Below are 56,332 nucleotides of genomic sequence, written 5' to 3' on the forward strand. Positions count from 1 at the left end.
CCGGCGCCACCAGGACGCCGAAGAGCGCGGCCACCAGCCCCGAGGCCAGCAGCCAGACCGGCAGCGACGTGATACCGAAGCCGATCACCCGCCCGGTCTCGGGCCCGGACAGCGCCGCGGCCGTGTACGCGCCGATCGCCAGGAAGAACGCGTGGCCCAGCGACACCTGGCCCGCGTAGCCCGTGACGATGTTCAGCCCGATCGCCCCGATCGCCGCCACGAACCCGGTCGCGAGCAGCTGCAGCAGGTCGTCGGTGATCAGGAACGGCATCAGGAGCGCGAACACGACGAGCCCGCCCGACCACGCGCGTTTCGGACGCGTGTTCAGGAACGCCATGTCCTGCCCGTAGGAAGTGTAAAGATCAGGACGACCCTTCACAGCCGCTCCACCTCCCTCTTGCCGAACAGTCCGTACGGTCTGACGAGCAGGACGAGCAGCATCAACGCGTACGGCGCGACCAGCCCGAAGTTCGGGCCGAGCCACGGGGCGAAGTCGTTCTGGTAGGTGCCGAAGAGCGACTCCACCACCCCGACCGTGAGCCCGCCGACCACGGCGCCGCCCAGCGACTCCAGGCCGCCGATGATGATGGCGGGCAACGCTTTCAGCGCCACGATCCAGAGCTGCTGGTCGACGCCGGCACCCGTCGCGACGAACACGCCCGCCAGTGCGGCGAGTCCACCGGCCAGTGCCCACGACAGCGCGAACACCGACCCGACCGAGACTCCCTGCGCCAGTGCGACCTCCTGGTCGTAGGCCACCGCGCGCATGGCGAGCCCGATCCGCGAGTAGCGGAAGAACAGGAACAGCAACGCCGTCACGACCGCGGTGGTCGCGATCATGACCAGATACCGTTGCTGCACCTCGGCTCCGAGGAAGCTCACCGTGTTCAGGCCCCACGGGTCACCGACCTGCCGGACGTCGAGGCCGATGAACGCGTTCGTCACGACCCTGACCACGACGTCCACGCCGATGGTGATGATCGCGACCACGAACACCGGCTTGCCGACCATCGGCCGCAGCACGGTGCGTTCCACTCCCAGCGCCAGCACGGCGATCACCACGGCGGCCACGACGACCGCCCCGACGAACGACACGGCGGGCGAGAGGTACGAGACCAGCACAGCGCCCGCCAGCATGAACGCCGGCTGCGCGAAGCTGATCACCTGCGTCGACTTGTAGATGATCACGAAGCCGAGCGCGAGCAGCGAGTAGATCGACCCGGTGCCGAGGCCACGGATCAACGACTGCAGGAACTCATCCATACATGGACTCCACGAGGTCGTCGAACATCTTGCCCAGCGCGGATCTCTTGACCTTCTGCGTCGCGGTCAGCTCGCCGTCCTCGTGGTCGAGCTCCTTGGGGAACATCCGGAACTTCTTGATCTGCTCGACCTGGGCGAACTTCCCGTTCGCCTCGGTCACGATCTTCTGCACCAGTTCCAGGACCTCTGCCTTCTCCGACAGGTCCCGGTAGGTGGTGTAGGTGATCTTGCGCTGCTGCGCCCAGTGGCCGACCGTCTCGTACTCGATGCCGATCAGCGCCACGAGGTACGCCCGCTGGTCGCCGATCACCACGGCCTCCTTGATGTACGGGGAGGTCTTGAGCGCGTTCTCCAGCTCGGACGGCGCGATGTTCTTGCCGCCCGCGGTGATGATGATGTCCTTCATCCGGTCGGTGATCTTCACGTGCGTGCCGTCGACCCACTCGCCGACGTCACCGGTGTGCAGCCATCCGTCGCTCAGCACCCGTTCGGTGGACTCCGGGTCCTGCCAGTAGCCCGCGAACGTGCCGCCGTGCTTCGTGAGGACCTCGCCGGTCTCCTCGTCGATCCGGAGCTCGGTGCCGGGCTGCGGCTCGCCGACGGTGCCGAGCTTGACTCGTCCCGGCCGGTTTCCCGTTGCCACGGCGGTGTTCTCGGTCATGCCGTAGACCTCGTGCATCGGCACCCCGATGCCCATGAAGAACTTCAGCACGTCCGGCGCGATCGGCGCGGCACCGGACGCCGCGTACCGGACGTACCGCATGCCGATGCGGGCCTTCAGCGCGCGGAAGCAGAACAGCCAGCCCAGCGCGTAGAGCATCCGGCTCTGTCCCGTGTGCCTGCCGCCGGTCCTCACCAGCGTCTCGCCGATGGATTCGGCGCGCTTGAGCCAGAACTGGGTCGTGGTGCGCTTGATCCAGGACGCGCTGGAGACGCCGATCTTGACGCCCGCCAGCACCTTCTCCCAGATGCGGGGAACGCCGAACAGGATCGTCGGCTGCACCTCGCGCAGGTTCGCCTGCACCGTCTCGATCGACTCGGCGAAGTGGACCTGCACACCGCTGGCCGCGCTGAACCACGTCGTGAAGATCCGCTCGGCGACGTGGCACAACGGCAGGTAGGACAGCGTGACGTCGGCGGAGGACGGCGGTGGCGAAGTGAAACCGCCGCCCTCCACCAGCACGTGGACGGCGAACTCGACGTTCGCCACGGTGAGCATCGCGCCCTTGGGCGGCCCGGTGGTGCCGGACGTGTAGATCAACGTCATGACGTCACCGGACTCGGTGGCCGCCATGCGGTCCGCGAGCTCCGTCCCGAACTTGTCGCGGTGGGCCGCGCCCAGCGCCAGGAAGTCGTCCCAGGCCAGGAGTTTCGGGTTGTCGTACCGACCCTTGATCCCGCGTGGTTCGAGGTAGACGATCCACTCCAGGTCCGGCGTGTCCTCCAACACCAGCAACGCCTTGTCGACCTGCTCCTGGTCCTCGGCGATGAGGATCCGCGAGCCGGAGTGCGACAGGAGGTAGGCGACCTCGGACGCCGGGTTCGTGGGGTAGAGCCCGACCGTGATGCCCCTGGCGGCGACGATGCCGAGGTCGGCGTAGAGCCATTCGCGGCGGTTCTCGGCGTGGATCGCGACCCGTTCGCCCGGTTCGAGGCCCAGAGCCAGCAGCGCGTGCCCGACCAGTTCGACGTTCGACCAGTAGGACGCCCAGCTGACCTCCTGCCAGATGCCGAAGTCCTTGGCACGCAACGCGATCTGGTCGGGCGTGTTCTCGGCGCGGTCCTTCACGCGCGTGACGACGGTCGTCGTCATGGCGTCACGCTCTTGTGCTGCTCGCCGAGGTAGGCGCGGATGACGTCCGGATCCTGTTGCACCTCAGCGGGTGTGCCGGTGCGGATGGGGCGGCCGAAGTCCATGACCATCACCCGGTCGGCGAGGTCCATCACGAGGCCCATGTCGTGCTCCACCATGATCATCGGGATGTTCAGCTCCTCCCGGACGTCGAGGATGAACCGGGCCATGTCCTCGGTCTCCTCGACGTTCATGCCCGCGACCGGCTCGTCCAGCAGGAGCAGCTTCGGTTCCATCGCGAGCGCCCTGCCCAGCTCGACGCGCTTCTGCACGCCGTAGGGCAGCAGCCCGACCGGGAACCGCCGCCACTGCTCCAGTTCCAGGAAGTCGATGACGTCCTCGACCGCCGCCCGGTTCTTCAGCTCCTCGTTGCGGGCCCTGCCGAGCCAGAAGAACGCCGACAGCGCGCCGTACCGCATGTGGTTGTGGCGGCCGAGCATCAGGTTGTCGACCACCGTGAGGTGGGAGAACAGCTCGATGTTCTGGAACGTGCGGGCCATGCCCAGCGCGGCGATGCGGTGCGGCCGCATGCCGATCAGGTCCTGGTCGTGGAACCGGACTGTGCCCCGTTGCGGCCGGTAGACGCCGCTCAGGACGTTGAAGATGGACGTCTTGCCGGCGCCGTTCGGCCCGATGATGGCGAAGAGCTCGCCCTCCTCGACGCTGAACGACACGGTGTCGACGGCCACCACGCCGTCGAACGCGAGGCGGACCTCGGTGACCTCCAGAACGCTCATGACAGCCACCGCTTCCTGCGCTTGTAGTGCTTGACCGCACGGAACGAGGAGGTGCCGAGACCGAGGTAGAACTCGCGGATGTCTTCGTCGGCGAGCAGTGCCTCCGCCGGCTTGTCCATGACGACCTTGCCGGTCTCCAGCACGTAGCCGTGGTCGGCGATGGACAGCGCCATGCTGGCGTTCTGCTCGACCAGCAGGACCGTGGTGCCCTGTTCGTTGATCTTCACGACGAGGTCGCGGATCTGCTGCACGAGCAACGGCGCGAGGCCGAGGCTGGGTTCGTCCAGCAGGAGGTAGGACGGCTCGGACATCAGCGCCCGCCCGATCGAGAGCATCTGCTGCTCACCGCCGGACAGGTAGCCCGCGCTCTGCCTGCGCCTCTCCAGCAGCCGTGGAAACAGTTCGTAACATCGCTCCAGGTTCTGCCGGAGTCGTTTGGGTCTCGCGTGGCCACCGACCTTGAGGTTCTCCTCGACGGTCAGTTCGGCCAGGATCCGGCGGCCCTCCAGCGCCTGTTTGATCCCCCGCTCGGCGATCCGCGCCGGTGAGAGGCGGTGGATCGGTTCACCGTCGAGCGTGATCGAGCCCTTGGTGACCTTGCCGTCGTGCACGTCGAGCAGGCCGCTGAAGGCCCTCATCAACGTCGTTTTCCCAGCTCCGTTGGCTCCGAGCAGGGCAACGACCTTGCCCTGGGGCACCTGCAGGCTCACGCCCCGGAGCACCAGCATCACGTCGTCGTAGACAACCTCAAGGTTGTTCGCCTCGAGCACCAGCGCCTCCTAGGGGCCCCTGACATACCGAGCAGTATGCAGCTCCTGAGACGTGGATCACAGAGCAGTTTGACCACTGTGGGCGATTTCGTGATGCGCAGATCGCGAGTGGTTCAGCACTCTGCGTGACTGTCCTGAATGGACTCGTTGCCGATGTGTAACAGGGCGTGACACGGGTACTCACGTGCCAACACCAATCGAAGGAGGAGGTTTCGTGACCACCATTGAGAAGTCGGTGGACGTCCAGGTGCCTGTGAGCACGGCGTACAACCAGTGGACCCAGTTCGAATCCTTCCCGGCGTTCATGGACGGCGTCGAGAAGATCGACCAGCTGACGCCCACCATGACGCACTGGACCACGAAGATCGGTGGCGTCGTCCGCGAGTTCGACGCGGAGATCACCGAACAGCACCCCGACGAGCGGGTCGCGTGGACGACGGTCGAGGGACCGTCGCAGGCGGGCGTGGTCACCTTCCACCGGATCGACAACGAGACCACTCGTGTCCACCTCCAGATGGACTACGAGCCCGAGACCCTCACCGAGAAGGCGGGTGCCGCGCTCGGCGTCGTCGGCCACCGGATCGAGGGCGACCTCAAGCGGTTCAAGGAGTTCATCGAGAACCGCGGCACCGAGACCGGCGCGTGGCGCGGCGACGTGACGCCGCCGCCCCAGGTCTGATCGCGGTGCGCGTTGACGCCGGACCAGCACGCGGCGTTCGAGGAACTCGCCCGCACAGCCCGTGACTCGCCTCGCTACTACGTGATGCGAGACCGGCTGGTGCGCGAGTACCTCCCGCTCGCCAGGCACATCGCCCGTCGTTTCAGCGAGCGCGGTGAGCCCATGGAGGACCTCGCGCAGGTGGCCGCGGTAGGACTGATCAACGCCATCGACCGGTTCGACGTCGGCCGGCAGACGGACTTCCTGTCCTACGCCGTGCCGACGATCACCGGTGAGGTGCGGCGCCACTTCCGCGACCAGTGCTGGGCGGTGCGCGTACCCCGCAGGTTGAAAGAGCTGTGCGACGCCATCGACGGAGCCACCGCCGAGCTGTCGCACCGGACCGGGCGTTCTCCTACTCCCTCCGAGATCGCCCGGCACCTGGGGGTGTCGCTCACCGACGTCTACGAGGGCCTGCGCATCGAGAAGAACATCGCGTTCGCGCCTCTCGACTCGCTGGAGAGCTCCACCGTCGACGACCCCGCACTGGAGGGCGTCGAGATCCACGAGGCCCTGCAGCCGATGCTGCGGGGCCTCCCCCGCCGGGAGCGGACCATCGTGGTCCTGCGCTTCTTCGGCCGGCTCACCCAGACCGAGATCGCCCGGCGCGTGGGCATCTCGCAGATGCACGTGTCGCGGCTGCTCACCAAGTCCCTGGAGCAGTTGCGGCACGATTTGCTGGCAGAGGAGTGAAATGAACGAGCGGGAATGTCCGGTTCTGGCGATACTGGCCTCATGAACCGGTTGCGATGGCCCCAGAAGCTGGCGGTCGGCACCGGCGCCCTGCTCGTGATCTGGGGCGTCGGTGGCTTCTTCGTGACCGGTTTCTCGTCGTTCGCGGGCGAGTCGGAGACGTGGATCCTCTGGCTGCGGGTCAACCCGCTGCAGAACGTCATCCACCTGGTCTTCGGCGCCGCGCTCCTGCTGTCCGCTCCGCGTCTCAAGGCGTTGAGCGGAACGGCACTGCTGGTGGCGGTGCTGTTCCTGGTGATGTTCGGGCTGGGCCTCGCGCGCTACGACGACGAGGTCGTGAACTTCCTGAACGTCAACCCCGGCAGCAACGCGCTGCACTTCATCGCCGGCTTCGCCTCACTGGCGGCGGCGCAGGGTGCCGCGTGGTGCCGCCAGTGCGACCGGGCCGCGCTCAAGCTCGCCTGAGCAGCTTGCGCACGGCCCGTTCCGGGTCTCCTCCCCCGATGACCTCGCCCTGCTCGAACGCCTCGACCAGGCGCGGATCCACGTAGGACTTCCTCGTCACGGCGGCCGTGTTGCCGAGCTGCCCGGCGACGTCCTTCATCACCGCGCTCACCGCTCGCCCCGACGGCTTGCCGCGCTCCTCCATGGCCGCCGAGAACGCCTTCGCGGCGAACACCGTGGCGTGCCAGGTGCGCAGGTCCTTCACGCTGAACTCGTCGCCGACCAGTTCGCGGAACCGCTCGTTGACGTCGTCGGCGGTGATGTCGAAGACGCGGCAGTCCGGCGTCTTGTTCCTCAGCAGCGACTTCAGCGCCTTGGCCAGCTTCGGGTCGGTGACCTCCTCGTCGACCTCGACGCCGGACTTGGCCGGGAAGCAGAACCGGATCCTGTCCCCGCGCACGGCGAGGTGCTCGCACAGCAGGGTGGCGACGCCGTGGGTGCCGTTCTCCTCCACGTACTGCTCGTGGCCGACGCGGAAGACGCCGAGGTCGAGCATGCGCAGCGCGAGGGCGAGCAACCGCTTGCGGCCGCGCGACCTCATGTCCCGCTCGACCTGCTCGCGGAACCTGCCGAGCTTCGGCGCGAGCTTCAGCACCCGGTCGAACTTCTCCGCGTCCCGTTCGGTGCGCCACTGCTCGTGGTAGAGGTACTGACGTCGTCCGGCGTCGTCGTAGCCGACGGCCTGGATGTGGCCGGTGGGGTGCGGGGAGATCCACACCTCCTTCCACGCGGGCGGGATGACCAGGTCTTTCACCCGCGTGACGTCGTCGGCGGTGAGCGTCGCGCCCCGCGCGTCGACGTAGCGGAACCCCTTGCCGTGACGGCGGCGGGTCCAGCCGGGGCCCGCCGGGTCGCTGCGCCGCAGTCTCATGTGGCCACTCCGTGGTTGATCAGCACGAGAGGCGGGTACCCGCTCGCCGATGAACCACTACACGGTCGGTGTGGAACAGGAATTTCTCCTGGTGGACCCCGACACGCGACGGCCGGTGGCGCTGGCGCCCCGAGTCCACGAGATCTCCCGCGCTCCCGGTGACCTCGACGTCCAGGGTGAGCTGACCCCGTTCCAGATCGAGGTCGCCACCGGCGTCACCTCCTCCTTCGCCGAGCTCGACGAGCAGGTGCGGCGCGGGCGGCGGGTGCTGGTGGACGCCGCCGACGAGGCCGGGTGCCGGCTCGTGGCGACGGGCATGCCGCCGATCGGCGAGGCCGGTCCGCCTCCCGGCTCGGACGACCCCCGCTATCACCAGATCGAGTACTCCCACCGCAGGCTCGTCATCGGACAGGGCGCGTGCGGGCTGCACGTCCACGTCGGCGTGCCGGACAAGGCGGAGGCGCTGCGGGCGTCCAACAAGCTGCGGGTGTGGCTGCCGACGTTGCTGGCGCTGAGCGCGAACTCCCCCGTCTACGGAGGGGAGGACACCGGCTACGCCAGCTGGCGGTCGATGGTCTGGTCGCGCTGGCCGGTGAGCGGACCGCCGCCCGTGTGGGACGGACCGGAGCAGTACGACAGCACGGTCGACGCGCTCATCGCGACGCAGGCCTTGCTGGACAAGGCGATGGTCTACTGGGACGTCCGCCCGTCGGAGGATCATCCGACCGTTGAGGTGCGCGTCGCGGACATCCCCCAGCTGGCAACGGAAGTCGCGGTTCTCGCCGAGCTGATCGGCGCCCTCGTCGTGACGGAACCCTCCGAAGGACGGGTGGACGATTCCGTGCTGCGGGCGGCATATTGGCGGGCGTCGCGCGACGGGGTCGACGGACTGGCCGCCGATCCACACACCGGAAAACTCTCCCCCGCGTTCGACCGGGCAGTGTCGCTCGTTGAACACGTCGAGGTCGCCCTGCGCGATCGCGGCACGCTGTCTACTGTGGAGCAGCACCTCGACTGGTTGCGCCACAACGGCTGCGGTGCCGCTCGGCAACGACGCTTCCCGGACCCCGAGTCCCTTGTGGACATGCTGATCGCCCGAACGCGTGAGGAAACCTGATGCGCCTCCCCGCTCCCCGCGGCCACATGAGTTCCGCCCTGGTCGCAGCCCTGCGGCAGCCGCCTCTGCCGCGGCCCGCGCTGCTCGCCGGCGGCGGCACCAGGGACGCGTGGCTGGACGACGACCTCCAGCTGTCGCTGTGGATCTGCCACGAACTGCGCACGCGCGGGTTCGACGACGTCGCCGCCGGCTGGGAGGAACACCCGGTGCTGGCCCAGTTCCACGCGGCGCTGGAAGCCCGCTGGGAGGAGGCGCTGCGGTCCCTGACCGAGGTGACCACCCCCGCCGCGTTGTCCGAGGAGGGCCTCGCCGAACTGCGCAAGCACCACGCGTTCTGGCGGCCGCGCCGGGAGATGCGGTCGGTGCTGCGCGACATCCAGGGCGACGCGTACGGCACGCGGTCCGAGCGGACGCACTCGGTGCTGTTCACCGTGACGTTGCGCGACGTGGACACTTTTGTCGGCGTTGACGAAATGCCCGCACCCACTCTCGCACTGGCGAACGCGCTGTCGTTGTTCGGCTCGCACCGGCGGCTCGTCGGCGCGCTGGTCGGGTTCCTGACGGCGGTCGACACCATCGGCGGTGACCCGTTCGCGCAGCTGCTGCCCGTCCAGTGCCCGCCGGAGGACGTCCGACTGGGCTTCACCGCGTGCCACGAACTGCACGCCCGGCTGACCCGGCACGTCCACGCGTCGCTGCAGGCGGGCCGCGGTTCGCTGAGGGGCCGTTGGTCGCTCACCCAGGGGCGGGTTAACGTTGGCTGTTGATGCTTTGAAGGGAGACAGCGTGCCCGACCCCACCGCTCTGGCATCCGTGGTCGTCGACCGGATCGCATCCGACGTCGTCGTGCTGCACGTGTCCGGTGAACTCGACACCACCTCCAGCGGCGAGCTGACCGGCCCGTTGGAGACGCACGTCGTGCAGGGCCTGCGGGCGGTGCTGGTGGACCTCGGCGGCGTCCGGTTCCTCGGCTCGGCCGGCCTGGAGGCCCTGGTGCTGGGCCAGCAGCGCGCGTCCCGGTCCGGCGTGGAGTTCGTGGTGGTGGCGTCCAGCCGCGCGGCCCTGCGGCCGATCGAGGCGACCGGGCTCGACACCGTGTTCACGATCGAGGGATCTCTCGACGCGGCCGTGGCGCGCTACTCCGACTCGAAGTAGCCGCCGTCCCGCACGAGCCGCGCGACCGCGTTCTGCTCGGCGGCGTTGATCCGCACGTGCGGGAACGCCCTCGCGTACTGCTCGGTGACGACGGTGGCGGCGGCCTTGGTCAGCAGCTCGGAGTCGCTGACGTTCACCACGACCGGGGCGGCGGACCGTTCGAGTGCCGGCAGGTAGGTCTGCAGGACCTCGGCCAGGCCCGCGACCTTGGCCTCGAACGTCTCGGGCGCCAGTGCCGCTGTGTTGACCAGCACGTCGAGCGCCTGCGGGGCGTTCCGGTGCACGGTGTGGCCCGCCTGTTCGAGCAGGCGGGCGATCTCGGGGCTCTCGTCAGCGCCGGTGACCAGCACAGCAGCCATGCGTTTGACGTTAGTCCTGGCCGATGTCCTCGTACCAGAGCTGCGGGCTGTCGGCGATGAACGTCGTCATCAGGTCGATCAGCGCCGGGTCCTCGACGACGGTGATGCCGACGCCGTTCTCCGCCAGCCAGTCGTGGCCGCCGTGGAACGTGGTGGCCTCGCCGATCAGCACGTTCGAGATGCCGAACTGGCGGACCAGGCCGCTGCAGTACCAGCACGGCGACAGCGTCGTGACCATGGTCGTGCCGCGGTAGCTGCGCTGCCGCCCGGCGTTGCGGAAGGCCGACGTCTCCGCGTGCATGGAGGCGTCGTCGTCCTGCACGCGGCGGTTGTGGCCACGGCCCAGCAGACGGCCGTCGCCGTCGAAGAGCGCCGCGCCGATGGGGATCCCGCCCTCGGCGAGTCCCATCCGCGCCTCTTCGACGGCGACGGCCAGCATGTCTTCAGCGGTCATGCACTGGACGCTACTTCGTCTTGAACAACTTCACCGTCATCGACGTGCCGGACTGCCTCAGCACCTTCAGGCCCACACCGACTGCGGGCAGCTTCACGCCCGCGTTCGGCTGCTCGGCGAACCAGAACTGCTTGGTGTCGTCGAACGTCGGCTGGGCCGCCGCGCCCCGGACGTAGGACGCCTTGCCGTTGACGTGCAACGTGAAGGAGTCCGACTTCTGCAGGCCGAACGGCGCGTCGTAACCGCTGACGGACGTCGACCAGCGCTGGCCCTCCAGGTTGTAGAGCGGGGCCGGGTTGGCGTCGATCGGCAGGATCAGGCCCTCACCGGGGTGCTCGCTGACGTTGTTGTCGAGGAAGCTCGTGTTCCACAACGACACCAGCAGGCCGTCCTGGTAGGGGAAGTGCTCCACGAAGTCGGGCTTGTCCGGGAAGCTGTAGCGGTACGGGCCGGTCTTGTTGTACTTGCCGTACGACTCGTAGGTGCGGTTCGACGCGATGTAGAACTGGTCGAACGCCTTCGTCTCCTTGCCGCCGGTCGTGCGGAAGCCGCGCGTGGTCCACACGCCCGCCGTCTCGCCGCCGTCGGTCAGCACCGGGGCGCCGTCCGCGGTCACCGTGATCTGGTCGGCGAAGAAGCCCTGCGGCGCGAGGGCGCCGTCGGTGCGGTAGGCGAAGCGCAGCTTGGTGTTCTTGCCCGCGTACGCGTCGAGCGGCACGTTCACGTCGACCCACTGGCCGTTCGACGTGCTGCTGATCGCGGGCGAGTTCCCGGAGTCGCGGGCGAACGGCTGACCGCCGGCCGTGCCGTCGAGCTGCGTCCAGCTGCCGTCCTCATTGGACGCTTCGACGTAGAGGTAGTCGTAGTCGGGCTCGATGTCGAAACGCGCCTTCAGCGTGAGCGACGCGGTGGTCTTGCCGCGCAGGTCGAGCGGCGCGGTCATGGAGTGGTCGAGGTCGTTGCCCTTCTCGCTCCACCACATCTTGCTGCCCTCGAACGGCGCGCCGTAGTCGAAGTCCTTCGAGATGTCCGGCAGCACGACAACAAGTCCCTGGGCCTTGGCGCTGTTGTACTCGTGCGGGCCGAGGTCGAAGACGCGTTCCTGACCGGCGACCGCGACCTCGTAGTCGAGCCAGCCGAGCTGCAGCTTGTCCCACGCCGAGAACTCGTTGGCGCGCTCGCCGGGAGCCTCGCCGGGCGCGTTCACGCGGTTCTGGGCCATGATCGACCACCAGTTGACGCCGTTCGCGCCACCGTTGGTGTCGTAGTGGTCCGGCAGGCCGAGGTCGTGGCCGAACTCGTGCGCGAAGACGCTCACGCCGCCGTTCTCGGGCTGCACGGTGTAGTCGCCGACCCAGATGCCGGTGTCACCGATCTGCGCGCCGCCGAGCTTGTTGGTGCCGGGACCGGACGTGTAGTTCTTGAACGCGTAGCCGCGGTGGCTCCACAGCGCGTCCTCGCCCTGCAACGGGTCCCCGTCGGCCTGGTCACCGCCGGCGTGCACGATCTGGAAGTGGTCGACATACCCGTCGGGCTCGTTGAAGTCGCCGTCGGAGTCGTAGTCGTAGCGGTCCCACACGTCGTACTCGGCGAGCGACGCCTTGATCTGCGCGGTGGTCTTCCCGGCGGCCTGCTGGTCCGCGACCCACTGCGTGACGGCGTCCTTGATGAGCTCACGCGAGTTGTTGCAGATGTTGTCGTTGCACGGGAAGCCGTTGCTGCGGCCGTAGCGTGCCTCGTTGTACTTGACCTTCACCCAGTCCGAGACGAGGCCGTTGACCGTGTAGCGGCCGCTCGACTGCTTGTCGTAGAAGTTCGCGACGGAGTTGGCGTCCTTCTTGCGGCTGAAGTAGAGGTCCTGGAAGTACTGGCGGCTGAAGTCGCCGCGCCAGATGGTCGTGTTGTCCTTCGCCCGGTCCGGCTCGGGGATCTCGTTGTGCGCGGGCCCGTCGAACCGCTGCGGCCCAGGGGTTCCGGGGTTCGTGTCGCGGTCGGGGTAGTCGGGGTGCCGCTCGTTGCCGAACTCCGCGAGGATCACGAAGATCTTGTCGGTCTTCTCCCGCTTCAGTTCGACGTACTGGTCCCTGTCCTGCTTCTTGCCGACCTTCGCAACGGTGCTGGTCCCCCGCTTCTCGGTCGTGGCCTGACCGGTCAGCACGTCGGCGAGCGCCTGCTGCTTCAACGCGCGGCGCTTGACCTCCAGCTCGTGCGGCTGCTCGTCGGACTGCCGCACCTCCTGCTTCTCGGGCTGCGCGGGCGGCGTCGCCGTGGCCGGCGTGACCATGCCCGCCGTGACGAGCGCGAGCGCCGCTGCTCCCGCCAGAACTCTTCGCACTTTCGTGTCCCCTCCTAGGAATCCGGAGGGCACGCTACGTAGCGCGGTTGCCGCTCGACACGTCCGAAAGTCGGTTGTCCGCAAGAGGTGTTGACCGAGTGCCCGGTACGTCGGGAAAGTGGTGGATTCCGTTCCCCGACGTGTCGGGAGGTCGACTGTGTCGTCGATGCAAATCGGAGTGAGCAGGCCGCCGCTGGATGTCGCGGACCTGCCGGAACCGGAGAAGGTGTTCAAGGTCCGCAAGCTCGGACCTGTCCAGGTGGTCCAGTTCGTGATCGGCCCGAGCCTCATCGCGCTCGGCATCTCGATCGGCAGCGGCGAGTGGTTGCTCGGCCCGCAGGCGGTCGGGAAGTTCGGCTTCGTCGGCATCGGCTGGGTGATCACCGTGTCGGCGTTGCTGCAGACGTTCTACAACGTGGAGATCGCCCGCTACGTCGTGGCGACGGGCGAGACCCCGGTCGTCGGCTGGGGCCGGGTGCCGCCGGGCTGGAAGTTCTGGGTCCCGGCCTCCCTGGCGGTGTTCTACTTCGCGTTCATCTTCGGCGGCTGGGCGGCGGGCGCCGGGCAGGGGCTCTTCGCCCTGATCGCGGGCCGGGGCTACCGTCCCGACGAGATCGAGTACGTGCGGCTGCTCGCGATCGGACTGCTCGTCGTGGTCTTCCTGATCACCGCGAGCGCCCGCAAGGTCTCGCGTGCGCTGGAGTTGACGAACTGGGTGCTCGTCGGCGCGCTGCTGTTGATCCTGCTGGCGGTGACCCTGGCGATCGTGCCGTTCTCCGTGTGGTCGGAGGGAATCCGCGGTCTCGTGACCCCGGCCGCACCCCCCGAGGGCATCACCGCGACCCAGCTCGGCGGCCTGGCGGGGTTCACCGCGCTGGCGTCCGGCCTCAACTGGTACGCCATGAGCCACTACCGCGACAAGGGGTACGGCATGGGCCACCACGTCGGGTTCATCTCGGGCCTGCGCGGCGGCAAGCAGGAACTGCGCCCGGTCGGCGTGACCTTTGTGGACACTCCGGCGAACGCGTCGCTGTGGCGGCGCTGGTACCGGTTGCTGCTGATCGACCAGTGGGCCGTGTTCTTCGTCGGCGCGATGCTCGGCATGCTGCTCCCGACCGTGCTGATGGCGCACATCGTCGCGGTCTCCGGCCAGCAGCCGACGGCGGCGAACGTGCCGACGTTCTCCGCCGAACAGCTCGGGCTGCTCTACGGCCAGGGCATGTTCTACCTGATGCTCGTGGTCGGCGTGCTCGTCCTGTTCTCCACGCAGCTCGGCATCTTCGAGGCCCTGGTGCGCAACTTCACCGACGCGATGCACGCCGTCTCACCCCGGCTGCGCAAGCGGATCGAGGACGACCCGCGCCGGTTCTACTACCCGTTCATGCTGCTGGTGCTGGTGATCATCGCCGGCGCGCTGCACCTCGCGCTGCCCGTGGAACTGGTGCAGATCTCGGCGAACATGTCGAACCTGGGCGCGCTGATGTTCCCGTTCGCGTTGATGTACCTGAACTCGCGGCTGCCGCGGCCGGCCAGGCCCCGGTGGTGGCACCACGTGATCCTGGTGCTCAACGTGGTGTTCTTCGGGTTCTTCTTCGTGAACTTCGTCTACGAGTTCTTCACGGGAGGCCCGCTGGTCAGGTTCTGACCGGTCAACTCTCGAAGTGGCCGATGTCGCCCAGCGCGTCCTCGGCCCGGCCGCCGAGCTGCGGGTCGCCGAGAAGCGCCCGCAGCCTCGGCACCACCTCGGGCAGCACCACGCGGTCGATCCTGCCGACGTGGCCCAGGCACGTGACGGCGAGCTGGGCGAGCTGGCGGTCGGCGCCGTCGACGACACCGAGCAGGATGCGCTGCAGCTGCGCGCGTTCGGGGTCGTGCCGCACCAGGGCGAGCATGGCCTGGAACGCGGGGATGCCGCCCGCGCGGAGCTCACCGCGCCACCGCACCACGCATTCTTCGATCACGACACCGGCCGACCGCCCCAGCGACTCGTCGAGGTCCCCCGTCGCGGCAGCCCAGCCACCGCCCTCGACCCGCACGACCAGTTCGCCGTCCACCACACCGGCGAGCGGGTCACCGTCCCACTCGAACACCACGCCCCCGAGCGCCTCGGTCTCGGTGATGTCGCGCCACCCGTCCAGCGCCGCCCGCACCTCGTCCAGCCGGCTCACTTCGGCGGCAGCGCCTCGACGAACTCGCGGCACCGCGCGACCCAGTCCTCCAGCGCCTCGTCCTCCGCCACCGCCTCCCCGTCGACGACCACCCAGCCGTTCATCGGCCGTCCGGTGAAGTCGAAGACGCGGGCGCCCGGCTGCGCCAGCGCGTCGGCCTGCGCCTCAGGTCCGACCCGCGCGATCAGATCGTTGCCCAGGGCTCCCACCAGCATGTTTCCTCGCCACATGAACACGAGGCTGCCGAACATCTTCCTCGTGCTCAGGTCCGGGAGGTCGCCCAGCGACTCGCCCAGGCGGTGAGCCAGACCCTCGTCGTACGCCATGCGCTGAATACTGTCTCAGCGAGTTGACAGGCGCCTCTCAGATTCGTGTGGCTTCATGGACATACAGGACATAAGGAGGCCCGAGTTGTTCGGCTTGATCGGCTGGATCGTCGGCTGGGTGTTGACGCTGTTCATCCTCGTGATGATCGGCCGGATGATCGTGGACTGGGCGGTCACGCTGCAGGCGCGCGGCGAGTGGGTGTGGAAGGTGCGCCAGGTGACGCACAGCGTCACCGAGCCCGTGTTGTCGCCGGTGCGCCGCGTGCTGCCGCCCGTGCGGTTCGGCGGGTTCGGACTGGACCTGGCGTTCACGGTCGTGTTCATCGCGGCGCTGATCCTCAGGTCGATCGTGTGGTGAGGACGCCGGGGTTGAGCATGCCCTGAGGGTCCAGCGCGGCCTTGGCACCGGACAGGGCCGCGCCGAAGACTTCCGGGCGTTGGCGCGTGTACCACGGCATGTGGTCGCGGCCGACGGCGTGGTGGTGCGTGATCGTGCCGCCCGCGCCCAGCAACGCCTCCGACACCGCGGCCTTGATCTCGTCCCACTGCGCGGTGAGGCTGCCCCAGCGGCCCGGCGCGTAGACGCCGTAGTACGGCGCGGGACCGTCCGGGTAGACGTGGGTGAAGCGGCACGTGACGATGCCGATGCCGCACACCCGCTTCAGCGCCTCGGTCGCCGCCGCCGTGACGTTCGCGTGCAGTTCGGCGAAGCGGTCCCAGGTGCAGGCCGTCTCGAACGTCTCGGTGATCATCGCGTGCTGTGCCATCGCGTCACGCTGATAAGGCATGCGCAGGAACGACTTCCGCCACTGCTGCGCCGCGCCCTCGACGACCTCGCCGTCACCGCAGAGCTCCAGCGCACGGGCGAGCAGCGCGTCCACGGGGTGGTCGGCGGACTCGAACGCCAGCACCAGCACGGAACTCGGCGACCCGGCGTTGAGGAACGCCTCCGCCGGGTCCAGCAGCCGGCAGTTCGCGGGGTGCAGCCCGGACTGCGCGATCAGCCGCGTCGCCTCCACGGCCCGCTCCCACGACGCGAACCGAACCGACGCGCCCGCCCGGTGCGTCGGCGGTTCCTGCAGGCGCATCCACGCCTCGGTGATCACGCCCAACGTGCCCTCGGACCCCAGAAACAGCCGGTCCGGCGACGGCCCCGCCCCCGAGCCGGGCAGCCGCCGCGACTCGCTGATCCCTTGCGGCGTCACGACCCTGAGCGACTCCGTCAGGTCGTCGATGTGCGTGTAGAGCGTGGCGTAGTGGCCACCGGCACGCGTCGCGAGCCAGCCGCCGAGCGTCGAGAACTCGAACGACTGCGGGAAGTGCCGCAACGTCAGCCCGTGCGGCTTGAGCTGCGCCTCCAGCGACGGCCCCAGCACCCCGGCCTGGACGCGCGCGGCCCGGCTCGTCGGGTCGACCTCCAGCACCCGGTCCAGGTGGTGCAGGTCGAGCGTCACGACCCGGTCCAGGTCACGCGGCTCGACCCCGCCCACGACGGAAGTGCCGCCACCGAAGGGAATCACCGAGACGTCGTTGCTGGAACACCAGTCCAGCACGTCCACGACGTCCTGCTCGGTGCGCGGCCGGGCGACCGCGTCCGGCACCTGCCCGACGTCACCGGCGAGGTTGCGCGTGACGTCGCGGTAGGCCTGGCCGCGGGCGTGCGCGAGCCGGTCGACGGGATCGGTCGAGAACAGCGCGCTCGCCTCGATCCCCGACGCGGGCACGTCGAGCGCGGCGGGATCGGGCGGCTCGTGGAACGTCAGGTCCGCGTCCGGCAGCACCGCCCGGACCCGCTCGACCAGCGCACGGCGTTCCTCCGGGGTGACGGCGTCCTCGACGTTGCCCCAGCCCCACCACGACCTCGTTGTCATGGCGAGCAACCATAAGCGAAACGCACGAGTTCTGGAATGCCTGCGCCCGGATCGCACTAACGTCGAATCCATGAAGCCTGGGGGAATGGCGGCTTTGGTCGCGACCGTGCTCGTCGCCGGGGCGGTCGTGCACTTCGTGACACGGCCGGAGGGCAACGAGAACACCGACAGGAAGGCCAGGCAGGTCGCCGACCGCATCGGTTACCCGCGCGGCACCGACGGCAACGCCTACGCCCGCTCCGCCCTGGAGGGGAACCCCGACCAGAAGTACTTCGCGGTCCTGGAGATCACCGACAGCCCTACTGACGACCCGCGGAAGGTGCGCGCCAGTCTGCTCTTCCGCGTCCACGACCCCGGCACCTCCGAAGCCCCGCCGACCTTCCGGCTGTGGGAGGAGGACCCGGTGACCGCCTGCTACCGCGCCACGTTCAACTACTACGGCGTCACCGACGGCGGCCCCGACCGCGTCCGCTGCCCGGACGGCGCCAAACCGGTCGTCCCGCCGCCCGCCCAGCGCACGGGCGTGCCGGAGAACTACCTCGACGCCTTCAGGACGATCCTCGCCGCCCTCCCCGCCACCCCGGCGCAGGACGACGTGCTCGCGGCGTTGCGCGCGGGACTCCCGCCGGTGCCGGTCGACGAGCAGACCAAGCTGCCCTGGGTCGAACCCCGCCTCGACGCCTTCGTCAGGAACGGCGACGTCGGCGTCATCGCGGCGAGCGGCGGCCAGTGCCTCGCCGGTGTGCGGCCGGCCGGAGGCACGGCGGAGGCCTGGTACCCGCCGCGCGTGCAGACGCAGCCCGGCGAGTACGGCTGCAGCGGCCAGAGCGCGCTGGAGCTCTACCGGGTGCCGCCGCCGAAGTGACCGCTCCTGGCCGAGTCGAGGAACGCCTCCCAGGCCTGCCGCGACAACGGAACGTGCGCCACCGGAGCCTTGCTGTCCCGCACACCGATCCCCGCGCCGATCTCCACGCAGTTGTCGCCGTCCGGGCTGTAGCTGCTCTTGCGCCACACAGTGGCCTCCTCAGGAGACGATGTCGGTGATCAACCCCCTCGATTCTTCCGCATCCAGCGCCACCCCATCGAGGGACTTGAGGATGTCCGTGTAGAGCTCGACGGAGACCTCGTCCTCCATGAAGATCCCCGAGTTCATCGTGTCCGTGTAGACGACGGACGGGATCTTCTTGAACTTCATGAGCCTGAACTCGCCCATCGTTCCGGCGTGCGCGCCGATCCGCGTCGGGACGACCCGGATGGTGATGTTCGGCCGCACCGACATCCGCAGGAGGTGGTGCAACTGGTCCCGCCAGACCGCTTCACCGCCCACCGGCAGCATCAAAGCCTGCTCGTGCACGTAGAAGAAAAACTTGCGCCCGCTGTCCAGGATCCGCTGCCGGGCGACCCGCGCCTCGACCCGCAGATCGATGTCCTTGGCCTTGATCTTCGGCCACACCACGTACAGGGCCCGGATGTAGTCGGGGATCTGCACCAGGCCCGGCACCAGCGTCAGGTGCCAGCTGTGCACCTCGCTCATGACGGCCTCGTGCTCGATGAGCGTGCGCATCTTGACGGGCAGGACGCCCTTGTAGTGCTGCCACCACCCCTTCTCCCGCGACACCTTCAGCAACGACATGAGGTGGTCGAACTCCTCCTCGGTCACCCGGCACAACCCGAGCAACCGGGCGAAGTCGATCTCGCCGACCCCGCCCTTCCCGGTGAGCAGGTCCGAGAGCTTCTGCGGATCCCACCCCAACAACCCGGCTATGGCGCGGTGCGACATACCCGTCGAATCGACTACCGCGCGGAGTCCCGCCCCGAACTCGCGGCCGCGCACCGTGGAGGCTCTTGCTGGCATGGCAGGAAAACTAGGGCCGACTCGGCGCGGTCAAACACCGTTTGGGACCAAGTCCAACCGAAGTGATGGACGATGGAGCCCCTCCATCACCCTGCGCCGAAGCAGACGAACCCCACCGCCGCCGCGTAGGCGGCGTCGTCGGCGGCGGCCCGTTGCACGGCGGCCAAAGCCTCGGCCGGAGCCATCCCCGCGGCCAGTTTCTGGTGCAGCTCCACCATGACCGGGGCGGTGCCGTCCGTCGGCACCGGCACGACGGGTGCGATCAACGTGCGCGTGCCCAGCCCGAGAAGCGCTGCCGTGAACCCCATCAGCTCGTCACCGGGACGCACCGCGGACTGCCCGGTGTCGCAGGCCGACAGCACGACCCGAGTGGGCGGGCGGCGCAGGCGTTCGATGTCGTAGACGGTCAACGGCCCGTCGGCCAACTCCAAAGCCGAGAACAACGGGTTGTCGACGCGGAACGAGCCGTGCGCCGCCACATGCGCCAGCGCGGCACCGTCCATTGCGGACGCCACGGCGCTCACGGTCGCCTCCGAATCGACCAGGACGCGGCCCGGCACGTGGGCGCTGATCGCCTTGATCTCGGCGGGGGCGGCGGCCATCCGCGGGCCGGCGGCGAGCACGGCCTCACCCGAGGCATCGGGCACCGAGCACGCGCGCAGCCACACCGAGGCCGAAGGGGCGACGGTCACCTGGCGGTTCAGCACGGCCCACGGCAGGCCGTTCAACGCGCCGGTCGGCACGACCACGAGAGGGCGGCCGTCGATGCGCGAGGACAGAGGATCGAGCAGACGGCGGGCCAGCAACAACGCCGCGTGGGAAGCCGACGAGCGGGCCACGGCGAGGTTCGGCAGGTTCGGAGGCAGGGTCACCAGGCGGTTCAGGGCGAAGCGGAGCAGGCGGATCTCCCGCACCGCGCCCTCCGCGGGGCCCAGGGAGTGCAGGGAGGCGCGACCGCCGGCCAGGACCACGGCCATCAGCGTGCCGTCGTACTCCACGAACTCGATCAGCGCCGACGACCCCAGTGCCGAGCCGAGCGCCGGGACCGACGGCGGTTTGAAGACGGAGACCTCACCCGACGTCAGTCGCGTCAGGTCGCGGACCCGTTGCTCGGCGCGGACCAGCCTGGCCCGCAACGCACCCGCCGGCTTTCCCGCCAGCACGGCGGACTCCACGTCCGCGGAGACCGCGCGCAGGGACGCCAGCGCGTCCTCCAGACGGGGGTCGTCGGGAGGCGACACGGACTTCATCCGCAGCGCGCCGGCCCGCCAGCTCTCGGTCCACGACAGCACGCGCGCGGCGCTTCCCGACGCCACGGCGAGCTTCAGGCCCTCCAGCGCGAGGGCCTGGCCCTGCACCCCCGCGGAGGCCCGCAGCTCGGCGGCTCCCAGCGACACCCGGTACTCGTCCAGCAGGCCGATGCCCCGCCGCAACGCCGACGAGGTGCCGCGCACGTCGCCGGAGAGCTTGCGCCGCAACGCTTCCGCGTACCAGCCGCGCACGCGCAGACCGGCAGGGCCACGCGCTCGCGCACCGGCGGCCACCGAAAGCTCTGCCACAGCACGGGCCCGGTGGCCGAGATCGGCGGCGACCAGACCGGCGTCGATGCGCGCTTCCAGGGCGGGCAGCCGCCAGTCCATCGCGTCCAGTTCGGAGGCGACGCGGGACAGGGCGAGTCGCAGAGGACGGGTGCGGTCGCCGCGCAGCACGGCCGCGTGCAGTTCCAGGTACCGCGCACCGGCCGCCCACAGCAGGCGTTGCTCACGGCGGAACCGGCGACGCGCCTCGGCGGCGAAGGAGTTCGCCGCGTCGGGATCGTCGTCCAGCAACGCGATGCGGGCGCGGAAGTACAGGGCCTCCGAGACGCCCAGCGGGTTCTTCAACGCCTTCAGCTCGGTGATCGCGCGGTCGGCGGCGGCACGCGCCTCGTCCAGCAACGGCACCGAGACCAGCAGTTCGAGGCGGTTCACCAGCAGCACCGGGCGCATCACGTCGAGGCGGCGGTGGACCTCCTCTGCCCGGTCGAACAACGACAGCGCGGCCGGCACGTCACCGCCGCGGGTCGCCATGATGCCCGCGTTCCAGTTGACGTCCGCGACGCCCAGTTCCTGCCCGAGCTCGCCCAGCAGTGAGGCGGCCAGAGCGAAATCGGCCGACGCCTCACGCATGTTGCCCACGTACGCGCGCACGAGGCCGCGGTTGTTGAGAGCGCGCGCTTCCACCAGTTGGTCACCCACGCGACGGGCACCGGAAATGGCCGCGGTGTAGTCGCGTTGCGCGTCGTCGTACCGGGTCAGGTAGTGGAAGACGACGCCGCGCTGCATCAACGCGGCCACCGAGTCCGCGCCCGTCAGCGAGGGCATGGCGTCGTCCAGCAACGTCAGCGCGGCCTTCTGCTTGCCCGTGTAGGCGAGGACCCACGCCAGGCTCATCTGCGCCAGTGCGGACAGCCGGGGCAGCGAGGCCTCGGACGCGATCCTGATCGAGCGGCGGAGGTGGCGGGCCGCGCCGGGGAAGTCGTGCATCTCGCGCAACGCGAGGCCGATCGCGCGCTCGGCGATGGACCATTCCGCGCGATCTTCCGTCGTGCGGAGCACCGCGCGGGCCATCTCCACGGCCGCGCGCGGGTTGCGCTGCCTGGCCTCCAGCGCGTCCTCCGCGGAGAAATCGGTCACGGCGACACTTTATCCGCTGTGGTAGCTTGATCAAGCTCGGTCGGGGTGCCCGTCAACGCTGCTTTAGTGAGGCCGTGGTGTCGAAACCGTCAGAAAGCGCGGAGCTTTACCAAAGAGCTTTCCTGCAGCTCATCGCCGAGGACAAGAACATCAGCTTCCACGCCGAACGCGGGCGTGAATTCCTTTATCGGCCGGGGCAGTTGCTCGTCGGAGCCGAGGACCAACAACGCGTGGTCGAAAAGCTGCGGGAAAACAACATCGTCGCCCGGCCAGGCGAAGGATTCGCCGGTTTGGCGCGATTGACGTTGCCGAACAACGCGGAGGACATTCCCCGCATTGTTCGTCTCCTGCGGGACCAGCGGACGTGGCCGAACGAGCGCGTGCCGCTCGTGCAGCCGCACCACGTGATCGTCGGGCACGGCGGCCTCGTGATGGGCAACCCCGGCGACCGCCCGTACCCCACCGACCCGATCTCCGCGCCGAAGTCCGACGAGCGCCTCAAGAACGTCCGCGTCGGCATCATCGACACCGGCATCTCCGCCGACGCGAGCGGCGAGCACTCCGACTGGTTCGACGGCCGCTACGCCAAGGAGGCCGACGACGTCGACGCCGCCTACAGCAGCGGTGACAACTTCGCGCTGCAGGGCGGGCACGGCACGTTCGTCGCGGGCGTCATCCAGAACGCGGCCCCCGGCGTCTCGTTCGACCCGGAGGCGGGCCTCGACCCGAACGGCTTCGGTGACGAGGAGCGGATCTGCGCCAAGATCACCGAGCTGGGCAAGAAGAAGATCAACCTGCTGAACCTGTCGCTCGGCTGCTTCACCGAGGACGACGTGGCCTCGGAACCGTTGCGCCGCACCATCGAGGCGCTGCCGCGGGGCGTCGTCGTGGTCGCCTCGGCCGGCAACCAGGGCACGCAACGGCCGAGCTGGCCCGCCGCGCTGTGCGGGGTCACCGCCGTCGCCGCCGCCCAGCAGGAGCGCGACGGCTCGATCGGCCCGGCGTTCTACTCGAACTGGGGCCACTGGGTCGACGCGTGCGCGATCGGCAACCGCGCCTCGACCTACCTCAAGGGCGAGTGGCAGCTGCCCGGTGAGCCCGGCGCTACGCCGTTCGCGCTGTGGGCGTACTGGTACGGCACGTCGTTCGCCGCTCCCCTGGTCACCGGGCGGATCGCCGCCACGATGGTCGCGGACGGCATCGACGCAGGTCAGGCGCGCGACAAGCTGCTGAGCGGCCCGGAGTTCCACCCCGGCTACGGAGTTTTTGTCAAATAGTTGTATCTGGGGAGCAACCTCGGCCTCCGCCAGTTGTGACCGCAAGGAGTCGACGTGACCTCTGCATCCCCGATCGCCGCGCTCGTGAGCGCGGCGGCCGAGGGCGACCAGTCGGCGTGGAACGAGATCGTGGACCGTTACACGCCGCTGGTGGTGTCGGTGATCTACAAGCACCGGCTGCGCCCTTCGGATGCGGCCGACGTGAACCAGACGCTGTGGCTGCGGCTCGTGGAGCAGATCGGACGACTGCGCGAGCCGGAGGCGTTGCCGGGCTGGATCATGACGACCACCCGCAACGAGTGTCTGCGCGTGCTGCGCGTGCAGCAGCGCACGCACCTCTACGACCCGTTGTCCGAGTCCGACGCGCTGGAGTCGGAGCAGGTGGACGCGGACGTGGAGGCGGACCTGCTGGCGGTGGAACGGCGGCAGGCGCTGCGGGACGGCTTCGCGGAGCTAACGGAGCAGTGCAAGCGGTTGCTGACGAAGCTGATGACCGACCCGCCGCCGAGCTACCAGGTCGTGAGCGAAGAGCTCTCGATGCCGGTCGGCAGCATCGGCCCGACGCGGATACGTTGCCTGGAGAAGTTGCGGAAAACCCCTGCGGTCTCAGCGTTCCTGGGCTCGCCGGTCAAGAGAGGAGGTGTGCTGGGTGCGGCACGACTGGGACAGTGACGAAGACCTGCTCGACGCCTTGCGCGACGCGTTGAGCACACCTTCCGAGGAGGTTCCGCCGGAGTTCGTGGAGGCCGCGAAGGCCGCGTTCACCTGGCGGAACATCGACGAGGAACTGCTGCTCATCACGTCGTACGACTCGGTGCTGGACGACACGCTCTTCAGCCGTGCGCGGTCCACGGCGACAGCGCGGCAGCTGGTGTTCGACGCGGACGGCGTGATGCTCCAGGTCGAGGTGTCGGCGGCGGGGGTCACCGGCCAGCTGATGCCGGCGACGGAGTCGATCACCCTGGTGACGCCTCAAGGCGACCACGAAACAGCGGCGGTCGACGAACTGGGGACGTTCGTCATGGGGGCGGCGCCGCGCGGACCGGTGAAGTTCCGGTTCCCGAGTGGTTGCACCGATTGGTTCATCCTATAACTCACCATTCGTGTGACGGGCAATTCGCTCGTTCGGCCCACCTCCTCGGCCAGTAGGGTTGTCGACGCTCAGAATTCGCATCGCGAGAGGTGTGCTGCTGTGGTCGATCGAGTCAGCTGGGTGCCGGAAGGTGTCAACGTCGACGTCCCGAGTTCCGCCCGGATCTACGACTACCTGCTGGGCGGCGGACACAACTTCGAAGCGGACCGCGCTACTGCGGAAGAACTGATCAAGGTGCTTCCGGTGCGGGGCATGGCGCGGCTCAACCGCGCCTACCTGCGCCGTGCCGTGCTCGAACTGGCGGACCTGGGCATCCGGCAGTTCCTCGACCTGGGGTCGGGCATCCCGACGGTCGGCAACGTGCACGAGGTGGCGCACGAGGTCGCCCCGGACTCGAAGGTCGTGTACGTCGACTTCGAACCGGTCGCGATCACGCACGCGGAGCTGATGCTGGCGGACGAACCGAACGTGACGGCGCTGCTGGCCGATCTGCGCGAGCCGGAGACCGTCGTGGCGCAGGCTCAGCAACACCTCGACTTCTCCCAGCCCATCGGCCTTCTGGTCGTGGGCGTCCTGCAGTTCATCCCCGACTCGGACGACCCGTGGGGCGTGCTGGCCCGGTACGTCGAGTCGCTCGCTCCCGGCTCGTACCTGGCGCTGTCGCACTTCACCGCGGACAGCATGCCGGCGGCGATGGCGGCCGGTAAGGAGATCTTCGCGAAGACCGCGGAGCCGATCACCCCGCGCACCAGGGCTCAGGTCGCGGACATGCTGGCGGGAACGGAGATCGTCGAGCCCGGCATCGTCTTCACACCGGAGTGGCGGCCGGAGTCGCCGGAGGACGTCGGCGACGAACCGTCGAAGGCGAACCTCTACGCGGCGGTGGGTCGCAAGCCCTGATGACCGCCACGGCCCTCGCACAGCGCTGGGCGGCTGTTCTGATCGAGAGCGCGTACTCGCCGATGTCACGGCGGAAGCTGACGCAGCATCTTGAGGAACACGCCGCCCGGCTGCGTGCCGGGCAGGCGGCGGTGGCGATCGGCGAATGGCTGGTGCGCAAGCGCTTCACCGGTCCCGACTCGCTGCGGCGCACGCTGGAGGTGCTCGGACCGGAGTTCTCCCCCGAGGTGCTCGGCGCGCTCGCTTCCGGCTACGTGCGGGCGACGCGCGACCAGTTGTTCCACGAGCAGGAGAAGGTCAAGAACTCGCTGCTGAAGGCCGTCGAGGACGCGCAACGCGACCTGCACGACAGCGAGGCCCGGTTCGCCCAGGTCTTCGCGACGACGGCGGTGGGCATCGTGATCTTCGACCTGCACGGCACCGTCGTGGAGGCGAACGAGGCGCTGGCGGCGATCCTCGGCCACGAGGAGATGCCCAAGGAGCTGTTCACCGAACAGGACTCGGTCGCGCTGGCCGCGGCCTGCCGGCGGATGATCGAGTCCACTGTGGACACCGACAGGCGCGAGTGGGAACTGACCCGCGCCAACGGCGACACGGTGTGGGCCAACGTGGTGCTGTCCGTCCTGCGCGGATCGGACGGTGCGCCGAGGTTCCACGTCGCACTCGTCGAGGACGTGACCGAACAGCGGATGCTGCAGGAGTGGCTGCGGCACCAGTCGCTGACCGACCTGCTGACAGGCCTGCCGAACCGGGCGTCCTTCACGGACAAGCTGGAGTCCGCGCTCGCGACAGGCGAACCGCACACGCTGGGGTACCTGGACGTCGACAGCCTGACGATCGTCAACGACGGCCTGGGCTACGCGGCCGGTGACGCCGTGCTGGTCGAGGTGGCGCGGCGGTTGCGGTTCGTGCTGCCGGACGCGGTCGTGGCACGCGTGGGCGGCGACGAGTTCGTGGTGCTGATCCACGGCTCCCCCGACGTCGCGGCGCTGGCGGCGACGATCGACGAGGAGCTGTCCGAACCCGTGTACCTGGAGGGCGCGGGCGTCGCGGTGTCGACGTCGATCGGGTTCGTGCACACCTCGGGCCCCGGTGTGGACCCGACGGCCGTGCTGCGGCGCGCGCATTCGACGTTGCGCAGAGCCGAGACCGGCGGCAAGAGGCAGTGGGGCATCTACGACCACGAGGCCGACGCCGCCGACCGCATCCGGTTCGCGCGGATCGCGGCGATGCCCGGCGCGTTCGAGAACGGCGAGATCACCGTGGAGTACACGCCGGTGTCGTGGGCGTCGGGAGAGCTCGCCTTCGTTGAGGCGTCGCTGCACTGGGGCGTGAGCCGGCACGACGACGTGGTGGCGTACGCGGACGCTCTCGGCCTGGCGTCGAAGGCGGGGCAGCTGGTGTTGCAGGACGCCTGCTCGCGCGGCGAGCCGGTGCTGATCAGACTCTCGCGGGACCAGTCACGCGATCCCGACCTCGCGACGCACGTGCGGTCGACGTTGCGGGCGAACTCGTTCCCGGCGTCGTCGTTGTTCCTGGCGCTCGACGTGCGGGCCATGCCGGACGGCGAGGAGAACCTCGACGTGCTGCACGACATGGGCGTGCACGTGCTGCTGCACGAGTTCGGCGGCGGGTTCGCCGGACTGTCCACCGTGGACCGCAGTCCGGTGTGGGGTGTCCGGCTGGCACGCCCGCCCGCGGAACGGCTTGCGAGGCAAGGGCTTTCACTCATGGTGCCGCTGCTGCGCTCGGCAGGCGTGCACGTGATCGGCGGACCGGGCGACCCGGACGAGCTGCGGGCGCTCGGCGTGGACCTGGTGGTCGCGCCGTGAGTGGTTGTGGCCGTCAGGGAGGCCACAACCACTCAGCGGTCGCCTAGGCCGCGTCCTCGAACGTCGTCGCCTGAACCGTCGCGCTGCCGCCGAAGTTCCGGACGACCTCCGCCTTCTCGCGGGCGTTCGGGTTGGCGTTCGTGCACGACGTGCCGGCGCTGGCACCGGACATCAGGTCGGTGCACAGGCCCGTGCGGCGGTCCGGCAGACCCAGGATGTGGCCGAGCTCGTGCGCGGCGATCCGGGTCGTGTTGTGGCCTTCGTTGACCGCCTGGCGGCCCATCCAGACCCGGCCGTTGCCGAGGCTCGTCGTCTGGGCACGCGGCCAGCCGTTGTCCGCGACGATGGTGATGTTCACGGACCCGCTGTTCCGCTTCACCAGCTTCACGGTGTTGGGCAGCTGCGTGTTCCACACGTTCGCGCCGGCGTCGACGGCCGCCACGAACTCGGCCGCGCCGGCCGAGTTGTAGTAGAGCGTGCGGGGCGCTGCCTCGGCGGTGCCGATGAGACCGATCGACATGGCGGCGACACTGCCGGCCACGGCGATAGTTTTGCGCAGGGACACAGGAATCTCCTCGCAATGCAGGGTGATTGCACCCCGACTGTATCGCTGCGGCGTTGGCGCACAAGAAGAGTCAAGTGTGAAGCGGCGCTGCCACGGTCCAGTCCGTTCGTAGGTGATCATCGCGCGGCCGGTGCTGTTGTGCTGCGTGGCGAGCGGAAACGCGCCCTACGACCGGACCCCTCGCGCGGTTCCGCCGCGGACGGGGCGCCGCCGATCGGACGTATAACTCTTCACACGCGCTGGTGCTGATGGACCGGAAGGCGCAACGGTCAGGAGCGGCCGATCTCGGCGAGCAGCGACCGCACACGCGAACGGGGCCGGTGCCCGTGGCACCGGCCCCGTGTATTCCGCGGGAGCGGGTCTAGCGGTGTGTCCCTAGGCGAACGACGGCTGGCGCAGCGCGTGCTCCACCAGCGCGATCAGGATCTGCTTCGTCGACTGCCGGTTCCGTGCGTCACAAGGAATTATCGGCACCGACGACGGGATCGTCAGCGCGTCGCGGATCTCCTCGGCCCGGTGGTGCATGAGGCCGTCGAAGCAGTTCACCGCGATCACGTACGGCAGGTCGCGGTCCTCGAAGAAGTCGATGGGCGCGAACGCGTCGTCGATCCTGCGGGTGTCGACCATGACCACCGCACCGATGGCGCCGCGGACCAGGTCGTCCCACATGAACCAGAACCGGTGCTGACCGGGCGTGCCGAACAGGTAGAGGATCAGGTCCTTGTCCAGCGACACGCGGCCGAAGTCCATGGCCACCGTGGTGGTCACCTTGTCCGGCACGTGAGACAGGTCGTCGACTCCCACCGAGGCCTGCGTCATGACGGCCTCGGTGGTGAGCGGGGTGATCTCGGAGACCGACCCGACGAACGTCGTCTTGCCGACACCGAACCCACCGGCGACGACGATCTTCGACGACACCACGTTCAGGTCGGCGCCAGGTGACCCCGGACGACCCGGAGCACCGTTGCTCATGGGAACTTCCTTCTTCTCAGGCTCGCATGGAAACGTGCAGCTGGGCTCTGATCTCCGGCGTCAGCTGGAGACCGACCCGCTCCACCAGCCGGGTCATCGCGTAACCGATGAGACCGATGTCGCAGTTGGGCGCGGCGAGCACTGCGAGGCAGGACCCGTCGCTGATCGACATCAGGAAGAGATAGCCCCGCTCCATCTCGACGACGGTCTGCTTGACCTCACCGGCCTCGAAGCAGCGCGCCGCTCCGAGGTTCAGCGAGACCAGACCGGACGAGACGGCGGCGAGCTGCTCCGCGCGGTCGTGCGGCAGACGGTCAGACGATGCGAGCAGCAGGCCGTCGGCGGAGACGACGATGGCGTGCGCGACGCCGGCCACCCTGCTGACGAAGTCCTCGACCAGCCAGCTGAAGTTGTCCAGTTCCTCAGTCGCGGTGGTCACTGGCGTTCCCTTTCTGCGATCACGGGGATGCCACCGACGGCCGAGTCGAAGAGCGAGTCTCGGCCCATCTGGACACCCTTCTGGTACGTGGCGAACCGCTGGCGCAACCTGTCGGCCGACCGGGCGGGGATGGCGGCGGCGGTCGCCAGCTGGGGGGCAGGAGACGACGGCTTCGGCAGCGAACCGGGGACCAGGCGCGCCTTGGGCACGCGCTTGGGCAGACCGTTCTCCGTCGTCTGCGCGGCGGCGCCGTTGTCCAGCGCTCCCGCGGCCTTCCAGCCTTCGTCGGCCGCTCCCCAGTCGGAGTCGGCGTAGTCGGCGACCGCACGCGGCACCGCCGTTGGTGCCTCGATCTTCACGGTGTCCGCCGAACGCTGCCGCTTGGGCAGGCCGTTCACGGTGGCGGGCTCCGCGTCCTCGTCCTCGGCCTCGGCGTGGTCCGGCTCCGCTGCCGGAACAGCCTTCGCGGAGGGCGCGGCGGGTTCGGGCGCCGAGGGGGTCTGGAACCACCTCGACAGGTCGTCGTGCGAGATCAACGGCTCGTCGACGATCGCGGGGAAGATCTCCGTCGCGGGGTCGGCTGGACGATCCGCCGGCGGCTCGTAGGAGTACCCGTCCTCGGCCGCGTCCTCCGACGCCTCGATCCGCGCGGTGAACAGGCCGTCCGTGGACGTCTGCTCGATGCGGTGCCTGCCGGAGTTCTCCTCGGCGGTGGCGGGCGACGGCACGACGACCGGGTGCTCCGGAGTCCACTTCGGAACGCCGGACAGCACCTCGCCGGGGTTGGTGGTCTCCACCGCGGACTGCGCCGGTGCGGCAGGCAGGGGCAGCGCGGGCGCCGCTCCCTTGTGCAGCAACGAGACCGGCAGGATCACCTGCGCGGTGACGCCACCCTCTATGTCGTCGTTGTTCGCGAGCGTCACGCGGATCTCGTGGCGCTTCGCGAGCTGGCCGACCACGAACAGGCCCATCTCGCGGGCCACCGAGACGTCGACCTCCGGCGGCTCGGCGAGCTTCGCGTTGAACTCGGCGACCTCGTTCTCCTGGATGCCGACGCCGCGGTCGTGGATGCGGATGGCGACTTCACCCTTGCGGGTCTCTATCGTCCGCACCGTCACCTTGGTGGTGGGCTTGGAGAACGCCGTCGCGTTGTCGAGCAGCTCGGCCACGAGGTGCGCGAGGTCGTTGACCACGCGGCCCTGCACCATCAGCTCCGGCGTCGGCGCGATCTGGACGCGCGCGTACTTCTCCACCTCGGACACCGCCGCGCCGAGCACCTCGGCGATCGCGACGGGCCGGGTGACGCGGCGGTTGACCGTCGTGCCGGAGAGCACGAGCAGGTTCTCGCTGTTGCGGCGCATCTGCGTCGCGAGGTGGTCGAGCTCGAACAGCGACGCCAGGTGGTCGGGGTCCTGCTCGTCCTGCTCGAGCCGGTCGATCACGCTGATCTGCCGCTCCACCAACGCCTGCGAACGCCGCGACAGGTTGATGAACATGTCGTTGACGTTCGCGCGCAGTGCCACCTGCTCGACGGCGAGGCGGACGGCCTCGCGCTGCACGAGGTCGAACGCCCGCGCGACCTGCCCGACCTCTTCGGTCGTGTGGATCGGCACCGGGACGATCGCCTCTTCGGCGGCACGCTCCGGCTCGCGGTGCGAACGAATTCGCTGGATCGCCTCGGGCAGCTGGTTGCGGGCCACGTCGAGCGCGCTGCGGCGCAGCACGCGCAGCGGCCGCAGCATGGACTGCGCGACCATCGCCATGAGACCGAACGCGATCAGCAGCGAGACGGCGACCAGACCCGCGTCACGCCAGGCGTCCGACCGAGCGGTGTCGGCGAGACGGGTGGTCGTCGCGTCGGCCTGGCCCTCCAGGTCGGCCGCGACCTCGCGAACCAGGTTCGCGGTGTCCTGGCCGATCTTCAGGACCTCGGCGTCCGTGATGGACACCGGCTTGCGCTCGAAGTCCTGCGCGAGCGCGAGCCGCACGAGCCGGTTGCGACCGTCCACGGCCGCACCCGACACGACGTCCTGGAACCTCTGCCTGTTCTCCGGCGACGCGGCGTCGTTGAACTCGCCGAACGCCGCGTCCAGACGGGACTGCGCGGCGCGCAGCTCGTCAGCCGCACCGGGAGCGAAGCTCCGGCGCAGCGCGGTGGACGTCAGGATCGCGTTCTGCTGACCCAGCTGCTCCTGCGCGGTGTAGAGCGCCTGCGCGGCGGCGACCAGCGGCACGATCTGCGGCTCGCTGAGGCTGGAGATCGCCGCGCGGTGCACCTGCCCGAGCGAAGCGATGATCTGGTTGTACGCCGCGATCACCGCGATGTCGGGGTACTTGGTGGTCAGCAGGGTGACGCGCAAGCTGCCCAGTCCGTCGAGGGACTGCAGCGATTTGGTGAAAGACTCCTGCAAGGGCGCGCTCAGGGCCGAAGCCGTCGCGCCCGAATCCCGGTACTTGCCCAGTTCCACATCGGTGAGGCCCGTCCGGGCGGCGTGCTCGGGGCACGCGTTCTGCCTGCCGGCGGCCACACACTGCACTGCCCAGTCACGTTCGACCTGTAGAGCGTTTTCCACCTTCGCGGCCTGGTGGCTCACGGCGAGCTCGCGCTGGACGCTGCCGAAGAGTTCGACGTCGTCGAGCTGGGTGTTCAGCCTCAGGCCCGCGAGAGTCGCGGTGCTCAGGGCCGGAACTAGCAACACCACTGCGAGCTTGCTCCGCAACCGCCAGTTGCGTAGGCGGAACCGGTCGATGCCTCGCTGGTCCTCACGACCGCGCACCGTCAACACTCCCCGCCCCGTTTAATAGCAGCAAACCTGGTGGATCTTGGAGTAAAACGCGCTGTTCTCATACCGCCGTTCGGACGACAAAACAGTGGTTCGAGAATCAACAACTTTGCACTGCGCGGCTAAACGGCCTCCGCGCGATAATTCTTATGGCGGAAACGATCGCGCGGGTGACCGCGATCACGGCCTGATCACAGTCACCCGCGCGGTTCGTCAACTGCCGGAGGGCTGGATGAGCATCGGCTTGACGTCGAGCTCCTTGTCCATCATCTCGTAGCGCACCATCAGCTGGACGACGCGCTGCAGGCGCGTCGCGTCGAGCGTCGTCGGGAACGCGCCGAAGTGGACAAGACCTGCGGTTTCCTTGTCGACCTTGGCGTACTCGACGAGCAGCGGCTCGACCGTGGGGCGGTCGGTCGCGGCGGCCTGGCCCTTGGCCATCGCGCGCTGGAAGGCGGCGACGGTCTTGGGGTTCTCCTTGGCGAAGGCACCGCTGGTCGCGTAGCCCGCGATCGGGATGTTGTCCGTCGGGCCGGACGCGGCGTCGAGCACCTTGATCTGGCCGGCGGCCCGCTGCGCGCGGGTGATGAACGGCTCGACCATGAAGGCGGCGTCAACGGTCTTGTTCTGGACCGCCGCCTGCATGTCCGGGAACGGCATCTCCTTGAACTTGACGGTCTTCACGTCCACGTTCGCGGCCTCGAGCGTGGCCTTCGCGGTGAGCTCCGCGATGTTCTTGAACGTGTTGATCGCGATCGTCTTGCCGGCGAGGTCGGCAGGAGTCTTGATCGCCGAATCACCGTTCGCCAAGATCAGGAACATGTCGGGTTTCGCCTGGTAGCCGTCCGAGATCAGCTTGATCCCGTCGACCGACTTGGCAGCGTCCTTCGATTGGGCGGCGAAGAACGAGACCCAGTTGCCGAACGAGAAGTCCAGCTCCTTGTTGACCAGGCCGGGGATGGCCGCGGCGCCACCCTGGATGACCTTGAGCTCGACTTCGAGCCCCTCGGCCTTGAAGAAACCCTGCTTGATCGCCACGTGAACGGAAGCCACGTCGAGAATCGGCAGGACCCCGAGGGTGATCTTGCTCTTCTCGACCGGACCGCCACTGGCGTTCGCGTTCGACGAGCTGGGGGCCTGCTCTGTGCCGCCGAGCGCACCACAGCTCGCCACGGTGGCGAGCAGCGTGGCAAGGGCGATGCCACGGATGGCCATACGGCGGACTCTTCGAGTCATCGGGAGCACTCTCCTGTCGGAGCGGTGTCGTCGTTGCGGGGGGAAAGATCGCGACGGTCAACCACTCAGAGTAAGGATGCTGCTCCAAAAGACCCCAGTTGACCGACACGAGCAGGTTCAAGTCCACTACCTGCGGTGAGCATCTAAGCACAGCAGGTCTAGGGCTAGGAGAACCCCAGTTGAAGCGCGCTGTGACCGTTGTCGGCGCTGGGCCGGCCGGTCTGACCTTGGCAAACCTGATCCAGCAATCAGGTATCGACTGCATCGTGCTCGAAAAAGCTAGTCGATCCCATGTGGAAACCCGGCCACGGGCAGGAGTCCTGGAGCACCGCTCTGTAACCATGTTGGAGTCACTCGATCTGGCAGATCGTTTGCTGATGGAAGCAGACCGTCACGGAACGTGTGAATTCCGCGTGAGCGGCAGGGCCTTCCAGGTGTCCTACAGCGACCTCTACGGGGGCCGCGAGCACTTCGTCTACCCCCAGCAGGAAGTGGTCAAGGACCTCATCGGGGGATTTGTGGACAGAGGAGGTGACATCCGGTTCTCGGTCAGCGACGTGGAGTTGCGGGACCTCACGTCCTCGCAGCCGTCGGTGGCGTTCACCAGCGAAGACGGCGTCCGCGAAACCATCGAGAGCGACTTCGTGGCAGGGTGTGACGGATTCCACGGCGTGAGCCGGCCGTCCATTCCGGAAGGGGTGCTGACGGAGTTCACGCACCAGCACGGGATCGAGTGGCTGACCATTCTCGCAGAGGCCCCTCCGTCGACTAAAGCAACCATTTACGCGTTGCACGACGACGGATTCGCGGGACACATGTTGCGGTCGGCCACGGTATCCCGCTTCTATTTGCAGGTACCGGTCGGAACAAAGGCCTCGGATTGGTCCGACGAACAGGTCTGGGAAGCACTCCACAAACGCTTCGCACTGCACGACTCGTCATGGACGCTTTCCGAGGGAAAGATCATCGAGAAGCGCGTGCTCGACATGCGCAGCCATGTGGTCGAGCCGATGTCCTACGGCCGGCTGTACCTGTTGGGTGACGCAGCACACATCATCACCCCGGTCGGCGCCAAGGGCATGAACCTCGCGATGAACGACGCCGCAACCTTCGGACGTGCGCTTATCGACTTCTACACCACCGGATCCGAGACCGGTCTCAAGACCTACTCGGAGGACTGCCTGCGCCGCGTGTGGAGGGCGCAGGAATTCTCGCAGTGGATGGTGAACATGATCCACACGGACGTGAGTTCGCCGTTCTTCGGACGGTTGGCCCAGGCGAGGCTGGAGCACCTGGCGGAGTCCCCGGCGTACCGGGCGACCTTCGCGGAGAACTACGTCGGGCCGTGACACAAAAGTCCCACCCTCAAGGGTGAAATCCCCGCCCCCCTAACGGGTGACCCCCCTCCCCCTAGGGGTCTCGCTAAGTCACAATCTGGGGCCAACTCCCGATGCTGGGGGATGTCGTTCGTCCATACGGTTCAGCACGACATCCCCCGATCCAGCTACAGGAGCTTGAGTTTCATGAGCACCCAGCAGACGCTGCACGACTTCACCCTCGACCTCCTCGGCGACCTGGACGCCCGTCAGGCGTTCCAGCTCGACCCGGAGGGCACCCTCGAAGCCGCTGGTCTGGGTGACATCTCGCCGGTCGACGTCCACGAGATCCTGCCCCTGGTGCTCGACAGCGCGTCCGTCGTGAAGATCGACGCGGTCGACCAGGTCCTGGCCGGTGCGGGCGACCTGACCGCCGTCGACAGCCTCAAGCTCCTCACGGGCAGCGTCGACGGTGTCACGGGCATCGCGGGCATCGCCGCCCCCTCCTCCGTCACCGCGCTGGTCACCGACTTCGGCGGCCTCGGCGACGTGACCAAGACGCTCGACGTGGTCGACGCCGACAAGGTCGTCACGAGCGTCACCGGCATCGCGACCGACAACTCCGTCGTCTCCCAGGTCACCGACGTCGCGGACGTCCACGGCGTGGCCGGTGTGACCGACGTGCTGGTCAAGGACCTCGACGCGGACGTCCTCGTGAAGGACGTCGTGGACACCGACGTGCTGGTCAAGGACGTCGTCGGCGACGTGGACGTCAAGGACGCCGTGGACCTCGGCCACAACGTGGTGCAGGACGTCGCTCAGGTCGGCGACGTGCACGCCGACCTCGGCAAGGTCGTCGACGACGTGAAGATCGGTGACGTCGACCTGCTGCACGACGGCATCGCCAACGGCAACGACTTCGACCTCCACCTCTGAGTCACGGAGGCGCCTGGCCCTCGTCCAGGCGGCTTCCAGGGGACCTGTGACGGGCGCTGTGCGCTCTGCCCCCGAGCGCGGGCGTCCGTCTCCCCCGACAGTGCCGAAACCCTCCCGCAGGCACTGAGAACGCAGCTGAGCCCCGGACCGCGGTGGTCCGGGGCTCAGCTGTTCGGAACGACTGTCAGGACGAGACGGTCTCGCTGAGGGACTCCCGTTCCGCGGCGGCCCACTTGTCGACGTCGATCGACGGCTTGCCGACGTTCAGCAGCCGCGCCACCTTGGAGCGCAGCGCCACGAAGGCCTCGTCGGTCCGCGTCGTCACCTGGTCGCGCTCGGCGGGCAGCGGAACGTCGAGGTCCGCCACCAGCTTCGCGGGCGAGTTGGAGAGCACCAGGATGCGGTCACCCAGGTACACCGACTCGTCGATGTCGTGCGTGACAACAAGAACCGTCGTGTCGTGTTCACGGCGCACGCGCAGCAACAGGTCCTCCAGTTCGAAGCGGGTCTGGGCGTCCACCGAGGCGAACGGCTCGTCCATCAGCAACAGCGCCGGCCGGAACGCCAGAGCACGCGCGATCGCCACACGCTGTTGCATACCACCGGAAAGCTGCCACGGCCGCTTCTTCGCGGCCCCGGCCAGACCCACCCACTCCAGCGCCTCGGCGGCGCGAGCACGGCGCTCGGCGCGCGGCAGGGACCGCAGCGGGAACTCGACGTTGCCCTGCACGGTGAGCCAGGGGAACAACGAGCGCGAGTAGTCCTGGAACACCACCGCGAGGTGGGATCCCTTCAGGGACACGTCACCGCGGGAAGGCGCGATGAGCCCCGAGATCGTGCGCAGCAGTGTGGACTTGCCGCACCCGGAGGGTCCGACCACGCACACCAGCTCGCCGGCGCGGACGGTGAACGTGAGGCCACCGATGGCCTCGTAGTCGCCGTAGGTGTGGCCCAGGTCGGCCACCTCAAGCATGTTGCTCATCCCTGCTCCTCGGTTGCCAAGCCAAAGCCCTGCGTTCCACCGCCAGAAGCACGGTGTTGAGTCCGTAGCCGAGCACGCCCAACAGGACGATGCCCGCCCACATGCGCGTGTAGTCGAACTCGCGCTGTGCCGTCATGAGTTGCGAACCGATGCCGTTGTCCGTGCCCACGAGCTCGGAGATGACCATCAGCACCAGGGAGAGCGACAGCGACACCCGCAGTCCCGCGAAGATCTTCGGAGAGGCCGCGGGCAGCACGACTCCCAGAACCCACTGGTAGCGAGGGATCTGGAAGACCGCGGAAGTGTCCACTTTGGTCACGTCGACGGAACGGGCGCCGTCGACCGTGTTGAGCAGCACCGGCCAGATGACGCCGAAGACGATCGTGGCGAGCTGCATCGACGTGCCGCCCTTGAACAGCAGCAGGAACACCGGCACCAGCGCGGGCGGCGGGATCGACCGCAGGAACACCAGCAGCGGTCCCGCGTACTCCATCGCCCGGTCGGAGCGGCCCAGCAGCATGCCGAGCGCGATGCCGATGAGCGAGGCGATCGCCCAGCCCGACAGCAGCCGTCCGATCGACGGCAGGATGTGCTCGGTCACGTTCTCCGGTTCGAGGACCCACCACTCCCAGGCCGCCTCCACGATCTCGGAGGGCGGGGGGAAGAACGGGTCGTCGGCCAGCACGCCGAAGACCTGCCACACGACGATCAGACCGGCGAACACGGTCCACCGTTGAAGGAACTTGTTCACCAGGCCACCCAACGCCGGCGGATGCGCTCAAGACCGTTGTTCAGCAGGACGCCGAGCACGCCCGCGACCACGGTGCCGACGAGCACCTGGTCCATCCGGCCGGGCCCGCTGCGGGCCTCCATGATGAAGTAGCCCAAGCCGATCTGGCTGCCGGCCATGAGCTCCACGCTGACCATCACGATCAACGCCGTGGTGGCCGCGAGCCGGATTCCGGTGAGGACGAACGGCAACGCGCTCGGCAACGCCACGCGGAAGATCACGCCGACACGTCCGGTGCCGAAGACCCGGGACGTCTCGACGAGCAACGGGTCCAGTTCGTCGAGCGCGTAAATGGTGTTGAAGAGGATCGGCCACAGTGCCGCGTAGACCGCGAGCGTGATCTTCGTTTCCGGGCCGAAGCCCAGCATCACGAGCGCGAGCGGAATCAGTGCCACAGAAGGGATCGGGCGCAGGAACTCGATGACCGCGCGGGTCGCGTGGCGCACGGCCGGGACGCTGCCCAGCACGAGTCCACTCGGCACCGCGATGGCTATCGCTATGCCGATCGCGATCAGCACGGCCAGAACCGTTGCCACGACATGACTGATGAATTCGGGAGAGGTCAACTGCGTCACGAGCTCGCCGAACACGACAGATGGTGGCGGGAGCGCGTCTGCAGGTAGGAGGGGGGAGCGTCCTAAGAGCTCCCAGAGCGCGAGGAATCCGGCTATGCCGATGAGTCCCCGTGTGAACGCACGCACTCGGTCACCCTAGAGAGTGGATCTCCAGTTCACAATGCGTGCTTGCTCAACTCCGGCTTGTTCTCGCGCATCGCGTCGGTTCAGCAGACTTCGACGCGCTCCACTTCGCCGAAACTCTTCACCCATTCGGAGTCCGTGAGCCGTGCTCCGTCTTTTTCACACATCCTCTTGATGATGCTGCCGGTGTCGAGGTCGTACGGCAGCAGCTCCGGGTCCTGGCCCCCGCTGCGCACGAGGAAGTCCCGGTTCTGCGGCCGGTACACCGCGCGCGTCGAGGCGCCGTGCCCGACGACGTACGCGAGCCGGTCCGCCGAACGGTCGTTCGTGTAGAGCTGGTGCACCTCGAACACGTTGTCGCGCACCACGGCCACGCGGCCGTCGTCGGAGAACGTGACGCGCGCTCCTGCCCGCAACGCCGTGTCGAGCCGTGTGCGCAGCACGGGCGACTCGCTCGGCACGCGCTGCCACACCTCGACGACCGACTCCGGCGAGGAGTGCTCGACGGCGAGCCAGCGCCCGTCCCCGCTGTAGGTGATGCCGCGGACGTACACGTGCTGGGACAGCGGCGGCGCGGCGGGTTCGAAGGTGCCGCCGATGCTCCAGAACTCGATGGTCGTGGTGCCGGTGGCCGCGTCCCACGTGCCGGTGGCGAGCTCGCGGCCGTCCTGGCTCAGCGCGACGGTCTCCGGGTCGCGCACCGGCATCGGCAGCTTGCGCAGGGTGCGCGGGTCGCTCAGGTCGTAGATCTCCGCGTGCTCGGTCTCGTCCGGCGTCGGCAGACCGACCTCGACCGCGTCGCCGACCTTGCCGACGATCCGCGAGCCGTCCGGGCTGAGGTCGAGCGTGCGGAACCTGGCCGGCAGCGCCGTGAGGTACGTGATGTCGTTCGCGTCGTTGACGGCCCACAGGTGCTCTCGGCCGTTGTCGTCCTTCGTGACCGCACGGCGTTCGGCGAGCTTCACGACGCGGTGGCGGTCGGCGAACTTCCTGCCCGGCTCCGCCCTGTCCTCGTCGATGCTCCACATCCGGTCGGTGCCGTCCTGGTCGGTCACCGCCGCCATCTCGCCGCGCGGGGCGACAACGACGTCCGCGTCGTCCTTGGGCGTGCCGGTGAACGGGATGCCGCGCGTGACCGCGCTCGACAGCCGCAGCACCTTCTCGGCCTCCGCCGACGGACTGACCTCGTAGCCGACCAGCGCGTACCGGTCCGCGTACGGCCGCCGTTGCTCCAGCAGCGACTCGGACTGCGACAGCGCCTTGCCGCCCAGTTCGCGGTCGTACATCTCGGTGATCTTGCGTTCGTTCGAGAGGGCGTAGACGACCGTGCCGGGCACCAGCGCGATCAGCACCGCCATGACCGCGATCAACGCCGTCGAGCGCCGCGTCTCGCGTTTGGTGCTGATGTCGACGAACTGGCGTTCCTGCACCGTCAAGAACCCGCCGAGCTCCTTGGCCTTGCGCAGCCGCACGCCCCGGTAGAGCGCCAGCGGGTCGCGGTCGCTCGACTCCCACAGCTCGATCGCGGTGACGAGCTGCTGGTGCGTCCGCAGGGTGTCGCGTTCCTCGTCGATCCAGCCGGCGAGCCGGGGCCAGCCCAGCACGGCGTCGTGGGTGAGCTCGGCGCCGTCCTCGGTGAGCGTCACCAGCCTGGCCTTCACGAGCAGGTCCAGCAGAGCCGCGTCGACGTCGAGCCTGCGGGTGCGGCGTTGCACGATCCCGTTGCGCAGCAAGGAGACGAGCCTCAGGAAGAACTGCCTCGCCGCCCGCTGCTCGTCCTCGCCTAGCTGGGCGAAGAAGGCCTCGGCGCCCTGCGCGACGACGTGCCCGATCCCGCCGGACTCCTCGAAGCCCGCGAGCGACAGCGTCATGCCGCGCTTGCGCCGCCACGTCTCGACCAGCGCCTGCTGCACCAGCGGCAGGGCGTGCTGGTTCGCGGCGTCGGCGACCAGTCGCGCGATCACCGCGGTCTCGACGGTGGCGCCGATCTTCGCGGCGGGTTCGGTGATCGCGCGGCGCAGTTCGTCCGCGCTCATCGGCTCGACGGTGATCTCGGTGGCGGTGACGCCCGCGGCCTGCCAGCGCTGGTGGTGGTCGGCGCGCACGGAGAGCACGACGTGGGGGCAGCGGGTGACGGCGGTGACGAACCCGTCCGCGTCGAGCGCCTTCTCGGCGTCGTCGACGAGCAGCACGAGACCCGGCCGGTGCTGGCGGATCCGCAGCCGGACGTGGTCCGGGTCCTCGCGGAACTCCTCGGCCAGCTGGTCCGCGGTGGTGTTCTCGAAGACCTCGGCGAGGGCGACGGCCAGGTCGTGGATCGGGTCGTGCGCGGGCGTGACCACGACGGCATCGTCCAGGGCGGGCAGCAGCCCCGCGCGCAGCAGTGACGTCCGGCCGGACCCGGAAGGGCCGACGACGACGGTGACGGGCGTGGCCCTGACCGACTCGGTGACCTGCTCCACGAGGGACTCACGCCCGAAGAAGTGCTTCGCGTCGTGTTCGGTGAAGGGAGCGTTGCCGGGGTACGGCGCGTTCGGGAGCAACGGCTGCGCGTGCTCGACGGCGAGCTCCCGCCAGCGCTTGGTCCACGGCGCGGGGTCGGCCTCGCAGGCCCGCACGAACGCGAGCGTCAGGGCGAGCGACGGCAGCTTGCGCCCACCGGCCGCGTCGGACAACGCGGTCGGCGAGTAGTTCGCGCGCCTGGCCAGCTCGCGATAGCTCGGTTTGCCCGCCTGATCACGCAGTCTGCGCAGGTCACCGGCGAACCGCAGCAGCGCGGTGTCCTCCGGGCCCAGCGGACGTTCCCCTCTTGGCATGCCGCCTCCCGGCCGGATTGTCCACCAGAGGTTCGCACTCCGTCTAACGGCCCGCTAACCCTCCACCATCTTCCAGTGTGCTTCGTGATCGTTTCACCTGCCGCACGCTGCGACTTCAGTCACGACATGGAGGGGTGAACTCAAGACCGCCGAAGTACTGCTCCCACTCCTCGCGGCTCATCCGGGGAATGGCCTGCTCGCAGATCCGGACCGCGGGCTCGCGCGGGTCGGCGTTCCACAGCCGCACCGCCCTGTCCGCACCACCCGTCACGACCTCGTCGCCCTGGGGCGTCAGGCCGACCGCGGTGACCGGCCCCGCGTGCCCGCGCAGCAGCGCCTGCTCCACCGGTTCGCCGTCACCGAGCAGCCAGAGCCGCACCAGGCCGTCGTCGGTGGCGACCGCGACCCGGCCGCCGCCGAGCCAGGCCGACGTCACCTCGCCACCACCGGACGGGATCTCGGCGCGCAGGACCGGGTCGCGCGGGTCTGCGGTGTCCCAGAGGTGCACGGCCGTGCCCGCAGTGGTCAGCAGCGCGCCGTCGCCGGCGAACTGGGCGCTGCCGGCGAACTCCCTGGTCAGCGACAGGAGCTTGACGTCCCGCAGGTCGGTGACGTCGGCCAGGTGCACGGCGCGGCCCGTCGTGACGGCGGCGAGGACCTGGCCGTCCTGGCGGAACGACAGGCCCGCCAGCGGTCCCAGGCCGAGCTGGGCCGTGGTGAGGAGCCTCGGGCGGTCGCGGCGCAGGTCCGTCCAGAAGCTCAGGGCGCCGTCCGCGTCGGTGGTGACGAGAGTGGTGCCCTGCCAGGCGATCGCCACGGCACGCACGGGGAGCACGGTGAGTTCACGCGGCTTGCCGAGGGACACGTCGACGACGTGCACGGCGCCGTCCTCGCTCACGGACGCCACGAGGCCGCCGGTCGAGTCCATCGCGAGCGCGGTGACGGCACCGGAGTGCCGGGTGGCGTCGTAGGAGGTGCGCGGCGACGGCAGGTCGGTCAGCGAGGTGAGCACGACGGTGCCGTCGCGGTACCCGGTCGCGACCTGCTGCTGCGTCGGGCCGACGACGAGGGCGGTGACCTCGGACTGGGCTTCGCGCAGCACCTGCGAGGGCACGTCCTCCTGCCGCAGGCCGTTGCGCGCCTGGGGCAGCGGCACGAGCCGGTAGGCGGCGAGCGCGATCTGCTGGGCCAGCGAGGGGTTCGTGGAGCGCAGGGCGGCGGCCTCCCCCACGGCCCGCAGGACGGCGGCGTTGGCGCGTTGCTCGTCGGCGGTCCTGTTGGCCTGCAGGGCGAACGCGGTCGAGCTGGCGGCGACGACCACGAGCGCGGCGAGAGCGGCGAGCAGCTGGCGTTGACGGCGGGTGCGTCTTCGCGCGCTCAGCGACACCTCTTCTTCCGCGGCCCTGCTCGCGGCGAGGAAGGCGCGTTCCCCGGCGTTGAGGAACAGTCCTTCGGGGACGTTCGCCAGGCGGCGTCCCCGGAACAGCACCCCGGCGTCGCGGTCGAGCGACTCCCACGTCTGCGTGGCGTGCGTGAGTTCGCGCTGTGCCTTGATGTTCTCGCGTTCGTCCTCGACCCAGCGCTGGAGCGTGGGCCAGCCGCGGATCAACGCCTCGTGCGCCAGTTCGACGCCGTCGCGGTCGATCACGACGAGCCGCGCCGCCGCCAGCGCGAACAGCACCTCGTCGTCGGCTTCGAGCTCGGCCTGGTGCGCGCGCCGCTTCGTGTCCTCGGCCGTGACGAGCCGCAGCAGGATCCGCCTGGCCTGCTCCTGCCCCCGTGCGGACAGGCCGTCGAAGACCTCCTGCGCGGTGCGGGCGACGGCGTGGTCAAGACCGCCGACCTCCTCGTACCCGGCGAGCGTCAGCGTCATGCCGCGCCGGTGCTGCCAGGTCTGCGCGAGCGCGTGCGACAGCAACGGCAACACGGCCGCCTGCCCCACCGCGTCGGCCATGAGCCTCGCCAGCAACGCGGTCTCGACCTTGGCCCCGACGGCCGCAGCGGGTTCGGTGATGGCGAGCCGGAGCTCGTCCGGCGTCATGGGGCCGAGCAGGAGTTGAGCGCCTTCGAGCGCCTCGACGAGGTCGGGAAGCTGCGCGCAGTGACCGTAGTAGTCGGCGCGGACGCCGATGACGACCTTCTCGCACCCGATGAGCGCCGTGACGAGCCACTGGCGGAGCTCCTCGTTGCGGCACAACGTGAACAGCTCCTCGAACTGGTCCACGACCACGAGATGCCCGTGCCTGGCGCGCAGCTGCTCCGGGTCCTTGAGTTCGTCCGCGAGCGCCACCGCCTCCTCCCCGGTGAGCCGGGCGAGCGCGATCGCGCACTCCTCCACGGGGTTCGCGCCGGGCGTGAACAACAGCACCGGCCCGCGCGTGCGGGCGATGAGCCCGGCCCGCAGCAACGACGACTTCCCCACACCGGACGGTCCGAACAGGCCGGTGAACCGGTTCCTCGTGGAGAGCAGCTCGGCCGTCAATCGCTCGCGCCCGAAGAACTTCGGCGCGTCACCGGGCTGGAACATCGCCAGCCCCACGTAAGGACTGTCGTTGCTGCCATGGGGTTCCGACTCGGCCACGGCACGCCACCGCCGGGCCCACTCCTCCGGGTCACCGTCACAGGCCTTCGCATAGGCCTTCGTCACCGCGAGACTCGGCAACTTCCGCCCACCGGCGGCCTCCGACAAGGCAGCCGCCGAGTAGTGCGCCCGCCGGCTCAGCTCCCGGTAGGTAGGGCTGCCCGCGCGCTCCCGCAGCCGGCGCAGATCCGCCGCGAACCGCAGGAGACCGCTCTCGCCCTCGTCGAGAGGGCGTTCCCGTCTCGGCATCCCGTCATTGTTCAGAGAACTTTGTTCAGCGGCCAACACATGACCGTGAACAACCCGTTCGCCCTAACGTCTGTGGAGACGCAACTACACGGGGAAGACCCGGTGCTCGCGCCCCGAACCGGCGCCGGAGTGGCCGTGGGTGGCGACACGCGACGCCACCCACGGCTCACGGGGTTCTAGAGACCGACGAGCTTGTACAGCCCGCCGACCTCCTGGCGGTTCAGCACCCGCATCGAACCGGGGCGCTGGTTGCCTAGCGAGACGTCACCGATCGCCACGCGCACCAGCGACTGCACCGGGTAGCCGGCGGTCTCCAGCAGGCGGCGGACGATGTGCTTGCGGCCCTCGTGCAGCACGACCTCGACCAGCGCCTTGCCGGGCACGGCGCTGATGAGCTTGAAGGAGTCGACCTTGACCGGTCCGTCCTCCAGCTCGATGCCCGCCTTGAGCTTCTTGTTCAGGCCCTTCTCGACCGGGCCGGGAACCTCGGCGAGGTACGTCTTCTTGACGTTGTAGCTGGGGTGCATCAGCCGGTGCGCGAGCTCACCGTCGTTCGTGAGCAGCAGCAGGCCCTCGGTCTCGGCGTCGAGGCGCCCGACGTGGAACAGCCGCTCCTTGCGGTTGCGCACCAGGTCGCCGACGCACGGGCGGCCCAGGTCGTCCTCCATCGTGGAGAGCATCCCGTACGGCTTGTTCAGCACGAGCGTGACGACGTCCTCGCGGATCTGCACCCGCACGCCGTCGACGTGCACGATCGCCGTCTCGGGGTCGATCCGGCGCCCCTGCTCGCGCACGACCTGGCCGTCGACCTGGACCCGCCCCTGCTCGATCAGCTCTTCGGAAGCGCGGCGCGAGGCGATACCCGCCTGCGCGAGCACCTTCTGCAGGCGCACGCCCTCGTTCTCAGACATCGTCGATCGCATCCACTTCGGGCAGCAGCGGGGCGATCGGAGGCAGGTCGCTCAACGAGGACAGCCCCAACCGCTCCAGGAACAGTTCGGTCGTGCGGTACAGGATCCCACCCGTGTCGCTGTCGGTGCCCGTCTCCTCGATGAGCCCCCGTGCGACCAGGGTCCGGATCACACCGTCGACGTTGACGCCACGAACCGCCGCGATCCGCGCCCGCGTGACAGGCTGCCGGTAGGCGATCACCGCGAGCGTCTCCAGGGCCGCACGGGTGAGTTTCGCGCGCTGGCCGTCGAGCAGCAGCTTCTCCACGAACGGGGCGAACCGGTCCCGCGTGTAGAACCGCCAGCCGTCCCCCGCCCTGCGCAGGTCGATGCCACTGCCGGACTCGGTGTACCGGGTGGAGAGTCTACGGAGTGCCTGCTTGATTCGCTTAACCGGCTGCTCAAGGGCACTGCTGAGAGCGTCCTCGGCGATCGGGCTGTCCACGACCAGGAGCACGGACTCCAGCGCGGCCTCGAACGTCGCGTCGTCGGAGAGGTCCGGCAGGCCGGAGTCCTCGATCGCCTCCTCGGGGGCGGCGGCGAGGAGCTGGGCCTCCAGGGTGGCGGCGTCCTCGGTGTCGGCGGGGTCGGGCTCGTCCAGCACGACGGCGGCGGGAGCGGCGTCGTCGAGGGCGGCGTCAGGCTCCGCAGCGGAGTTGTCCACAGACTCGGCCTCTGACGTGCCGTTTTCGTCGGTGCCGCCCGATAGACTGGATTCCGGGGGCGGAGCCGTCTCGCCCGACCGCTTCGCCGCGGGCTCGGCGGCCTCCTCCAACTCCACGGCGGCCGGAGCGGCGTCGTCGAGAGCCGCGTCGGGCTCGGTCTCAGGCTCCGCGGTCTCCCCCGCCGCCCCGCCCCCGTCGAACGCCGGCCCCGGCTTCTCGACCTCCGCCGCGTCCGGCCCGACCAGTGGCTCGCTCATCCGCCGTAGTCCTCATCCTCGTCGCCGGCGTGCACCTGCGCCTGCGCGTCCTCCAACGTCCCGCCGACCCACGTCACCTGCAGCGGACCGAGCGGGTCCTCCTGCTCGAAGGCCAGCGACTTCTCCCGGTACAGCTCCAGCAGCGCCAGGAACCGCGCCACGACCTCCATGGTCTCGGTGCAGTCGGCGACGATCTCCGCGAACGACGCGGTGCCCTTCTCGATCAGCATCGCCCGCAGGACGTCCGCCGTCTCGCGGATCGACACGCGGTGCTGGTGGATGTGCGCGACCGACAGCGTGCGCTTCTGCTTCGGGCGGAAGGCCGCGGCCGCGATCAGGGCGAACCTGTCGGGTGTGACGCCGAGCATCACCTCGGGCAGCAGGCCCTCGAAGCGCGGTTCGAGCGACACCGAGCGCGGGTAGCGGCGGTAGGCGCCCTGCTCCAGCTCGGCGAACAGGGCCGCCACCTGCTTGTACGCGCGGTACTGCAGCAGCCTGGCGAACAGGAGGTCGCGGGCCTCCAGCAACGCGAGGTCGTCCTCGTCCTCGACGTCACCGGTGGGCAGCAGGCGGGCGGCCTTCAGGTCCAGCAGCGTGGCGGCGATGACCAGGAACTCGGTGGTCTCGTCGAGGTCCCACTTCTCGCCCATGCCGCGCAGGTGCGCGATGAAGTCGTCGGTGACCGTGTGCAGGGCCACCTCGGTCACGTCGAGCGTGTGCTGGGAGATCAGCTGCAGCAGCAGGTCGAACGGACCCTCGAAGTTCGTGAGCCGAACCTTGAACTTGCCGTCGTCGACCGGAGTCTCAGCAGGAGCTTCAGCGGGTGCTTCCTCTGTCACTGCTCGCGCAACCTGCGTACCAGCAACGACGCGTCACCGTGCGTCTCCAGGTCGTCGAGCACGATGGCGATCGCCTCGCGCACCACGCGGCCCCGGTCGACGCCCAGGCCGTAGGAGCCGCGCAACGCCAGCCGCGCCTGCTCCAGCGACAGCAGCTCCTCGTCGGACACGTAGACCGTGATCTTCGTGGTGTGCTTGGTGCGGCCGGAGCCACGGCGTTGCTGCGGGGCGTCCTCGGAGGAGGAGACCTCCGGCGCCGGGGCAGCGGTCAGCCGGAAGAGCTCCGCCGCCCCTGGCAGTGAAGGGCGACGGTTCACCGGGCGATCACCTCGCGGGCCAGCGCGCGGTAGGCGTTGGCACCGGACGAGCGCGGCGCCCAGCGGGTGATCGGCTCGCCGGCCACGGTGGTCTCCGGGAAGCGCACCGTGCGGTTGATGACGGCGTCGAACACGATCTCGCCGAACGCCTCCACGACGCGGGCCATGACCTCGCGCGAGTGCAGCGTGCGCGGGTCGTACATCGTGGCGAGGATGCCGGTGATGTTGAGCTTGGGGTTCAAGCGTTCCTTGACCTTCTCGATGGTGTCGATGAGCAGCGCCACCCCGCGCAGCGAGAAGAACTCGCACTCCAGCGGGATCAGCACACCGTCCGCGGCCGCGAGGGCGTTCACCGTGAGCAGGCCGAGCGAGGGCTGGCAGTCGACCAGCACGTAGTCGTAGTGGTCGATCACGGGACGGAGGGTGCGCACGAGCGTGTGCTCGCGCCCCACCTCCGACACGAGCTGGATCTCGGCCGCCGACAGGTCGATGTTGCTCGGCAACAGGTCCATGTCGTCGACCATCGTCTTGCGGATCACGTCGGGAACGGCGGTGTCGTTCTCCATGATCACGTTGTAGATCGTGGTTTCCAGCTGGTGCGGGTGCACGCCGAGGCCGACCGACAGCGCGCCCTGCGGGTCGAAGTCGACCAGCAGCACGCGGCGCCCGTACTCGGCCAGCGCCGCGCCCAGGTTGATGGTCGTCGTCGTCTTGCCGACGCCACCCTTCTGGTTGCAGACGGCCAGGATCTTCGCCGGGCCGTGGTGCAGGAGCGGCGGTGGGTCCGGGATGTGGCGACGCGGTCTGCCCGTCGGGCCGATGCCGTCGACCTGCTCGGTCGCGACGTCGTCGACCGGCGCGGCGTGCGGGGCCAGGTTCAGGTCGGCACGGGGCGCGAAGGCGTGCTCCGGTGTCGACATGGCTGGCGTTCCCTCACTGGTCGTAGTCGTCTCTCCGGGCGCAGCGTAGGCCGCACCCGTGCGAGCGGCAACGCGCCTCGCCGAGGTTTGTCAAGACTTGGTCAGACAGCGACATCCGTTCGTGTTCGCCGGTCGGCGGCTGTGAGGACCACGTCGAGCAGGCCCGGGAAGAGGAAATCCAGGTCATCGCGGCGCAGTGACACCCAGCGCTGGTTGCCGCGGCATCGTGTCCGTGTGAGGCCGGCTTCGCGCAACACGCGCAGGTGCTGGGAGAGAGTCGACTTCGCTACGTCAACCTCGAAGGCCCCGCACAGGCGTTCGCCGCTCAACTGGATCTGGCGCACGACCGCGAGCCTTGTCGGGTCACTCAGCGCGTGCAGCACAGCGGCAAGATCAATGGCCTGTGGGGACGGCTCGTCCAAGTTCGGCACCCGCCCACCGTACCCGTGGAAGCCTCATGTTCCAGAGGCCCGAGGGTGCGCAGTTGCGTAGACCTCCCTCAAAGTCGTAACGGTTACCAGTGTGTACACCTGAGTGGTCGTAACGGATGCGTGCCCTAGGAGTTCTTGCACCACCCGAACGTCAGCACCCCCTTCGAGCAGATGGGTGGCGAACGAATGCCGCAACGTGTGGGGAGACACCGCAGCGGTGATTCCCGCGTCCTCCGCGGCGGTCTTCAGAACCGTCCACGCGCTCTGCCGAGAGAGCCTTCCGCCCCGTGCGTTCAAGAACAACGCGGGCGTGCCACGCCCCTTCGCCGCGAGCGCGGGCCGTGCCCGAACCAGGTACGCGTCCACCGCGGCCAACGCCGGCCGCCCGACCGGAACCAGCCGCTGCTTGCCTCCCTTCCCGTCCAGCAACACCGTCCGCTCCGTGGCGTCGATGTCGTCCACGTCGAGCCCGACCACCTCGGAGATCCGCGCTCCCGTCGAGTACAGCAGCTCCAGCAGTGCCTTGTCCCTGAGGTTTCCCACAGTTTCCAGGAGGGTGAGAACCTCATTGATCGGTAAAGCCTTGGGCAAGCGCTTCGGCGGCGACGGCGGATGCACGGCACGTGCGACGTCATGTGGCACAACACCTTCACGGTGTGCGAAGCGGTGCAACCCGCGCACGGCAACCAACGTCCGTGCGGCAGATGACGCCGCAAGCCCGCTCTCGCGCAACACGGCGAGGAACTCACTCACCTGCGACTCCGTCACGGCCCCGAGTTCCGTGACACCCAACGTGTCCAGGTGCTCGGTGTAGCGGCGCAGGTCGCGCGTGTAGGAGTCGAGCGTGTTGCGGGCGGTGCCCCGCTCCACGGCGAGGTGGTCGAGATACGTCGCCACCAGCTCAGAAATCACGCCAGACCTTCCAAGACGATTTCCCCGTCACGCGCGTTGACACCCTCGGCCAGAGCGGGATCGTCCGCCACGGCACGCTCAAAACCCTTGTCCGCCAACGCGATGACGTACGGCAGCGTCACGTTCGTGAGCGCGTACGTCGACGTGTTCGGCACGGCACCGGGCATGTTCGCGACGCAGTAGAACACGGAGTCGTGCACGCGGTAGGTAGGTGCGTCGTGCGTCGTGGGCCGCGTGTCCTCGAAACACCCGCCCTGGTCGACCGCGATGTCCACGAGCACGCTGCCCGGCCGCATCCGCGACACCAGCTCGTTGCTGACGAGCTTGGGCGCCTTCGCACCGGGCACCAGCACGGCGCCGACCACGAGATCCGCCCAGCGGCAGGCCTTCTCGACCTCGTAGGCGTTCGACGCGATCGTCTGCAGGTGCCCGCGGTAGGTGAAGTCGATCTGCCGCAACCGGTTCACGTTGGTGTCCAGCACGACGACCTCGGCCTGCATGCCGACGGCCATGGTCGCCGCGTTCATCCCGGCGACTCCCGCGCCGATCACCGCGACCTTGCCCGCCGCGACACCGGGGGCACCACCGAGCAACACCCCGCGTCCGCCTTGGGCGCGTTCCAGGCAATGTGCGCCGACCTGCGCGGCCATCCGCCCGGCGATCTCGCTCATCGGCGCCAGCAACGGCAACGACCCGTCAGCGAGCTGCACGGTCTCGTACGCGATGGCGGTGATCCCGGACTCCACCACCGCGCGGGTGCACGACGGCGACGCCGCCAGGTGCAGGTAGGTGAACAGCACCTGCCCGCGCCGCATGCGGTGGTACTCGGGCTCGATCGGCTCCTTGACCTTCAGCACCAGGTCCGCGGCACCCCACACCTCGTCGGCGGTGGGAGCGATCCGCGCGCCCGCCGCCGCGTACTCCTGGTCGGGGAACGACGAGCCCGCGCCGGCGTCCTGCTCGACCACGACCGAGTGCCCGCGGCGCACCAGTTCGACCACTCCTGCGGGTGTGATGGCCACGCGGTACTCGTGGTTCTTGATCTCCTTTGGGACACCGACCAGCATCGTCGCAGCGTATTCCCGATGTCGATCTGCTGCATCGGATACCGTGCTGAGCCGTGTCAGAAGATTTCGGCCCGGAGCAGCAGCGCATCGGCAACCAGCAGCGCGAAGAGGCGATCACCGCCCTGAACGACCACTTCGCGATGGCGCGGCTCGACATCGGCGAGTACCAGGAACGCGTGAACCGCGCGTCCGGCGCGCAGAGCTACTTCGAGCTCGCGGAACTGTTCCGCGACCTCCCGCAGCCGCACCCGCCGTTCCTCGCGCCGCCGTCGGTGCCGTTCGCCGTGCCGCCGCCCCAGCCCACGCAGCCGTACTACCCGCCGCCCACGGGCCCGCAGCCGCAGTACGCGGTGCCGCCGCCCCCGCCCGGCATGGTCCCGCCCCCCGGCATGCTCCCGCCGGGCTACGGCAGCCCCGGCGCCCCGTTCGGGTTCGACCCGATCACCGGCGTTCCGCTGTCGGACAAGTCGAAGATCGCCGCGGGCGTGCTGCAGCTGTTCCTGGGCAACCTGGGCATCGGCCGGTTCTACACGGGCCACACGGGCATCGCGGTCGCCCAGCTGCTGACCTGCGGCGGCTGCGGCATCTGGTCGTTGATCGACGGGATCATCATCCTGGTCAACGGCGGCACGGACGCCCAGGGCCGCAAGCTCAGGGACTAGACGCCCGCGAGGTTGCGCCCCACGCCCCACAGCGCGGCCACGACGAGAACGGCGACACCGACTGACTTCGGCACGGATCGCCGTTCCCCGGTCCAGCGGTCGCGCGTCCACCGCGTGAACAGCCACACGGCCAGAGGAACGCCCAACGCGAGCATCACGGCGTTGAAGTGGAACGCGCTGACGACATCTCCGTGCAGCAGCGCGTGCACCATGCGCGTCACCCCGCACGCGGGGCAGTTCAGCCCCGTCAGCCAGTTGAACGGGCACTTCGGCAGCAGGTTGCCCGGCTTGGTCGGGTCGACGAACAGCAGCAGCACCACGCCCGCGCCACCGAGCGCGAGAACGCCGAAGGGCGCCTTCAACCGTCCGAAGGCGCCCTTCACCGTCTGCATGGGTCCAACCTACTTCTTGCGCGCCGCGAACCGGGTCGGCTTGTCGCGGAACGGTGCGTCGGCAGGACGCGGTTCGGCGCGGCCCTCCAGCACCTCGCGGGCCGCGAGCAGCCCGGCGACCGCCGACGAGTTCACGACCTCGCCCGACAGCACCATGCGCACGGCCTCGTCGATCGGGAAGCGGTGGATCTCCAGGTCCGCCTCCTCCTCGCCCTGCACGTCGCGTTCCACCTCGGTCAGCTCGCGCGCCAGGAACACGCGCACGACCTCGTCGGTGAACCCGGGAGACGCCGCCGTGTCGACCAGCGTGTCCCAGCGCAAGGCGTCGAGCCCGACCTCCTCGGCCAGCTCGCGGCGGGCACCGACGACCGGCTCCTCGCCGTCGTGGTCGAGCAGCCCGGCCGGCAGCTCCCAGAGGTGCCTGCCCAGCGCGTGCCGGTACTGGTGGATCAGCACGACCTGGCCGGCGTCGTCCACGGCCACGACCGCGACGGCGCCCATGTGCTCGACGATCTCGCGCTTGGCCGTGCCGCCGCCGGGCATCTCGACCTCGTCGATCCGCAGCGCGACGACCCGTCCGACGTGCAGGTCCTCGCTGGAGACCGTGCGGAAGTCGTGGCGGGTCACTTCGACGCGCCTGCGGTCAAAGGGAGGCGGTCGGCCACCCGGTAGTCGATCGCGGCCTTCACGAACGCCGCGAACAGCGGGTGCGGCTTCGTGGGACGCGACTTGAGCTCGGGGTGCGCCTGCGTGCCCGCGTAGAACGGGTGCACGTCGGCGGGCAGCTCGACGAACTCGACCAGGCGGCCGTCCGGCGACGTGCCCGAGAACACCAGGCCCGCGTCGGCGAGCTTGCCCCGGTACGCGTTGTTGACCTCGTAGCGGTGGCGGTGCCGCTCGGACACCTCGGTGGCGCCGTACGCGGACGCGACGACCGAACCGGGCGTGAGCTTCGCGATGTACGCGCCGAGGCGCATCGTGCCGCCCATGTCGCGCTGACCGGAGACGACGTCCTGCTGGTCGGCCATCGTGGAGATGACCGGCGTGCCGCCCTCTTCGAACTCGCTGGAGTTCGCGTCCTCGATGCCCGCGAGGTTCCGCGCGGCCTCGATCACCATGCACTGCAGGCCGAGGCACAGGCCCAACGTCGGCACACCGCGCGTGCGGGTGTACTTCAGCGCGCCGAGCTTGCCCTCGATGCCGCGCACGCCGAAACCGCCGGGGATCAGCACGGCGTCCATGCCGGACAACGCGCGTGCGGCGCCCTCGGGCGTCTGGCACTCGTCCGACGCCACCCACTTGATCTCGACCTTGGCGTGGTGCGCGAAACCGCCCGCGCGCAGCGCCTCGGTGACCGAGAGGTACGCGTCCGGCAGGTCGACGTACTTGCCGACGAGCGCGATCTTCACCGTCTCGGACGGGTTGTGCACCCGCTCCAGCAGGTCGCCCCACACCGTCCAGTCGACGTCGCGGAACGGCAGGTCGAGGCGGCGCACGACGTAGGCGTCGAGGCCCTCGGCGTGCAGCACCTTCGGGATGTCGTAGATCGACGGCGCGTCGACGGCCGCGACGACGGCGTCGGTGTCGACGTCGCACATCAGGCCGATCTTGCGCTTGAGCGCGTCCGGGATCTCCCGGTCGGCGCGGCACACGATCGCGTCGGGCTGGATGCCGATGTTGCGCAACGCCGCGACGGAGTGCTGCGTCGGCTTGGTCTTCAGCTCGCCGGACGGCGCCAGGTACGGAATCAGGCTGACGTGCAGGAAGAAGACGTTGTCGCGGCCGACGTCGTGGCGGACCTGGCGGGCCGCCTCCAGGAACGGCAGCGACTCGATGTCACCGACCGTGCCGCCGACCTCGGTGATGACGACGTCCGGCGTCACACCGTCGGCGTCCGGCTCCGCCATCATCCGGATGCGGCGCTTGATCTCGTCGGTGATGTGCGGGATCACCTGGACCGTGTCGCCCAGGTACTCGCCGCGCCGCTCCTTGGCGATCACCTCGGAGTACACCTGGCCGGTGGTGACGTTCGCTTCGCCGCTCAGGTCCCGCGCGAGGAACCGCTCGTAGTGGCCGATGTCGAGGTCCGTCTCCGCGCCGTCGTCGGTCACGAAGACCTCGCCGTGCTGGAACGGGTTCATCGTGCCGGGGTCCACGTTGAGGTACGGGTCGAGCTTCTGCATCGTTACCCGCAGGCCGCGCGAGGTGAGCAACTGGCCGAGGCTGGAGGCGGTGAGCCCCTTGCCCAGGGAGGAGGCGACGCCTCCGGTGACGAAGACGTGCTTGGTCGTACGTGCCTGCTGCACCAACGGGGCTCCCGTGAAAATCGTGGGGGCCGAATCCCCCTATCCACGGGCCATAACGCTAACACGCCGCCGGTCACTCAGCGCACCACGACCCGGCAGATCACATCACCCGATCGGCGCAGCGAGGGGTTTTGCCGAACTTCCCCCGGCACGGCCCGACATCAGGAAAAGTTGTCACGTGACCTTCGACGTGGCAGGGGCAGCCGCCAAAGTCGTGCGCGACCGCTCGGCGGCGTGGCGGTTCATCGAGGGTTTCGCGGCCGCGTGGGCCGAGCCGATCGAGGCCTCGGACGGCTGGAACCACGCCGACCTGAACGCCGCCGAGGACCGTCTCGGCGTGCGGCTGCCGGACGCGGTGCGCGACGCCTACGCGTTGTTCGGCAAGCGGCCCGACCTCACGAGCAACCAGGACTGGCTGCTCACCCCGAGCGAGCTGCGGCTGGACGGCGAGGTCGTCGTCTTCCGCAGGGAGATCCACGCGGTCACGTCGTGGGGCGCGGCCCTCGACAGCCCGGACCCGGCCGTCGTGCACGAGACGGAACGCGGCTGGGAGCCGTGGCTGCCGCACTTCTCCGCCGCCTGCGTGGAACTGGTGCTGTCCGAGGCCCTGTTCCGCGACGGGGCCGTGACAGCGGACAGGGAGACGTCCGCGGCGGACGCCTCCCTGTTCGAGGAGCACTTCGCACTGCTGCCGCTGCACAGTCCCGGCACCCGCTGGTTCGTCAGCGACGACCTGATCGTGCGCGAGGACGACGGCGAGTGGCTGTGGGCCCGTGCCCGCACACCGGAGGCGCTGGACCTGCTGACCCGGCGACTCCCCGGCGAGTGGACGACCGACTAGCCCTGAGTTCCCGGCGAGGACGCCTCCGCGTTGCCCGCCACGCCGTAGCGGCCGGACCGGCCCTCCAGCTGTTCGCGCAACGCCATCACCACGACGACCTGGCCCGCCGGGGTGTCGGAGTTGTCCACGGTGGACAGGATCGACGTCGACGCGGTGTCCGCGCGGACCACGCCGATCGCCCCCGTGCCGTTCGCGGAGCCGTTCGCACCGGCCAGCACGACGCCCGCACCGGTCCGGTCGAGCTGGGTGGCGAACCGCGCGACCGTCGAGGCCCTGTCCGCGGCCGAGTCCCCGATCGCGGCACCACCGGTCAGCACGATCGCGAGCTGCGCCGGCTTCACGCCCGAGGTCGCCTTCACGAACCCCGCGTTGGTGAGGCCGGACAGCGCGGACGCCATCTCGTCGGCCGTGGCCTGCGGCTCGTTGTTGGAGGGGTTGAGCAGCAGCAACGTCCCGAAGAGACCACCGGCGCGGGTGCCGGGGTCCACGGCGGTGGGAAGCTGCGACCCGGCGGGCTGCAGCCGTGCCACGAGGTCGCGCAGCTGGTCACCGCGCGCGGGGTCGGAGAACGCGTCGGTCAGCTGGACCTCGCCGGTGACGGTGGCGCTCGCCGCCTTCAGCAGGCCGGTGAGAGCGTCCCGATCGGACGGACGGGCGTCGGCGGTGGTCACGATGACGACCGTGCGGTCGGTGAGCCGGTCCTTGACGGCCAGCGGGCCGACGGACGTCGCGAACTTGTCGGCCTCGCTCAGCTTGGCGTTCAAGGCGTTGCGGTCGTTCTGCAGGTCGTTCACCTGCTGTGCCAACGAGTTCTTCTCGTCGCTCAGCCCCGACAGCAACCGTCCGCTGATCGCGGTCGACCCCAGCACGACACCGACCGCCAGCGCGAGGAACACCGCGGTGATCGAAACTATGTGGTAGCGCAACGTGATCACGTGAACAACCCCTTGAACCAGTTGACGACGGAGTGCCAGCCGTCGACCACGATGTCGACGTAGACGTGACCGACGCCGGACACCGCCAGCGCCGCCGCCATGGCGACGATCGCGGCGGTCACCAGCAGGACGATCACGCCCAGCGAGACCCGGCTGCGGTGCAACGTCGCGACGGCCTCCCCGTCGACGAGCTTGCTGCCGAGCTTCAACCGGGTGAGGAACGTGGAGGGGTTCGAACCGGAGTGCCCGCGGTCGAGGAACTCGCGCAGCGTCGCGCGCAGTCCCACCGTGACGACCAGGGACGCCCCGTGTGCTTCGGCGAGCAGCAACGCGAGGTCCTCCGCGTTGCCCGACGCGGGGAACGTCACCGCGCCGATGCCGAGGTCCTGGATCCGCTGCAGGCCGGGCGCGTGGCCGTCGGTCTGCGCGGGGACGACGACCTCGGCGGCCGCGCGCAGTGACGCGGTGCCGATGCCGTCGGGGTCGCCGACGATGATGTCCGGCTTGAGCCCGGCGTCGATCAGCGTGTCGGCGCCCGTGTCGACACCGATCAGCACCGGCCGGTACTCGCGGATGTACTTGCGGAGCTTGCGCAGCTCCTCGGCGTGCGAGGGGCCGCCGGCGACGACGAGCACCTGCCGGTCGCGCATCGGCACGTACACCTCGGGGACGCCGACGCCGTCGAGCACCAGCGCGCGTTCGCGGCGGAGGAACTCGATGGTGTTGGCGGAGAAGGCTTCCAGCTGCGCCGACATGCCGGCCTTCGCCTCGATCATCGCGTCGGCGATGCTTTCGGCGTTCTGCTCGACCCCCTGGGCGAGCTCACGTTCCCCGGCGTACACGACTCCTTCGTGCAGCCGGATCTTCGTGCCTTCTTTGATCTCCCGCAACGCGACGGCACCGACGCCGTCGATGAGCGGAATGCCGGCCTCGATCAGCAGTTCCGGCCCGAGGTTCGGAAAACGCCCGGAAATGGACGGCGACGCGTTCACGACACCGACGACCTCGGCCGCGACGAGCGCCTCCGCGGTGCGCCGGTCGAGGTCGACGAGGTCCATGACAGCGACGTCACCGGCACTCACGCGCCGAACCAGGTCGCTCGCGCGCCGATCAACCCGCGCGACGCCCGTGACACCGGGAAGTTCGTGGTTGGTGCGGCTCAGCAGCCCGGAAAGCTTCATGGGCCGATAGTGACCCACGGTGCGCACGCGACAGGTGAGGCACGCCGGGCGATTCCAGGTGGTCAGTCGTCGGGGTGAAGCACTACGGCTCCAAACGCGAGAACCACTGCACTTATGAGCACCCAAATACCGTTGCCGAACCCGGCTTCCAGCGCCGGATCGATCGCGATGTTGCCCTCCTGGTGAAAGCTGATCGCGTTCAGCAAATACACGAACAACATTCCGGTGACGCCCGCGAGCGCGGCGGCTCCGGCGTACGCGACCTTCCGCCACCGCATCCCGGCCAGCACGGCGGCGGCCGCCAGCACGACGGGGATGCCGAACAACGGCCCGTGCTCGTCCTTGGTGCCACCGAACTGCGTGCTCCACCCCGTGGTGACGTACGCGGTCTGCGGCTGTCCGGGAGCGAGCCGGATCAGCAACTCGGAGAACGGCAGGAACGTCGCCCCGACCGCGGCGGCGGCCGCGA

The 56,332-nt window shown here is 69.2% G+C and carries 58 protein-coding genes (2 of these 58 cut by a window edge); 18 read left to right on the forward strand and 40 right to left on the reverse strand.

Annotation, left to right across the window (positions count from 1 at the left end):
- The 5 genes in view from ACFWN2_RS18250 to ACFWN2_RS18270 are tightly spaced (at most 38 nt apart) and all read right to left on the reverse strand, a layout consistent with a single transcriptional unit that may run on beyond the window.
- On the reverse strand, window positions 1-337 hold the beginning of the coding sequence (locus tag ACFWN2_RS18250) for a branched-chain amino acid ABC transporter permease (RefSeq protein WP_382428657.1). Its footprint begins 722 nt before the window's first position; only the first 337 of its 1,059 coding nucleotides appear in the window; the start codon lies at window positions 335-337; its stop codon lies off the left edge, out of view.
- A gap of 38 nt (window positions 338-375) precedes the next feature.
- Window positions 376-1,263, reverse strand: a complete 888-nt coding sequence (locus tag ACFWN2_RS18255) for a branched-chain amino acid ABC transporter permease (RefSeq protein WP_382428658.1) — start codon at window positions 1,261-1,263, stop codon at window positions 376-378.
- Window positions 1,256-3,076 (reverse strand): AMP-dependent synthetase/ligase, encoded by a 1,821-nt coding sequence (locus ACFWN2_RS18260; protein WP_382428659.1) that lies wholly within the window; start codon window positions 3,074-3,076, stop codon window positions 1,256-1,258. Before ACFWN2_RS18260 ends, ACFWN2_RS18255 begins: the two co-directional genes overlap by 8 nt.
- Entirely contained in the window at window positions 3,073-3,852 is a 780-nt protein-coding gene (locus ACFWN2_RS18265; RefSeq protein ID WP_382428660.1) for an ABC transporter ATP-binding protein, read from the reverse strand. Before ACFWN2_RS18265 ends, ACFWN2_RS18260 begins: the two co-directional genes overlap by 4 nt.
- Entirely contained in the window at window positions 3,849-4,622 is a 774-nt protein-coding gene (locus tag ACFWN2_RS18270) for an ABC transporter ATP-binding protein (RefSeq protein WP_382428661.1), read from the reverse strand. The genes ACFWN2_RS18265 and ACFWN2_RS18270 overlap by 4 nt, the downstream gene beginning before the upstream one ends.
- 214 nt (window positions 4,623-4,836) lie before the next feature.
- Between ACFWN2_RS18270 and ACFWN2_RS18275 the strand changes: the two genes are divergently transcribed.
- The 3 genes from ACFWN2_RS18275 to ACFWN2_RS18285 are packed head-to-tail and all read left to right on the forward strand — an operon-like array spanning window position 4,837 to window position 6,498.
- Window positions 4,837-5,301: an SRPBCC family protein gene (locus ACFWN2_RS18275; RefSeq protein WP_382428662.1), complete on the forward strand. Its 465-nt coding sequence runs from the start codon at window positions 4,837-4,839 to the stop codon at window positions 5,299-5,301.
- Between the two features lie 12 nt (window positions 5,302-5,313).
- Window positions 5,314-6,033, forward strand: a complete 720-nt coding sequence (locus tag ACFWN2_RS18280; RefSeq protein WP_382428663.1) for a SigB/SigF/SigG family RNA polymerase sigma factor — start codon at window positions 5,314-5,316, stop codon at window positions 6,031-6,033.
- A gap of 42 nt (window positions 6,034-6,075) precedes the next feature.
- Entirely contained in the window at window positions 6,076-6,498 is a 423-nt protein-coding gene (locus tag ACFWN2_RS18285) for a DUF4383 domain-containing protein (RefSeq protein ID WP_382428664.1), read from the forward strand.
- Here the strand turns inward: ACFWN2_RS18285 and ACFWN2_RS18290 are convergent.
- Window positions 6,485-7,408, reverse strand: coding sequence for a DNA topoisomerase IB (locus tag ACFWN2_RS18290; RefSeq protein ID WP_382428665.1), 924 nt, complete (start codon window positions 7,406-7,408; stop codon window positions 6,485-6,487). The two genes, ACFWN2_RS18285 and ACFWN2_RS18290, sit on opposite strands and share 14 nt — an antisense overlap.
- 49 nt (window positions 7,409-7,457) lie before the next feature.
- Here ACFWN2_RS18290 and ACFWN2_RS18295 point away from each other — a divergent pair, with 49 nt between their 5' ends.
- Genes ACFWN2_RS18295 through ACFWN2_RS18305 form a run of 3 tightly spaced genes read left to right on the forward strand, consistent with a single transcriptional unit; the run spans window position 7,458 to window position 9,680 of the window.
- Window positions 7,458-8,525 (forward strand): glutamate--cysteine ligase, encoded by a 1,068-nt coding sequence (locus tag ACFWN2_RS18295; RefSeq protein ID WP_382428666.1) that lies wholly within the window; start codon window positions 7,458-7,460, stop codon window positions 8,523-8,525.
- A complete protein-coding gene (locus ACFWN2_RS18300; protein ID WP_382428667.1) occupies window positions 8,525-9,292 on the forward strand; it encodes an iron-containing redox enzyme family protein in 768 nt (255 codons plus the stop codon). Before ACFWN2_RS18295 ends, ACFWN2_RS18300 begins: the two co-directional genes overlap by 1 nt.
- 19 nt (window positions 9,293-9,311) lie before the next feature.
- The gene (locus tag ACFWN2_RS18305) at window positions 9,312-9,680 is read left to right on the forward strand and encodes an STAS domain-containing protein (RefSeq protein WP_382428668.1); all 369 of its coding nucleotides are present in this window, start codon (window positions 9,312-9,314) and stop codon (window positions 9,678-9,680) included.
- On the opposite strand, the gene ACFWN2_RS18310 is transcribed toward ACFWN2_RS18305, so the two are convergent.
- From ACFWN2_RS18310 to ACFWN2_RS18320, 3 genes are read right to left on the reverse strand one after another with little or no spacing between them, the layout of a single operon-like run.
- Window positions 9,662-10,039, reverse strand: coding sequence for a hypothetical protein (locus ACFWN2_RS18310; RefSeq protein WP_382428669.1), 378 nt, complete (start codon window positions 10,037-10,039; stop codon window positions 9,662-9,664). The two genes, ACFWN2_RS18305 and ACFWN2_RS18310, sit on opposite strands and share 19 nt — an antisense overlap.
- Window positions 10,040-10,049: 10 nt before the next feature.
- Window positions 10,050-10,493 carry a nucleoside deaminase gene (locus ACFWN2_RS18315; protein WP_382428670.1) on the reverse strand — a complete coding sequence of 148 codons (444 nt, stop codon included), beginning with the start codon at window positions 10,491-10,493 and terminating at the stop codon, window positions 10,050-10,052.
- Window positions 10,494-10,503: 10 nt separating this feature from the next.
- Window positions 10,504-12,828, reverse strand: a complete 2,325-nt coding sequence (locus tag ACFWN2_RS18320) for an immune inhibitor A domain-containing protein (protein WP_382428671.1) — start codon at window positions 12,826-12,828, stop codon at window positions 10,504-10,506.
- 166 nt (window positions 12,829-12,994) lie between these two features.
- Between ACFWN2_RS18320 and ACFWN2_RS18325 the strand changes: the two genes are divergently transcribed.
- Window positions 12,995-14,473, forward strand: coding sequence for an Nramp family divalent metal transporter (locus ACFWN2_RS18325; RefSeq protein ID WP_382428672.1), 1,479 nt, complete (start codon window positions 12,995-12,997; stop codon window positions 14,471-14,473).
- 4 nt (window positions 14,474-14,477) lie between these two features.
- Here the strand turns inward: ACFWN2_RS18325 and ACFWN2_RS18330 are convergent, their stop codons facing one another.
- The gene (locus tag ACFWN2_RS18330) at window positions 14,478-14,996 is read right to left on the reverse strand and encodes a hypothetical protein (protein WP_382428673.1); all 519 of its coding nucleotides are present in this window, start codon (window positions 14,994-14,996) and stop codon (window positions 14,478-14,480) included.
- Complete coding sequence (locus ACFWN2_RS18335; RefSeq protein ID WP_382428674.1) at window positions 14,993-15,322, reverse strand: TfoX/Sxy family protein; 330 nt, start codon at window positions 15,320-15,322, stop codon at window positions 14,993-14,995. The genes ACFWN2_RS18330 and ACFWN2_RS18335 overlap by 4 nt, the downstream gene beginning before the upstream one ends.
- 85 nt (window positions 15,323-15,407) lie before the next feature.
- Between ACFWN2_RS18335 and ACFWN2_RS18340 the strand changes: the two genes are divergently transcribed.
- The gene (locus tag ACFWN2_RS18340; protein WP_382428675.1) at window positions 15,408-15,680 is read left to right on the forward strand and encodes a YggT family protein; all 273 of its coding nucleotides are present in this window, start codon (window positions 15,408-15,410) and stop codon (window positions 15,678-15,680) included.
- Here the strand turns inward: ACFWN2_RS18340 and ACFWN2_RS18345 are convergent.
- Window positions 15,661-17,193 (reverse strand): FAD-binding oxidoreductase, encoded by a 1,533-nt coding sequence (locus ACFWN2_RS18345; RefSeq protein ID WP_382428676.1) that lies wholly within the window; start codon window positions 17,191-17,193, stop codon window positions 15,661-15,663. The genes ACFWN2_RS18340 and ACFWN2_RS18345 overlap by 20 nt on opposite strands.
- A gap of 70 nt (window positions 17,194-17,263) precedes the next feature.
- Between ACFWN2_RS18345 and ACFWN2_RS18350 the strand changes: the two genes are divergently transcribed.
- The gene (locus tag ACFWN2_RS18350; RefSeq protein ID WP_382428677.1) at window positions 17,264-18,058 is read left to right on the forward strand and encodes a hypothetical protein; all 795 of its coding nucleotides are present in this window, start codon (window positions 17,264-17,266) and stop codon (window positions 18,056-18,058) included.
- On the opposite strand, the gene ACFWN2_RS18355 is transcribed toward ACFWN2_RS18350, so the two are convergent.
- From ACFWN2_RS18355 to ACFWN2_RS18370, 4 genes are all read right to left on the reverse strand, one after another.
- Window positions 18,034-18,207 carry a DUF397 domain-containing protein gene (locus tag ACFWN2_RS18355; protein WP_382428678.1) on the reverse strand — a complete coding sequence of 58 codons (174 nt, stop codon included), beginning with the start codon at window positions 18,205-18,207 and terminating at the stop codon, window positions 18,034-18,036. The genes ACFWN2_RS18350 and ACFWN2_RS18355 overlap by 25 nt on opposite strands.
- A gap of 10 nt (window positions 18,208-18,217) precedes the next feature.
- Window positions 18,218-19,048 (reverse strand): helix-turn-helix domain-containing protein, encoded by an 831-nt coding sequence (locus ACFWN2_RS18360; RefSeq protein WP_382428679.1) that lies wholly within the window; start codon window positions 19,046-19,048, stop codon window positions 18,218-18,220.
- Window positions 19,049-19,134: 86 nt separating this feature from the next.
- Window positions 19,135-21,723 (reverse strand): CHAT domain-containing protein, encoded by a 2,589-nt coding sequence (locus ACFWN2_RS18365; protein ID WP_382428680.1) that lies wholly within the window; start codon window positions 21,721-21,723, stop codon window positions 19,135-19,137.
- Between the two features lie 89 nt (window positions 21,724-21,812).
- On the reverse strand, window positions 21,813-22,124 hold the full coding sequence (locus tag ACFWN2_RS18370) for a hypothetical protein (RefSeq protein ID WP_382428681.1): 312 nt from the start codon (window positions 22,122-22,124) through the stop codon (window positions 21,813-21,815).
- Here ACFWN2_RS18370 and ACFWN2_RS18375 point away from each other — a divergent pair.
- From ACFWN2_RS18375 to ACFWN2_RS18395, 5 genes are all read left to right on the forward strand, one after another.
- On the forward strand, window positions 22,104-23,000 hold the full coding sequence (locus ACFWN2_RS18375) for a S8 family serine peptidase (protein ID WP_382428682.1): 897 nt from the start codon (window positions 22,104-22,106) through the stop codon (window positions 22,998-23,000). The two genes, ACFWN2_RS18370 and ACFWN2_RS18375, sit on opposite strands and share 21 nt — an antisense overlap.
- Before the next feature lie 54 nt (window positions 23,001-23,054).
- Entirely contained in the window at window positions 23,055-23,672 is a 618-nt protein-coding gene (locus tag ACFWN2_RS18380; protein ID WP_382428683.1) for an RNA polymerase sigma factor, read from the forward strand.
- Window positions 23,650-24,093 carry a hypothetical protein gene (locus ACFWN2_RS18385; RefSeq protein ID WP_382428684.1) on the forward strand — a complete coding sequence of 148 codons (444 nt, stop codon included), beginning with the start codon at window positions 23,650-23,652 and terminating at the stop codon, window positions 24,091-24,093. The genes ACFWN2_RS18380 and ACFWN2_RS18385 overlap by 23 nt, the downstream gene beginning before the upstream one ends.
- A 99-nt stretch (window positions 24,094-24,192) precedes the next feature.
- Entirely contained in the window at window positions 24,193-24,993 is an 801-nt protein-coding gene (locus ACFWN2_RS18390; RefSeq protein WP_382428685.1) for an SAM-dependent methyltransferase, read from the forward strand.
- On the forward strand, window positions 24,993-26,825 hold the full coding sequence (locus ACFWN2_RS18395; protein ID WP_382428686.1) for a diguanylate cyclase domain-containing protein: 1,833 nt from the start codon (window positions 24,993-24,995) through the stop codon (window positions 26,823-26,825). Before ACFWN2_RS18390 ends, ACFWN2_RS18395 begins: the two co-directional genes overlap by 1 nt.
- A 43-nt stretch (window positions 26,826-26,868) precedes the next feature.
- Here ACFWN2_RS18395 and ACFWN2_RS18400 read toward each other — a convergent pair whose 3' ends face one another.
- The 5 genes from ACFWN2_RS18400 to ACFWN2_RS18420 all read right to left on the reverse strand — a co-directional run bounded on the left by ACFWN2_RS18400 (window position 26,869) and on the right by ACFWN2_RS18420 (window position 32,799).
- The gene (locus tag ACFWN2_RS18400) at window positions 26,869-27,390 is read right to left on the reverse strand and encodes a snapalysin family zinc-dependent metalloprotease (RefSeq protein ID WP_382428687.1); all 522 of its coding nucleotides are present in this window, start codon (window positions 27,388-27,390) and stop codon (window positions 26,869-26,871) included.
- 375 nt (window positions 27,391-27,765) lie between these two features.
- The gene (locus ACFWN2_RS18405; protein WP_382428688.1) at window positions 27,766-28,362 is read right to left on the reverse strand and encodes an ATP/GTP-binding protein; all 597 of its coding nucleotides are present in this window, start codon (window positions 28,360-28,362) and stop codon (window positions 27,766-27,768) included.
- Between the two features lie 16 nt (window positions 28,363-28,378).
- The gene (locus ACFWN2_RS18410) at window positions 28,379-28,801 is read right to left on the reverse strand and encodes a roadblock/LC7 domain-containing protein (RefSeq protein WP_030468876.1); all 423 of its coding nucleotides are present in this window, start codon (window positions 28,799-28,801) and stop codon (window positions 28,379-28,381) included.
- On the reverse strand, window positions 28,798-31,578 hold the full coding sequence (locus ACFWN2_RS18415; protein WP_382428689.1) for a nitrate- and nitrite sensing domain-containing protein: 2,781 nt from the start codon (window positions 31,576-31,578) through the stop codon (window positions 28,798-28,800). Before ACFWN2_RS18415 ends, ACFWN2_RS18410 begins: the two co-directional genes overlap by 4 nt.
- A 219-nt stretch (window positions 31,579-31,797) precedes the next feature.
- Window positions 31,798-32,799 (reverse strand): ABC transporter substrate-binding protein, encoded by a 1,002-nt coding sequence (locus tag ACFWN2_RS18420; protein ID WP_382428690.1) that lies wholly within the window; start codon window positions 32,797-32,799, stop codon window positions 31,798-31,800.
- Window positions 32,800-32,999: 200 nt separating this feature from the next.
- On the opposite strand from ACFWN2_RS18420, the gene ACFWN2_RS18425 reads away from it, so the two are divergent.
- Window positions 33,000-34,169, forward strand: coding sequence for a 4-hydroxybenzoate 3-monooxygenase (locus ACFWN2_RS18425; protein WP_382428691.1), 1,170 nt, complete (start codon window positions 33,000-33,002; stop codon window positions 34,167-34,169).
- Window positions 34,170-34,343: 174 nt separating this feature from the next.
- Window positions 34,344-35,072, forward strand: a complete 729-nt coding sequence (locus tag ACFWN2_RS18430; protein ID WP_382428692.1) for an IniB N-terminal domain-containing protein — start codon at window positions 34,344-34,346, stop codon at window positions 35,070-35,072.
- 184 nt (window positions 35,073-35,256) lie between these two features.
- Here the strand turns inward: ACFWN2_RS18430 and ACFWN2_RS18435 are convergent, their stop codons facing one another.
- From ACFWN2_RS18435 to ald, 13 genes are all read right to left on the reverse strand, one after another.
- A complete protein-coding gene (locus ACFWN2_RS18435; protein WP_382428693.1) occupies window positions 35,257-36,054 on the reverse strand; it encodes an ABC transporter ATP-binding protein in 798 nt (265 codons plus the stop codon).
- Window positions 36,038-36,805, reverse strand: a complete 768-nt coding sequence (locus ACFWN2_RS18440; protein WP_382428694.1) for an ABC transporter permease — start codon at window positions 36,803-36,805, stop codon at window positions 36,038-36,040. The genes ACFWN2_RS18435 and ACFWN2_RS18440 overlap by 17 nt, the downstream gene beginning before the upstream one ends.
- Complete coding sequence (locus tag ACFWN2_RS18445; RefSeq protein ID WP_382428695.1) at window positions 36,802-37,380, reverse strand: ABC transporter permease; 579 nt, start codon at window positions 37,378-37,380, stop codon at window positions 36,802-36,804. The genes ACFWN2_RS18440 and ACFWN2_RS18445 overlap by 4 nt, the downstream gene beginning before the upstream one ends.
- Window positions 37,381-37,625: 245 nt before the next feature.
- Complete coding sequence (locus ACFWN2_RS18450; RefSeq protein WP_382428696.1) at window positions 37,626-40,358, reverse strand: helix-turn-helix domain-containing protein; 2,733 nt, start codon at window positions 40,356-40,358, stop codon at window positions 37,626-37,628.
- Between the two features lie 115 nt (window positions 40,359-40,473).
- Window positions 40,474-43,188 (reverse strand): XRE family transcriptional regulator, encoded by a 2,715-nt coding sequence (locus ACFWN2_RS18455; protein ID WP_382428697.1) that lies wholly within the window; start codon window positions 43,186-43,188, stop codon window positions 40,474-40,476.
- A 176-nt stretch (window positions 43,189-43,364) separates the two neighbouring features.
- Window positions 43,365-44,099, reverse strand: a complete 735-nt coding sequence (locus ACFWN2_RS18460) for a pseudouridine synthase (protein WP_382428698.1) — start codon at window positions 44,097-44,099, stop codon at window positions 43,365-43,367.
- On the reverse strand, window positions 44,092-45,060 hold the full coding sequence (gene scpB / locus ACFWN2_RS18465) for an SMC-Scp complex subunit ScpB (protein WP_382428699.1): 969 nt from the start codon (window positions 45,058-45,060) through the stop codon (window positions 44,092-44,094). Before scpB ends, ACFWN2_RS18460 begins: the two co-directional genes overlap by 8 nt.
- Complete coding sequence (locus ACFWN2_RS18470; RefSeq protein WP_382428700.1) at window positions 45,057-45,899, reverse strand: segregation and condensation protein A; 843 nt, start codon at window positions 45,897-45,899, stop codon at window positions 45,057-45,059. Before ACFWN2_RS18470 ends, scpB begins: the two co-directional genes overlap by 4 nt.
- Window positions 45,896-46,216, reverse strand: coding sequence for a hypothetical protein (locus ACFWN2_RS18475; protein WP_382428701.1), 321 nt, complete (start codon window positions 46,214-46,216; stop codon window positions 45,896-45,898). Before ACFWN2_RS18475 ends, ACFWN2_RS18470 begins: the two co-directional genes overlap by 4 nt.
- On the reverse strand, window positions 46,213-47,136 hold the full coding sequence (locus ACFWN2_RS18480; protein WP_382428702.1) for a ParA family protein: 924 nt from the start codon (window positions 47,134-47,136) through the stop codon (window positions 46,213-46,215). The genes ACFWN2_RS18475 and ACFWN2_RS18480 overlap by 4 nt, the downstream gene beginning before the upstream one ends.
- Before the next feature lie 101 nt (window positions 47,137-47,237).
- A complete protein-coding gene (locus ACFWN2_RS18485; protein ID WP_382428703.1) occupies window positions 47,238-47,567 on the reverse strand; it encodes an ArsR/SmtB family transcription factor in 330 nt (109 codons plus the stop codon).
- Between the two features lie 24 nt (window positions 47,568-47,591).
- Window positions 47,592-48,467, reverse strand: coding sequence for a site-specific tyrosine recombinase XerD (gene xerD / locus ACFWN2_RS18490; RefSeq protein WP_382428749.1), 876 nt, complete (start codon window positions 48,465-48,467; stop codon window positions 47,592-47,594).
- An 8-nt stretch (window positions 48,468-48,475) separates the two neighbouring features.
- The gene (gene ald / locus ACFWN2_RS18495) at window positions 48,476-49,546 is read right to left on the reverse strand and encodes an alanine dehydrogenase (protein ID WP_382428704.1); all 1,071 of its coding nucleotides are present in this window, start codon (window positions 49,544-49,546) and stop codon (window positions 48,476-48,478) included.
- A gap of 53 nt (window positions 49,547-49,599) precedes the next feature.
- Between ald and ACFWN2_RS18500 the strand changes: the two genes are divergently transcribed.
- Window positions 49,600-50,208, forward strand: coding sequence for an NINE protein (locus ACFWN2_RS18500; RefSeq protein ID WP_382428705.1), 609 nt, complete (start codon window positions 49,600-49,602; stop codon window positions 50,206-50,208).
- Here the strand turns inward: ACFWN2_RS18500 and ACFWN2_RS18505 are convergent.
- The 3 genes from ACFWN2_RS18505 to ACFWN2_RS18515 are packed head-to-tail and all read right to left on the reverse strand — an operon-like array spanning window position 50,205 to window position 52,906.
- Window positions 50,205-50,600, reverse strand: coding sequence for a DUF2752 domain-containing protein (locus ACFWN2_RS18505; protein WP_382428706.1), 396 nt, complete (start codon window positions 50,598-50,600; stop codon window positions 50,205-50,207). The genes ACFWN2_RS18500 and ACFWN2_RS18505 overlap by 4 nt on opposite strands.
- A 9-nt stretch (window positions 50,601-50,609) precedes the next feature.
- Window positions 50,610-51,227 (reverse strand): NUDIX domain-containing protein, encoded by a 618-nt coding sequence (locus tag ACFWN2_RS18510; RefSeq protein ID WP_382428707.1) that lies wholly within the window; start codon window positions 51,225-51,227, stop codon window positions 50,610-50,612.
- Entirely contained in the window at window positions 51,224-52,906 is a 1,683-nt protein-coding gene (locus ACFWN2_RS18515; protein ID WP_382428708.1) for a CTP synthase, read from the reverse strand. Before ACFWN2_RS18515 ends, ACFWN2_RS18510 begins: the two co-directional genes overlap by 4 nt.
- Window positions 52,907-53,084: 178 nt before the next feature.
- Between ACFWN2_RS18515 and ACFWN2_RS18520 the strand changes: the two genes are divergently transcribed.
- Entirely contained in the window at window positions 53,085-53,747 is a 663-nt protein-coding gene (locus ACFWN2_RS18520) for a hypothetical protein (protein ID WP_382428709.1), read from the forward strand.
- Here ACFWN2_RS18520 and ACFWN2_RS18525 read toward each other — a convergent pair.
- The 3 genes from ACFWN2_RS18525 to ACFWN2_RS18535 all read right to left on the reverse strand — a co-directional run.
- Window positions 53,744-54,682, reverse strand: coding sequence for a copper transporter (locus ACFWN2_RS18525; RefSeq protein WP_382428710.1), 939 nt, complete (start codon window positions 54,680-54,682; stop codon window positions 53,744-53,746). The genes ACFWN2_RS18520 and ACFWN2_RS18525 overlap by 4 nt on opposite strands.
- Window positions 54,679-55,863: a putative cytokinetic ring protein SteA gene (steA, locus tag ACFWN2_RS18530; protein ID WP_382428711.1), complete on the reverse strand. Its 1,185-nt coding sequence runs from the start codon at window positions 55,861-55,863 to the stop codon at window positions 54,679-54,681. The genes ACFWN2_RS18525 and steA overlap by 4 nt, the downstream gene beginning before the upstream one ends.
- A 62-nt stretch (window positions 55,864-55,925) precedes the next feature.
- On the reverse strand, window positions 55,926-56,332 hold the 3' portion of the coding sequence (locus tag ACFWN2_RS18535) for a hypothetical protein (RefSeq protein ID WP_382428712.1). It continues 34 nt past the right edge of the window; the window shows 407 of its 441 coding nt (coding positions 35-441); its start codon lies off the right edge, out of view — the gene reads right to left on this strand; the stop codon is at window positions 55,926-55,928.

This window comes from Lentzea sp. NPDC058436 (assembly GCF_042721515.1).
Taxonomy (GTDB): domain Bacteria; phylum Actinomycetota; class Actinomycetes; order Mycobacteriales; family Pseudonocardiaceae; genus Lentzea.

Coding starts and splice junctions, on each gene's coding strand:
- ACFWN2_RS18335 (WP_382428674.1), bottom strand. CDS start 15,322: ATGGCGTACGACGAGGGTCTGGCTCACCGCCTGGGCGAGTCGCTGGGC.
- ACFWN2_RS18405 (WP_382428688.1), bottom strand. CDS start 28,362: ATGAGCAACGGTGCTCCGGGTCGTCCGGGGTCACCTGGCGCCGACCTG.
- ald (WP_382428704.1), bottom strand. CDS start 49,546: ATGCTGGTCGGTGTCCCAAAGGAGATCAAGAACCACGAGTACCGCGTG.
- ACFWN2_RS18450 (WP_382428696.1), bottom strand. CDS start 40,358: ATGCCAAGAGGGGAACGTCCGCTGGGCCCGGAGGACACCGCGCTGCTG.
- ACFWN2_RS18460 (WP_382428698.1), bottom strand. CDS start 44,099: ATGTCTGAGAACGAGGGCGTGCGCCTGCAGAAGGTGCTCGCGCAGGCG.
- ACFWN2_RS18345 (WP_382428676.1), bottom strand. CDS start 17,193: ATGACAACGAGGTCGTGGTGGGGCTGGGGCAACGTCGAGGACGCCGTC.
- ACFWN2_RS18290 (WP_382428665.1), bottom strand. CDS start 7,408: ATGAGACTGCGGCGCAGCGACCCGGCGGGCCCCGGCTGGACCCGCCGC.
- ACFWN2_RS18505 (WP_382428706.1), bottom strand. CDS start 50,600: ATGCAGACGGTGAAGGGCGCCTTCGGACGGTTGAAGGCGCCCTTCGGC.
- ACFWN2_RS18265 (WP_382428660.1), bottom strand. CDS start 3,852: ATGAGCGTTCTGGAGGTCACCGAGGTCCGCCTCGCGTTCGACGGCGTG.
- ACFWN2_RS18310 (WP_382428669.1), bottom strand. CDS start 10,039: ATGGCTGCTGTGCTGGTCACCGGCGCTGACGAGAGCCCCGAGATCGCC.
- ACFWN2_RS18395 (WP_382428686.1), top strand. CDS start 24,993: ATGACCGCCACGGCCCTCGCACAGCGCTGGGCGGCTGTTCTGATCGAG.
- ACFWN2_RS18455 (WP_382428697.1), bottom strand. CDS start 43,188: ATGCCGAGACGGGAACGCCCTCTCGACGAGGGCGAGAGCGGTCTCCTG.
- ACFWN2_RS18360 (WP_382428679.1), bottom strand. CDS start 19,048: ATGCCAGCAAGAGCCTCCACGGTGCGCGGCCGCGAGTTCGGGGCGGGA.
- ACFWN2_RS18420 (WP_382428690.1), bottom strand. CDS start 32,799: ATGGCCATCCGTGGCATCGCCCTTGCCACGCTGCTCGCCACCGTGGCG.
- ACFWN2_RS18430 (WP_382428692.1), top strand. CDS start 34,344: ATGAGCACCCAGCAGACGCTGCACGACTTCACCCTCGACCTCCTCGGC.
- ACFWN2_RS18285 (WP_382428664.1), top strand. CDS start 6,076: ATGAACCGGTTGCGATGGCCCCAGAAGCTGGCGGTCGGCACCGGCGCC.
- ACFWN2_RS18435 (WP_382428693.1), bottom strand. CDS start 36,054: ATGAGCAACATGCTTGAGGTGGCCGACCTGGGCCACACCTACGGCGAC.
- ACFWN2_RS18295 (WP_382428666.1), top strand. CDS start 7,458: ATGAACCACTACACGGTCGGTGTGGAACAGGAATTTCTCCTGGTGGAC.
- ACFWN2_RS18255 (WP_382428658.1), bottom strand. CDS start 1,263: ATGGATGAGTTCCTGCAGTCGTTGATCCGTGGCCTCGGCACCGGGTCG.
- scpB (WP_382428699.1), bottom strand. CDS start 45,060: ATGAGCGAGCCACTGGTCGGGCCGGACGCGGCGGAGGTCGAGAAGCCG.
- ACFWN2_RS18325 (WP_382428672.1), top strand. CDS start 12,995: ATGCAAATCGGAGTGAGCAGGCCGCCGCTGGATGTCGCGGACCTGCCG.
- ACFWN2_RS18315 (WP_382428670.1), bottom strand. CDS start 10,493: ATGACCGCTGAAGACATGCTGGCCGTCGCCGTCGAAGAGGCGCGGATG.
- steA (WP_382428711.1), bottom strand. CDS start 55,863: ATGAAGCTTTCCGGGCTGCTGAGCCGCACCAACCACGAACTTCCCGGT.
- ACFWN2_RS18350 (WP_382428677.1), top strand. CDS start 17,264: ATGAAGCCTGGGGGAATGGCGGCTTTGGTCGCGACCGTGCTCGTCGCC.
- ACFWN2_RS18480 (WP_382428702.1), bottom strand. CDS start 47,136: ATGTCGACACCGGAGCACGCCTTCGCGCCCCGTGCCGACCTGAACCTG.
- ACFWN2_RS18300 (WP_382428667.1), top strand. CDS start 8,525: ATGCGCCTCCCCGCTCCCCGCGGCCACATGAGTTCCGCCCTGGTCGCA.
- ACFWN2_RS18260 (WP_382428659.1), bottom strand. CDS start 3,076: ATGACGACGACCGTCGTCACGCGCGTGAAGGACCGCGCCGAGAACACG.